Origin of the sequence: Spirosoma lacussanchae, assembly GCF_005870035.1 — a bacterium.
Classification (GTDB): domain Bacteria; phylum Bacteroidota; class Bacteroidia; order Cytophagales; family Spirosomataceae; genus Spirosoma; species Spirosoma lacussanchae.
In genome coordinates this window covers 574,608-632,278 of sequence record NZ_SWJG01000003.1, presented here as the reverse complement: position 1 = coordinate 632,278, position 57,671 = coordinate 574,608, and the positions used below count along the sequence as shown (strand labels likewise).

Here is a 57,671-nt window from a genome sequence, read left to right as displayed (position 1 = left end):
TAGTGGGCGATGCGTTCAAAGCCAAGCGGAACAACGTCCGGCTCCGGATGACTACCGACCTCCTGGACCGGTTTCAGCTCGACGCCAACGTGGGGTACGTAGACCGGCTGGTGGCCGAACCCGCCAGCGGTATCAGCGAAGCCGGTGGCCTGATCTACAGCGCCCACCAGATCTCACCGCTGGTGCCGGAGCGGTTTACGTCCGGCACCTGGGGCTACGGGGGCGGCTCTACCAACCCGGTGGCAGTTGCCTACGACGGCGGTACCAACACCTTCAGCTCGCAGGAGCTTACTACCAACGTCAGCGGCACGCTGACCCTGACCAAAGGCTTCCGGCTGCGCGGCCAGTACGGTATGGTGATGGCCAACTCCCGGCGCAACATCTACACCGGCAAGATCAGCTATTTCTACCCCGAAACAGGCAACTACTGGTACGCTTCGAGTCAGTACAACAGCCTCGACAACCGCGACTATACCAACCGCTACCAGAGCGTTATTGCCCAGATGGATTACGAGAAGCAGATCGGCAAACACGATATTCATCTGCTGCTGGGATACTCGCAGGAGTGGAACCGCGCTGATTATTTTCAGGCGTCGAGGCAGGCCCTGACCTCGGATGACCTGGAAGTGCTCAACAACGGTACCCTTAACCAGCTCAACAGTGGCGACGCGTCGCACTGGGCACTGCGGTCCGGCTTCGGGCGGCTCAACTACGTGCTGGCGGGCAAGTATCTGCTCGAAGCCAACGTCCGGTATGACGGCTCATCGCGCTTTGCCAAAGCCAACCGGTTCGGTATGTTCCCGTCGGTATCGGCGGGCTGGCGCATCGGCGACGAAGCTTTCCTGCAGGCACTCAAACCCGTTTTGTCCGACGCTAAAATCCGGGTCTCGTGGGGGATGCTGGGCAACCAGTATAACAGCCTCGGCGGCAACATCCAGTATTATCCGTATCTGTCGCCCATCCAGAGCGTTGGCACCATGCCCATCGGGAACATGCTGACCCCGGCCTTCGCGCAAACCGTACTATCGAACCGCGATCTGCGCTGGGAAACGATCACCATGAGCAACCTGGGCCTTGATCTGCAGTTCTGGCAGGGCAAACTTGGCGTCACGGCCGATGTATTTGTGAAGCAGACCGACAATATCCTGGTTCGGGTACCGCTACCCGACGTGCTGGGCTTCGACGAGCCACTGCAAAACGGGGGTAAAGTCGAGAACCGGGGCTGGGAGACCAGTCTGAACTGGCGCGACCAGCTGGGCGGTTTCCGCTATGGGCTGTCGGCCAACCTGTCGAACGTTCGTAACCGGGTGGTGAGCCTGGGTAACGTGCCCCCTACCTACGGCGACCAGATCCGGCAGGTGGGCTATCCCATCGATGCATTCTACGGCCTGGTAGCAGACGGCATCGCCCAAACCCCCGACTTCACCTACGATGAAACCCGGAAGGTATACACGCCAACCTTCCCCATCTTCGCCGAAGATGCCGGAAGAGTAGCCCCCGGCGATGTAAAGTACCGCGACCTGAACAACGACGGCAAGATTACCCTCGACGGCGACCGGCAGGTGATCGGCAATCCTTTTCCGCGCTATACCTACTCGTTGCGGTCTGACCTGGGCTGGAAAGGCTTCGACTTTTCATTTTTCTTCCAGGGCGTTGGGCAAGCCGACGGCTACATCAAAGGGTCGGCTCGTCACGCCTTTATCACCGAATCGGCCAAACCTCAGGCTGTTCACCTCGACCGCTGGACACCCGACAACACCGACGCCACCTACCCCCGCCTGACGTATCAGCAAGCCCACAATCAGCGGTTATCCTCCTTCTGGCTCGAAAAAGGAGCGTACCTGCGGCTGAAAAACATTCAGCTGGGCTATACCGTACCCCGATCGCTGGTAGGCAAAGCCCGCATCGACCGGCTGCGCGTCTATGTCTCGGCCGATAACCTCTTCACCGCTACCAATTACTTCTACGGCTACGACCCCGAAACGCCAGTCAGCAGCGGAGGCTATTACCCACAGGTGAAAACCATTGTGGCCGGTCTGAACATCAACCTCAAATAAAGCACAGCTCCTGTCTTTAACCAGCGAAACACAATGAAACCAATGCATACCTCCGTTCTTACCTGCATGGCCGTTCTGGCGCTTGGACTCGGTGCCTGCAACGATGAATTTCTCGAACGTGAGCCACTCGATACCGTCACCGACGTCAGCTTCTGGCAAAACGAAGAACACGTCCGGCTGGCCGCCAACGCTACTTACGCGTACCTGAAAGGGAAAAATACCGTCGACATGGAAAACATGGGCGACAATACCGTCTGGCCAACAGTAACTGAATACCAGCGCATCAGCACCGGCAACTACGGCGCCGATGTGGGTGCGCTCAACACCGAATGGAACGATGACTATGCCGGCATTCAGCGCTGCAACCAGTTTCTGGAAAACTACCAGAAAGCCGACATGAGCGCCGACCTGAAAGAGCGGTACGCGGCAGAAGTACGGTTCATGCGGGTATACCTTTACAGCTACCTGACGGCCCTGTTCGGCGACGTACAGTTTATCACCAAAACTATTCCGGTGTCGGACCCGGCCGTTTACGGTACCCGCGAGAAAAAAGCGGTGGTTGTCGACTGGATGATGAAGGAACTGGACGAACTGGCGCCCAAGCTGCCGCTCACCTACCCGCCCACCGACTACGGCCGCATCACCCGCGGGGCTGCCCTGGCCCTGAAATCGCGCATTGCCCTATTTGAAGGCCGGTTCGACCTGGCCGAGCAGGCGGCCAAAGCGGTTATGGATCTAAACACCTACCAGCTCTACAGCAACGGCGATCCGAAAACCAGCTATCGCGAACTGTTCACCTACAAAGGACAGGCCGCCGAAAACAGTGCCAACAGGGAAACCATTCTGGCGCGGGTGTACGTCAAAGATGTCAGTATGCATAACATGAGCCGCGAGGTGCAGGTGCCCGACCAGGCCGTTCGCTGGAATCCGACCAAATCGCTGGTCGATGCGTACCTCTGCAGCGACGGCCTCCCGATCGATAAGTCGCCCCTGTACACCGAAAACGCCTATACCGACTACTTCAAAAACCGCGACCCGCGCATGGTTCAGACCATTCTGTCGCCGGGATCAGCCTGGGGCGGACTCGACGATGGCGATGCCGACAACAACCCCAACGCGGTGTATAACTTGCCCAAATTCAAAGCTGACAAGAAAGGCGCCGTAACCGTAACGGGTTTTTACTTCACGAAATATGTTGAAGTACCGGCCGTTGGTCTGGTCAGCCGCGACGAGAATGACTTTCACCTGATCCGCTACGCCGAAGTGTTGCTCAACTACGCCGAGGCCCGGCTGGAACAGGGCAAACTAACCCAGGCCGATGTAGACGCAACGATCAATAAACTGCGGAGCCGCGTGGGTATGGTGCCCATGAAACTCGACCAGCTCAGTACCCAGGGTCTGACCCCGCGAACCGAACTCCGCCGGGAACGCCGGGTCGAGCTGGCGCTGGAAGGGCAACGGTATTTCGATATCCTGCGCTGGAAACAGGGCGATGTGCTGACCCAGGATGTGAAAGGGATCAAACGGGCGTTTGCGCCGAACCAGAGCGACGTGAGCATTTTACCGGTCGATGCGGAGGGGTACATCCTGTTTCTGACGGGCAAGACCTTTACCGCGCCCAAAAACTACTTGTGGCCCATTCCGTTCGTACAGCGGGAACGGAACCCGAACCTTGGCCAGAACCCGGGCTGGTAACGTACCTTATCAATCAGACGTCTGGCTGGTTCGTCAGGGCCGGTCAGACGCATTCATTTTCTTTCCTTTATGCGATACCTGCTTCATTCCGTAGCGCTCGTTCTGCTCATCACCGGGGCCTGCGCCCGAAAACAAACCACCAGCTCGACCCGGACAACCGACTCCAGTACACTTCGGGTGTTGTCTTATAACGTTCACCACGCCAACCCGCCCGCCCGACCGGGGGTTATCGACCTCGACGCAATTGCGGCCGTCATTCAGCGCGAACAGCCCGACGTGGTGATGCTTCAGGAAATCGATGTCCATACCGGCCGCTCGGGCAAAACCGTTGACGAAGCCGCCGAACTGGGGCGAAAAACAGGCCTCCACGCGTACTTCATCAAAGGCATCGACTACGACGGGGGCGAATATGGAGTGGCCCTGCTCTCCAGGCTCGAGATGACCAACCGCCGGCGCATCCCACTTCCTACCGACTCTACGACCAAAGGAGAACGGCGGGTGCTGGGGCTCGCCACCATACAGTTACCCAACAAACGAGCGGTTACGCTGGCCTGTACGCACCTCGACGCCCAGAAAGCGCCGGTCAACCGTCATTTACAGGCCGCCGAAATTGCCCGTATCCTGAAACAGGAAAGCCAACCGGTTATCCTGGCGGGCGACTTCAACGACTACCCCGACAGCGAAACCCTCCGGATACTCCGCACCGTCGTCGAACCCAGTTGTCAGGCCTGCCCGCCCACGATTCCGGTCGAGAATCCAAAGCGCACAATCGACTTTGTCATGTTTGCTCCCAAAACCGCCTTCCGGGTGGTCGAGCACCGCGTCATACCCGAACGACTGGCTTCGGATCATTTGCCGGTACTGGCTGTACTGGCTTATTGACCCGCCCCCGCTACGCCTGCAGAAAGGAGCCACACGGCTCCTTTTTTGCGTATGTTTGGGATTACTCTACTGCCCCTATGAAACTCGTCTCCCTGCTACTGCTGTTCGTACCGTTTTCCCTGACGGCCCAGACCACCTATCTTCTCCGCCCCGACCGCGTTTTCGACGGCGAAACCGTTCATGAAGGCTGGGTCGTTCGCGTAAAAGGGTCCCGGATCGATGCCGTTGGCCCCGCTGCCAGCGTCTCTGCCGAGGGCGCCAGCCTGGTTGATCTCAAAGGACAGACACTCCTGCCCGGCCTGATTGAAGGGCATTCGCATCTGCTGCTGCACCCTTACAACGAAACCACCTGGGATGATCAGGTGCTGAAAGAAGCCCGGTCACTACGGGTGGCCCGCGCAACGGTTCACGCCCAAAAAACCCTGCTGGCCGGCTTTACCACCGTTCGGGACCTCGGCACCGAAGGCGCTGACTACGACGATGTGGGCCTGAAGCAGGCCATCGATCAGGGCATCATTCCGGGGCCACGCATGATGGTCGTGACGCGGGCGCTCATTGCCAGTGGCAGCTACGGACCCAAAGGATTCAGCCCCGACATCAGCGTGCCACAGGGGGCCGAAGAGGCCGACGGCCACGATGCACTGATCCGGGCCGTTCGGACGCAGATCGGTAAAGGAGCCGACGCCATCAAGATTTACGCCGATTACCGCTGGGGACTCATGGCCGAAGCTCGCCCTACCTTTACGATTGAGGAGCTGAAGCTGATCGTCGAAACGGCCCGCAGCAGCGGTCGGAGCGTTGTAGCCCACGCCAGCACCGCCGAAGGCATGCGCCGGGCTATTCTGGCCGGCTGCGAAACCGTAGAACACGGCGACGCCGGCACTCCCGAGATCTTCGCCCTGATGAAAAAGAACGGCACGGCGCTCTGCCCTACGCTGGCCGCGGGCGATGCCGTCAGCCAGTACCGAGGCTGGAAAAAAGGCCAGGAGCCCGAGCCCGCCCGCATCCGAGAAAAACGCAATACCTTCAAACAGGCCCTCGACGCGGGCGTAACCATTTGTGCCGGGGGCGATGTCGGTGTTTTCAGTCATGGCGACAACGCCCGCGAGCTGGAGATGATGGTCGACTACGGCATGAAACCGCTGGACGTACTTCGCTCCGCTACCGCCGTCAATGCCGACGTTTTTCACCTGACCGACCGGGGGCGCATCCGGACGGGCCTGCTGGCCGACCTCATCGCGGTAGAAGGCGACCCCACGCGCGCCGTACTGGCACTCAGGCAGGTACGAGCCATCATGAAAGGTGGCCAATGGTATCGCCAATAAACCAAAACTTATTGGGTAATTGGCGGGTTACTCAACCAGAACCGGCGGTTACCGGCTTTTTTAAGCCCCTTTCTCCCGTCATTTGGGTTTTTGGCCTAACTTCGCCGGTCAATGCCAATTGGGATTTATAATCCTTTCTATTTGAGTACACTACCCTAAAACTTTATATGGCGAACTCTGCTGAACTAACCGTCGATGGCAAATCGTTCTCGTTCCCGACTCTGGAAGGGAGCGAACACGAAAAAGCCTTCGATATCTCGTCCCTCCGTGATCAAACCGGCTACGTTACGTTAGACCGGGGTTATAAAAACACTGGTGCTACCCAAAGCGGCATTACGTTTCTCGACGGCGAAGAAGGCATTCTGCGTTACCGGGGTTATTCCATTGAAGACCTGGCGTCGAAAGCAACGTTCCTGGAAGTATCGTACCTGCTGATCTACGGCGAGCTGCCTACTGCCGAGCAGTACGAAACGTTCGTCAACTCGATTCGCCGACATACGCTCGTCAACGAAGACATGCGCAAAATCTTCGACGGCTTCCCGGTCAATGCCCACCCTATGTGCGTGCTGGCATCGCTGGTGAGTGCCATGAGCGCATTCTATCCCGACTCGCACGAAGGCAATGGCAATACTGATCAGCACATTATCCGGCTGCTGGCCAAACTGCCCACCATTGCCACCTGGTCGTACAAACGGTCGCTGGGCCATCCGACCAACTACCCGAAAAACAACCTCGACTACATTCCGAACTTCCTGAATATGATGTTCGCCCTGCCAGTCGAAGAGTATAAGGTCGATCCGGTAGTTGCTGAAGCGCTGAACGTGCTGCTGATCCTGCACGCCGATCACGAGCAAAACTGCTCGACCAGCACCGTACGGCTCGTAGGCTCGTCGCAGGCCAATATTTATTCGTCTATTTCGGCCGGTATTCAGGCGCTCTGGGGACCGCTCCACGGCGGTGCCAACCAGGAGGTGATCGAGATGCTCGAAGACATCAAAGCCGACGGGGGCGATGTAGGCAAGTACATCGACATGGCTAAGAACGCTAAAACGACTGGCTTCCGGCTGTTTGGCTTCGGCCACCGGGTTTACAAAAACTTCGATCCCCGCGCTAAAATCATTAAGAAAGCGGCCGACGATGTACTGAACAAACTGGGCGTTAACGATCCGGTGCTTGAGATTGCCAAAGGTCTTGAAGAAGCAGCCCTGAACGATCCGTATTTCGTACAGCGGAAACTGTATCCGAACGTTGATTTCTACTCGGGTATCATCTACCGCGCACTGGGTATCCCAACCAATATGTTCACGGTGATGTTTGCGATTGGCCGTCTGCCGGGCTGGATTGCCCAATGGAAAGAAATGCGTGAGCAGAAAGAGCCGATCGGCCGACCACGCCAGATCTACACCGGCGCTACCCTCCGCGAATTCGTGCCGCTGGAAAACCGCTAACACGGGTATACACGCTTACAACGACAGAAGCCCCGACTACCAGTAGTCGGGGCTTCTGTCGTTGTAAGCGTGGTTTGTTTACATAGTCACGCTCATATCGGCGTTCTTCTCAAAGTAGTTCGAGTCACGTTTGGCATCGTCAACGCTTTTTACGACCAGTTTAGGCCGGGCTCCAAACAGGCCAAAGCGCGTTTTGTACTGCACAACATACGTCTGACCGTCTTTCACGTCCAGCTGTACCATGCGTTTCGAGCCCTCTCTGGCCGAAATGGTGTGCATGCCGGGTGCCAGGCTCGTCGTATAGATCGATTTGTTTTTCAGCCGGGTTAGCTCCTGGCCGTCGGCAATTACTTTGTATTTGGCCATGGAGCCATACAGGCACCCATCCCGGAAGATAATAACCTTGGCCGCCTGGGGGGCACCGGCGGGGCGGGGTATTTCGGCAGTAGCCATAAGAGCAGCCATCGACAGGCTGAGTGCAATCACGATCGTTTTCATAACGTTTGGTAGTTAATGGCTCACCCGACTGCCGGATAAGCTGATTTAACCTACGACTGCCGGATATACTTAGATTGCGGGGGCATAAAAAAACGGCTGGATTGCGTCCAGCCGTCATACAGTTCAGGTCAGTGCCTGTGTGCGTTCCTTGCGCTTAATCATCGATTTCGCCTTCGTCGTCCCCTTCGGTAGCGGCCAGAACAGGATCGGTCAGCGCGTCATCGTCTTCGGCGATCTTAGCCCGGATCTTGCCTTCGAGTTCAGCCATCAGTTCCGGATTATCGAGCAGCAATTCTTTTACGGCATCGCGGCCCTGTGCCAGACGGCTGGTACCATACGAGAACCACGAACCCGACTTCTTGACGATCTCCATTTCGACAGCCAGGTCAAGAACTTCGCCGACTTTCGAGATACCCTGTCCGTACATGATGTCAAACTCAACCACTTTGAACGGAGCGGCCAGTTTGTTTTTCACGACTTTCACCTTAGTCCGGTTACCCACCACATTGTCGGTCCCTTCTTTGATCTGACCAATACGGCGGATATCGATCCGAACCGATGCGTAGAACTTGAGGGCGTTACCACCGGTGGTGGTTTCGGGGTTACCGAACATCACACCAATTTTCTCGCGCAGCTGGTTGATGAATATGCAGCAGCAGCCGGTTTTGTTGATCGTACCCGTCAGTTTCCGCAGCGCCTGGCTCATCAGACGAGCCTGCAGACCCATTTTACTTTCGCCCATTTCGCCTTCGATCTCGGCTTTTGGCACGAGGGCGGCTACGGAGTCGATAACGATGATATCGATAGCGCCGGAGCTGATCAGGTGCTCGGCAATTTCGAGCGCCTGTTCGCCATTATCGGGCTGCGAGATCAGCAGGTTTTTGGTGTCGATACCGAGTTTCTCGGCGTATACGCGGTCAAAAGCGTGTTCGGCGTCGATGAAGGCCGCCAGACCGCCCGCTTTCTGCGCTTCGGCGATGCAGTGCATCGTGAGCGTGGTTTTACCCGACGATTCAGGGCCGTAGATTTCAACGACGCGACCGCGCGGCATACCGCCAATACCCAACGCCAGATCCAGTCCCAGCGAGCCCGTCGAGATCACCGGAACGTCAACGACTTTGCTTTCGCTCAGCCGCATTACGGTGCCTTTACCGAACGCTTTGTCTAGCTTTTCAATGGTGGTCTGAAGCGCTTTTAGTTTACTGTCATTAGCAGATGCTGTGGCTTGCGCCGTATCTGATTTTGCCATGTTGGATGGTTGTTTAAACAGATAAAATTACCCAAAAACGCGCAGATTTCCAAGGTCTGTTTCGGAAATAATTAGGGCTTCTGACCGAACGGAAATGCACTTCCGGAACCCCTAAACCGGAGCACGCGAAGGCTGTTTTTCAGACGGGTCTGTGTCAGCCACATAGCCCTTCAAAACGCCCCAAACACCTGGTCTCTTACCGGATCAGGCGTTTGGGTTTGCTTACAGCGTTGAATCGGCCGGTACGGCTTGCTGATCAGGGGCCGCTGGCTGCTGGGTTTGCGGTTGCGGGTACCCCTGGGGCTGACCACCCGGGTAGTTCGGATTGGTACCGTACGGCTGCTGCGGTGGCCCAATGATTTCCACATTCGTGATGTAGTACTTGGTGTCGCCGTTCCAGGGCAGTTTCAGGATTTTTTCTTCATAATGCAGCGTAACGCGCTGTCCGGTTTTTACCGCCTGCGTAATCTGGGCGGCAACGGCTTCGTCTTTGACCGAAAAATCAAAATACTGAGGTGTCAGCGAGCCGGTTTCGCCCGAGAAGCCGCCCACGTTCAGCACGCCTTCGTAGGTTTTAAAGACAAAGCCACGGCGACTGAATTTAGAAACCGTTCCGGCCCGTTCGCCGTCGCTGTAACTCCAGCCGGTAAGTACGTACAGGATGCCAAAAACGACTAATAGAAACACTAGGAAGTACAGAATGCCTCGCATCGACTTGTTGGTTTAGTAGCAATGTATGACCGCACAAATAGACAAAATTTTCCGGTAACTTTCAGTCCGTCCTGATCGTGAGCGCCAATAATTCGCTGGCGTTCCAAACCGGAGCCTGTCTTTTACGGGCCTGCCGCCTGAAGTTTTGCGCCACTTTGCGTTACTTTGCGCCCGGTATACCTACCAACCTAATGGCTTGGTAATCATACCTGAAAAAATAGACTTTTTCGTTGTTAACCCTTTTTTCTTACACAATGAGTACCATCCAAAGCATTCATGCCCGGCAAATACTGGATTCGCGCGGCAATCCGACTGTAGAAGTTGACGTCCGCACCGAAAATGGCTACCTGGGTCGGGCGGCCGTACCATCGGGCGCGTCTACAGGCACCCACGAAGCTGTTGAACTGCGCGATGACGATGCGAAAGTGTACGTTGGCAAAGGCGTGCTGAAAGCGGTATCGAACGTTAACGAACTGATCTTCCCGGAACTGGTTGGCATTTCGGTATACGAACAAAGCATGATCGACAAAATCATGCTCGAGCTCGATGGCACGACCAACAAAGGCCGCCTGGGCGCCAATGCTATTCTGGGGGTATCGCTGGCCGTGGCTAAAGCCGCTGCGCAGGAAGCAAGTCTGCCGCTGTACCGGTACATTGGGGGCGTCAATGCCAACACCCTGCCGGTGCCAATGATGAACATCCTCAACGGCGGTTCGCATGCCGACAATTCAATCGACTTCCAGGAGTTCATGGTTATGCCGGCCAACGCGCCCAGCTTCTCGGAAGCGCTGCGCATGGGTACCGAAATTTTCCATACGCTCAAGAAAGTACTGAAGAGCCAGGGCCTGGCAACCAACGTTGGTGACGAAGGCGGTTTTGCGCCCAACATCAAATCGAACGAAGAGGCTATCCAGACCATTCTGCAGGCCATCGAAAAAGCAGGCTACCGCCCGGGCGAAGACGTCTGGATCGCGATGGATGCCGCTTCGTCGGAGTTCTACGATGCCGATGCCAAACAGTATTACTTCAAGAAATCGACCGGCGACAAACTGACGTCGTCCGAGATGGCCGGCTACTGGAAAGAGTGGGTGAGCAAATACCCCATCCTGAGCATCGAAGACGGTATGGCCGAAGACGATTGGGACGGCTGGAAACAGCATACCGACCTGCTGAAAGGCACCAAAACCCAGCTCGTGGGCGACGACCTGTTCGTGACCAACGTAACGCGGCTCCAGCAGGGTATCGACGGCGGCATTGCCAACGCCATTCTGGTCAAAGTGAACCAGATCGGCTCGCTCACCGAGACCATCGACGCCGTAAACCTGGCTCACCGCAACTCGTACAAGAGTGTGATGTCGCACCGGTCGGGCGAAACCGAAGATGCGACCATTGCCGACCTGGCCGTAGCACTCAACACGGGCCAGATCAAAACCGGCTCGGCTTCGCGCTCAGACCGTATGGCTAAGTACAATCAGCTTCTCCGTATCGAGGAAGAACTGGGCGAAACCGCCTACTTCCCCGGCCTGAAGTTTTAATAACGGTAGTCAGGTCATTGTGCACGGACCACGATGTGCATAATGGCCTGACTACCGAATTCTTATACGTTTTTTCGTCATGCAAACCCTCCTTCGTCGTCTCCGCAATTTTTACGTCGCTACGGCGCTGGTGCTGCTGACCTGGATGACGTTTTTCGACGCCAACGATCTGCCGTCGCAAATACGGAACTGGTGGAAGCTTCGCGAACTGGAGGGCGACGCTGCGTTTTACGAAGGGCGCATCAAAGACATTCGTCGGGAACGGCGCGAGGTACTGGGTAACGACCGGCTTCGGGAAAAGTATGCCCGCGAGAAGTACCTGATGAAAAAGCCCACCGAAGACATCTTCGTTATCGTAGACGAAAATAATGAACCGCTTGAAAAATAGGTATGAGCAAGAAATTGTGAGCGATACCAGCCCTCATAACTTCTTGCTCATAACTCATCGATCCTACTTATGATTGCTGTTCTCTTCGTCTGTTATGGCAACATCTGCCGGTCGCCGGTAGCAGAGGGAGTATTTCAGGAACTGGTATCCTCGGCCGGCCTGAGCAAACAAATCCGCTGCGATTCGGCCGGTACCTCGTCGTATCACCTCGGGCAGTTGCCCGACCGCCGAACCCGCGAGAATGCCCTCGAACACGGCCTGACGCTCACCCACCGCGCCCGGCGCCTGACGGGCGAAGACCTGGCCCAGTTCGATTACTTCGTGGCCATGGATGAGCAGAACCTCGAAGCCATCGAGAAACTGAATTACCGCGCCACCGGGCTCTACACGCAGGATACCATTTTTCTGCTACGCGAATTTGACCCTGAGGTCAGCGACCAGCCCAACGTACCCGACCCGTATTACGAAGGCCCCGATGTGTTTGAAGAGGTCTATCAGATAACCCTCCGCTGCTGTCGGCAATTACTAACCTATCTGGTTAATGAGCGAATGAGTGAATTACAGGCTGGTCCGCCCGAACGGAACAAATAAAAGCCCATTTAGACACTCAGTCACTCATGCCTAAAATCACTCATTAAACCTGTCATGAACAAGAAAGTCATTCTCATCATTCTCGACGGCTGGGGTATTCCACTCAAACCGGAGGTGTCAGCTATTGAAGCAGCTAGCGTTCCGTTTGTGCGGTCGCTTTACCCCCGATACCCGAACAGCACACTTGAGGCATCGGGGCTGGCCGTTGGTCTGCCAGCCGGCCAGATGGGCAACTCGGAGGTAGGGCATATGAACCTCGGCGCCGGTCGGGTCGTTTATCAGGACCTGGTGAAAATCAACAAAGCGGTCGACGAACATACCCTCGACACCGAACCGGTGCTGGTCGACGCGCTGGCCTATGCCAAACGTACCGGCAAAAAAGTACACTTCATCGGGCTGGTGTCTGACGGGGGCGTTCATGCTCATATCGACCATCTGAAAGGTTTGCTGTCTATCGCCCACGCGCACGCCCTGACCGATGTATTCGTCCATGCGTTCACCGACGGTCGCGACACCGACCCCAAAAGTGGCATTGGCTTCCTGACCGACCTGCAGCAGCACATGGCCGCTACCACCGGTCAGATCGCCAGCGTAACCGGCCGGTACTATGCCATGGACCGCGATAACCGCTGGGAACGCGTTCGGGTAGCTTACGATGCTATGGTACATGGACTAGGTGCCGTCACCTGCGCGCCTGAAGCCGTGACCACTGTGCTGCAGCATTCATACGATGCCGACGTAACCGATGAATTCGTGAAGCCGATCATTGTTACGAAAGCCGACGGGTCGCCAGCGGCCGTCATTGAGGAAGGAGATGTGGTGCTGTGTTTCAACTTTCGCACCGATCGGGGCCGCGAAATCACCCAGGCGCTGACGCAGAAAGACTACCCTGAGCAGGGCATGACCAAACTGGCGCTCAACTACATCACCCTGACCAAATACGACGATGATTTCACCGGTGTGAAGATCATCTTCGAGAAAGACAACCTGCAGAACACGTTGGGCGAAGTCATCGCCGGCGCGGGGCGGAAGCAGATCCGGATTGCCGAAACCGAAAAGTACCCGCACGTCACGTTCTTCTTCTCGGGCGGCCGCGAAGAGCCGTTTGCCGGCGAGAAGCGCATTCTCTGCCCTTCGCCCAAAGAAATGGTCGTTTACGATGCGCAGGGCGTGGCTACCACCATTCCGGTCAAGACCTACGATCAGAAGCCCGAAATGGCGGCCTACGACATCCGCGACGCTATTATTCCAGAGTTACAGAACGAAGAAACGGATTTCATCTGTCTCAATTTCGCCAATACCGATATGGTAGGTCATACGGGCGTGTTCGAAGCTGTTAAGAAAGCAGCCGAAACCGCCGATACCTGTACCAAAGCGGTAGTAGAAGCTGCTCTGGAGCATGGCTATACGGCTATCATCATTGCCGACCACGGTAACGCCGAGTACATGGTCAATGACGACGGGTCGCCCAACACAGCCCACACGACCAACCTCGTACCCTGTATCCTGGTCGACAGAGATTACCATCCAACGCTGAACAGCGGCAAACTGGCCGACATTGCGCCAACCATTCTGCACCTGATGGGCATTCAGCAACCCCGCGAAATGACCGGCGTCAGTCTGATTGGGGAATAGTCATGGCAGCGCGAGATCTATTTCACGATTCAGTCATTGCTGCTCTTCAGAAAGACGGATGGACCATAACCCATGATCCGTTATACATCGATTATGATTCACATGGCCTGTATGTGGATATTGGAGCAACTCGCGACACAATCGGCGCCATCAGGGGTCAAGATTTAATTGCTGTTGAAGTAAAGAGCTTTGCGGGACGTTCAGCAGTTGCCGACGCTCAAAAAGCAATTGGGCAATATGATATGTACGAATCGGTACTGGCTGACATAGAGCCGGAACGGGTTATTTATTTAGCCGTTCCTTCGACAGCGTATCAGGACTTTTTTACAAAGCGGCTAGGTCAACGACTTATTGAACATCGTAAATTGCGTTTAATAATTTATGACGAGTTCAAGGCTGACATTGTAATATGGATAAATTGGCACGGTATCGGCAAATAATTCAGGATGCCCTTCAGTGGTATATACAGGGAAAACCGCTCGTTAGTACAATAGACCGTTTTCTCATCCTCGATAAAGAACAGGATCATTACCAACTCATGCGTACTGGTTGGCGGGGAAGCGAACGAATCTACGGCCCAACAATCCACGTCGACATCATCAATGATAAAATATGGATTCAGTACGATGGAACAGATCGCCCAATTGCCGATGCATTACTGGAAGCCGGTGTCCCTAAAGAAGACATCGTACTCGCTTTTCATCCAGAAAATCTGCGTCAATATACTGGCTTCGCAATTTCCTGATTATAAAAGACGCTCCTAAAACAAACAAGTCCCGCCAGCAATCTGGCGGGACTTGTTTGTTTTAGGAGCCGAAGGGCTTACATATCCAGCAGAAGCCGGGAGGGGTCTTCCAGAATCTGTTTCACACGAACCAGGAAGCTTACCGACTCTTTGCCGTCAATGATACGGTGGTCGTAGCTCAGGGCTACGTACATGATCGGACGAACCACAATCTCACCATTCACCACGACCGCACGCTCTACAATGTTGTGCATACCCAGGATAGCCGACTGCGGAGCGTTGATGATGGGCGTCGAGAGCATCGACCCAAACGTACCGCCGTTGGTGATCGTGAAGGTACCCCCTGTCATCTGCTCGATGGTCAGCTTGTTATCGCGGGCCAGACCAGCCAGTCGGCCAATCTCTTTCTCGATCTGGGCAAAGCTCAGCTGCTCAGCGTTCCGGATAACCGGCACGACCAGCCCCCGATCGGTCGATACCGCAATCGATACATCGCAGAAGTCGTTGTAAACAATCTGGTCGCCATCGATCTGGGCGTTTACGGCCGGGAAATCTTTCAGCGCTGCACAAACCGCTTTCGTGAAGAACGACATGAAGCCGAGGCCCACGCCATGTTTCTCCTTGAATTTATCTTTGTACTTGTTCCGAAGGTCCATAATCGGCTTCATGTCTACCTCGTTGAAGGTAGTCAGCATGGCCGTTTCGTTCTTGACGGCCACTAACCGACGCGCAATGGTCCGGCGCAGCGAGGTCATTTTTTCGCGACGCTGGTTGCGGCTACCGGGGGCGGCTGCGGGTTGCGGGCTGGGCGCGGGTGCCTTGGCGGCTGGTGCAGGGGTCGACGGAGCCGGTTGAGCAGCTGGCTGCGCCGGGCTGGGCGCAGCTTTCATAGCATCTTCTTTGGTGATGCGGCCCTCTACGCCGGTGCCAGCTACCTGTTTGGCATCGATTCCTTTTTCGGCCAGAATTTTAGCCGCTGCGGGCGATGGGTGGTTAGCCGCGTAGCTTTCCTGTCCGTTACTGCCATTGGCCGACGCAGCCGCCGGTGCGGGCGCCGACGGAGCGGGGCTTGGTGCGGCCTGACCAGCTGCTGAGCTCGTTTCGATTTTGGCAATCAGCCCCCCAATGGGCAGGGTCTCGCCGGCCTGGGCAACGATGCGCAGGATACCAGCCGCTTCGGCGGGTAGTTCGAAGGTGGCCTTGTCTGACTCCAGTTCGCAGAGAACCTCGTCCAGCGCTACCTGATCGCCGTCTTTCTTACTCCAGGAAGCAATGGTAACTTCCGTAACCGACTCCCCAACGGCCGGCACTTTCATGTCAATGACGTTACCTCCCGTTGCAGGAGCCGCGGCTGGCGCGTCGGCCTTAGGGGCTTCGCTGGCCGGAGCGGGCTGCGGATCGGCTTTGGGCGCTTCGGCCGGAGCGGGTTCGGCCGCCGGAGCCGGAGTAGCACTACCGGTTGAGCCCGATCCGTCGGTGTCGATCGAGCAGATGCTGGCGCCAATGGGCAGTACATCGCCTTCCTGAGCCAGGATGTGCAGTACGCCATCGGCTTCGGCCGTCAGTTCAAACGTCGCTTTATCGGAGTCGAGTCCACACAGGACATCGTCCATCTTTACGTGGTCACCTTCTTTTTTGTACCAGGTGCCCACGGTCACTTCGGTGATGCTTTCTCCCACAGCGGGGATCTTCATGTCAACGGCCATAATTATCGGTTTTCGGTTTTCAGGCTTCGCGTATGTAGCTATCTGGTAAAGAAACTACCCGAACCTACATACCGTATACCCTATTCCTATTTAGTCAAACGCTCTACGAACGATGTCAGCTTGTTCCTGGGTATGTACTTTGGCATAGCCGGTAGCGGGCGAAGCTGCGGCATGGCGCGAAATAATGGGCAGGGTCAGCCCGATACGAAGCAGGTAGGTCCAGTAGCCCATGTTTTCGGGTTCTTCCTGTACCCAGAATTTCTCGGCTTTTCCATACTGCGCCAGCACGGCATCCAGCTGCGCTTTGGGCAGCGGAGCCAGCTGCTCGAGCCGGATGATAGCCACATCGTCGCGCTGGTCGGCCTGCTGTTTGTCGAGCAGGTCATAATAAATTTTACCCGTGCAGAGCAGTACCCGTTTCACCTTTTTCGGCTTGGCGTAGGTATCGCCCAGCACCTCCTGGAACGACCCTTTGGTGAGGTCTTCGAGGGGCGAGATGCACTTGGGATGCCGCAGCAGCGACTTGGGCGACATAACGACCAGCGGTTTCCGGAACGGCCACGCCAGCTGACGACGCAGCAGGTGGAAGAAGTTAGCCGGCGACGATACGTTGGCCACAATCATGTTGTGCTCCGCGTACAGCTGCAGATACCGCTCGGGCCGGGCGTTCGAGTGCTCTGGGCCCTGGCCTTCGTAGCCGTGCGGCAGAAGCAGCGTCACACCGTTCTGGATACCCCATTTCGATTCGGCAGCCGCGATAAACTGATCGATGATCAGCTGGGCGCCGTTCGAGAAATCACCGAACTGGGCTTCCCAGATCACGAGCGCGTGGGGGTTGGCCATGGCGTAGCCATACTCAAAACCAAGAACGCCGTACTCCGACAATAGTGAGTTGTAAGCCTGAAACTTCGGCTGACCTTCTTTGATGAAGTCGAGCGATGAGTAGGTTGCATTAGTCTCTACGTCGTGCAGGACGGCATGGCGGTGCGAGAACGTGCCCCGCTGTACGTCCTGACCGCTCAGCCGAACGGGGCGACCGTCCAGCAGCAGCGACCCGTAGGCCAGCAGCTCGGCCGTGCCCCAGTTCACCGTTTTGGTTTCGGTGAGCATGGTCTGCCGATCTTTCAGCAGCTTTTCGATCTGCTTCAGTGGCTTGAAGCCCTCAGGTAGTTTTACCAGCGCCTGACCGATCTGATCGAGCGTTTCGGCGGGCACCCCCGTCTCGGGCGACGTCTCGAAATCCTGCGGTTCGGCAAAGCGGAGCTCAGCCCAGTCGAGGTCAAGGCGGAGGGGTTTGTAGGGAATCTCGGCTTTCTGCTTCACCCGATCGAGCCGATCCTGCAGCTGTTTCTTGAACTCGGTATCCATCCGCTGAGCCAGCTCCGCGTCTACATCGCCCCGCTCGATGAGCAGGTTCTTGTATAGCTCGCGCAGGTTGGCCCGCTTGTCGATGATGCTATACATGGTCGGCTGGGTGAACTTCGGCTCATCCGACTCGTTGTGTCCGTAGCGCCGGTAACATACCATGTCGATAAACACGTCGCGGTTGAATTTCTCGCGGAATTCAACGGCCAGCTTGGCGCAGAAAGTTACCGCTTCCGGATCGTCGCCGTTGACGTGAAAAATCGGCGCATCGATGATCTTGGCAATATCCGAACAGTAGATCGACGAGCGCGCATCGTCAAAATCGGTGGTAAAACCGACCTGGTTGTTGATCACGAAATGTACCGTACCGCCGGTCTGATAGCCGGCCAGCTTGGCCATCTGGGTTACTTCATATACGATACCCTGCCCTGCCACGGCCGCATCGCCATGAATCAGGATCGGCATGATCTTGGTAAAATCGCCGTTGTATTCTTCATCGGCCTGCGCCCGCACGAAGCCTTCCACGACCGGATTAACGGCTTCGAGGTGTGAGGGGTTAGGAGCCAGCTTCACGCTGATCTGTTTGCCGTTGGGCGTTTCGGTCAGGCTCGAGTAGCCGAGGTGGTATTTTACGTCGCCGTCGCCATGTACCTGCTGAGGCACGTTGCCTTCGAAACCGTCGAAGATCGATTCGTACGATTTACCCAGGATGTTGGCCAGCACGTTGAGACGCCCCCGGTGGGCCATCCCGATCATCACCTCTTCTACGCCCATATCGGCGGCCGTGCTGATGATGGTGTCGAGGGCAGGAATGGTGGCTTCACCGCCTTCGAGCGAAAAGCGCTTCTGACCGAGGTATTTGGTAGCCAGAAAGTTTTCGAATACCGACGCTTCGTTCAGCTTTTCGAGAATACGCTTCTTTTCCGATACCGAAGGGCTAAAGACCAGCGCTTCTTTCTCGATTTTATTGCGGAGCCAGTTTTTAACGTCCAGCTCCCGGATGTACATATACTCAAAGCCGATGTTACCCGCGTAGATCTTCTGGAGCGACTCCATAATCTTGCGCAGGGTAGCCGGCCCGATGCCCAGCAGCTTACCCGATTCGAAGGTCGTATCGAGATCGGCGTCAGACAGGGCGTAGTCGGGCAGGTCAACGCGGGGCTGACGATCTTTCCGGGCTTTGAGCGGGTTAGTTTTAGCCAGCAGGTGCCCCCGCGAGCGGTAGGCTTTGATCAGGCTGGCTACTGATACTTCTTTTTCGCGGTCCGACGGGTCGGCATGGCTGGCATCTACGGGTTTCGTAGCAGCCGCCTGGCCGTTGGTGGCAGCGCCGTTGGTTTTGGCCGCGCCGTTGGTTGTCGATCCGGCGGTTTCGCCGTAGGTTAAGGAGAACTCAAATCCTTTAAAAAATTGCTGCCAGCTTTGGTCAACTGATTGAGGGTCTTGCTTATAAGACTGGTACAGTTGATCTACGTAAGCCGCGTCAGAGTTGGCAATGTATGAATACTGGTCCATGACGAAGGCGCGTCGTTGTTTTGACCCGCAAAGGTAGCGTATCAGTCAGACAGTTGACCGCAAAAATTATCGTTTTTATTGATTCCGTTCAGGTAACGACGCCCGTACCAGTACAACAGTATTTATGCCCGTTTGGTTGGCATCCCCGCTTCTGCCCTGCGTTCTCCCGGCCTGCTTCGGCTGCAGAACCCTCCTGAGTACACGCTGCACCGATCGGGCAGGTGATTCGGCGACCTTTTCTTGTTGCTATCGCCCGGCCGCAGCAGCCGTATCAGCTGGTGTACTCTGTACGTGTGTATAGGCCTCCGGCCGATAGGCGCAAACCAGGCATCAGATCGAACCGATGGCGGGCGTGCAGAGCCGCCTAAACTAAACCTGCGCCCGAAAAGCGGTTTAGACGGTGAGTGCTTATCTTTGAGGGTAAATCGCGTTTCCATTTCACCATGAACGTCGGAACCGACACCTCTTCTGCATCACCATCACCATTGGCTCAACGCTGGCAACGGGCAGTGGGTATTCGACCCGACGAAGCCCGTACGGTTGGGCTTTTTTTTGTCCATAACTTTCTGCTGGGCATCGGCACCATCCTGATCTACGTAGCCGCCAATGCCATACTGCTCGAGAACCATCCGGAAACCAGCCTGCCTTTTGCGTACGTAGCGTCTGCGCTGGGTATGATCCTGGTGGGGCGACTCTATGCGTATTACGAACATCATCTCTTGTTGAGTACCCTGGCCATGCGGGTGCTGCTCTCGGTCGTTGTGATGACGGTAGTAGTGGGCGTTCTGGTTGAGGTAGGTCATTCGGTGGCGGCTGCGGTAGCCATCATGGTTGGGTACCGGATTATTTATCTGCTGACCAATCTGGAGTTCTGGGGGGTTTCGGCGGTGGTGTTCGATACCCGTCAGAGCAAGCGGCTGTTCAGCGTCATCAGCTCGGGCGACATGCCAGCCAAAGCCATCGGTGCTATTCTGGCTGCCCTGGTTCATGCCCACGAAGAAGTACTTCGGCTGCTGGTCGTCGCGCTGGCCGCGTTTGTCGCATCGCTCTACATTCTGCGGCTTACGGTCCGGTCGCATGAGGTTCATGCACCCCACCGCTCCAGTCGGGCCACCCGCCGGGAAGAGTCGCAGCTGATCGAGAAACGATTCGGGGGCAGTAAGCTGATCTTCTTCATGTGTCTGAGTCTGGCTACGCTGGCGGCTGTGGCTACCCAGGTCGAGTACAGCTTCTTTATTAATGTAAAGCACCGTTTTCATGACCAGACCGATGTAATCTACTACGTTAGTCTGGTGCTGGCGCTTACCTACGGGGTAGCGATGATCGTTAAGCTTCTGCTGTCGCGGCAGGCCCTCGACCGGTTTGGGGTACAGCGTTCGCTGCTCGTTCTGCCCTGGGTAGCGCTGGCCGGGCTGGGCGGACTGGTCGTTCTGAACATGATCACGACCGACGAAACAACCCGGCTGGTGTACTTCTGCGGCCTCTACCTGCTCTTCGAAGTAGTACGCCGATCGCTGTTCGACCCCGTTTTTCTGGTTTTGTTCCAGCCCCTGTCAGCTCCGCAGCGGCTCAAGGGCCATACGGTAGCCAAAGGGTTTTACGAGCCAATCGGTCTGGGGGTGGCGGGCTTCCTGATTTTTGCGCTCCACGCCCGCCCCGCCATCGAAGCGCTGATGCCCCTGGTCTGGATCGTGCTACTGGGCGTACTGGTATGGCTGCTCGACCAGACCTACAATCATTACCTGCACGAACTCAACGACGCCATTGGCCGACGGTTTCTCGAACGAGATCAGCTAGCCATGCCGGCTACGGCGTCGTCGGCGGTAACGGCCCGGCTACGCAGCAACAACCCCGACGATGTAACGGCGGCTATCGGCTGGCTCGATCAGCACAACCCCGACGAGCTGAGCCGACAGTTACCGACCTTGCTAACCCACCCCAGCCCATCGGTGCGGCAACGTACCCTGACAGTAGCCGCCCGCACCAACCAGCCCCTGCCGGTTGCGCCCGTTCGCCACATTGCCCTGACCGATTCCGACCCTGCTCTGCGCGAACAGGCCGCTTACCTGCTGGGCAGACGCATCAGTGCCGATCCGTCTGAGCTGGCCCCGCTCCTGAACCATACCGACATCACCATTCGGCAGGGCGCCATCCGGGGGGTACTGGAGCTGAACCCGCGCGATCCGGTGGGCGTCCGTAGCCTGACCGAGCTAACCAACGCGTCGGACCCGGGTCGGCAGCGAATGGCACTGGGCCTGATTGGCCGACTGCGCCTGACCGACTTCGCTCCTACCGTAACCCGCTACCTGACCCAGAGCCAGAACGGGCTGCTGAACGACGCCATGCTGGCCGCAGGTCAACTCACCGACCCGGACCTGGCTCGGCATCTGGTAGACCGGCTAACCAGTAAAACGGCCGGACGTGTTGCGGCCAACGCCCTGAAAGGCAGCCAGGCGGATGTGCTGCCGCTTTTGCAGGAAGCCTGGCGGAGCACGACCGACCCTGTACTGATTCAGCGTATAGCCATTATCTGCGGTACTATCCGCACCCCCCGGAGCCGTCAGTTTCTGAACGAGCTGGCCCGGCAGTCCGATCTGCGGGTGCGGGGGGCTGCGCTGCGGGCCCTCCGCCGTTTTCCCAACGAACCCGCCGACGATCAGGTCTTCCGGTCCCTGCTCCACGACGAACTGGCGCTGGCCCACCGAATCCTGCATGGCACCCTTACCGAAACGGACGACAGCCTGGTTCAGTCGCTGGACTATGAGCTGACCGTACTGCGGCAACGCCTGTTCGACGTGCTGACTCAGCTTTACGACTCCGAGACCATTGCCGGTGCCCGACTGGGGGTAGGCCACCCCGCCCGCGAACGCCGGGCCAACGCCCTCGAACTCCTCGACAACCTGATTCCGCGCAACGTTTACCAGACCCTGCAGGTACTGGTCGATGACCTGCAACGGGCCGAAAAGGTGCGTATTCTCGATGCTGAACTCGGCCCGTTCAAGGATGCTGAATCCATCCGTTCGTATATACTCCGAACCGGCGAAACTGTATTTTCGGCCTGGACGGTTGGGCTCGTGTTGCGCGCCATACCCGCCAGCCAGGCCGACGAAGCTCGTCAGCTGCTGAGCCGTACGTCTGTTCTGTCGCCTTTACTTATGAATCACTCGTCTACTTCTACCAGCCAGATTCCCGACTATGACCGGGTACTACTGCTGGCCAACACTAGCCTGTTTGCCCAAACGCCCGAAAACGTACTGGCCAGCATTACCCCGATCATGAAGGAAGAATCGTACCAGCCTGGCGATGTCATCTTCCAGAAAGGCGACCTCGGCACGGCTCTGTACGTCATCGACACGGGTGAGGTAAGCATTCTGGATGGCAACACCGAGCTGGCTCGTTTTGGCCGGGGCGATTTTTTCGGAGAGCTGGCGCTGCTCGATACCGAATCCCGATCAGCTACCGCCGAAGCGGTAGAAGAAGTCCGGCTGCTGCGGCTCGACCAGGACGATTTCTTTGACCTGATGGAAGAGCGGGGCGAGGTGCTGCGTAGCATCGTCAGGAGTTTGTCGGGACGAATTCGGCGGCAGAATGAGCTTCTGGCGGGTCGGCCCACGTCGGTATCTACCTAATCAACCGACTAACATATGTAAGCTCCGCTGGCCTATATCAGCCGTTGTACGGTTGGCGTTTGGTATCTATCTTGCCCACACTAAACCACCCACACGCCAAACCCTACCTGACCATGGATGAGGATGAAATCTCGTCGTCACTCCTTACGCTGCTGATTATCTGGCAGACAAGGCGATTTCTTGACACCAAAAATCGGCTTCCTCAATGGGACTGGTGGCTCAAGAATTACTGGTTTATCAACGTTGCCCTGATCGGTCTCAGCACCGTTACCGACGAGGACTTTCCGCTCCGCCTGATCTGGCTGATTGCCCTGGGCATGGTCGGCTACACGGTCCACCTGCTTAGCCCCAACCAGGCCGCCCGTACGGCCTTCCTGGCGGTGGCGCCGTTTATGTTCCTGATGTCCGTTTTCAAAGTCATCGAGGACTTGTTTCCGAAGTTTGCCAAAACGTACAGCAACTTCACCGACTCAACGGTCGGCTTTTCCCTGGTCTGGCTCGTTGCTTTCCTGATTGTGGCCAGTCGCCAGAAAAAGGCGCTGATCAAGCTGGAACAGGAACGCGAGATCGAAGCCGCCGAACGACGAAAAATTGAGGCCCGCAAGCAGGAACTCGAATACCTGGTGGCCCAGCGCACGGCCGAAATCACCAGCCAGAAAGAAGAGCTGGAACAGGCGCTGACCGAGCTGAAAGCGACCCAGAACCAGCTTATTCACAGCGAGAAAATGGCATCGCTGGGTGAGCTGACGGCCGGCATCGCACACGAGATCCAGAACCCCCTCAACTTCGTCAACAACTTCGCCGAGGTCTCCGTCGAGCTCATCGACGAGATCGCCGACGAACACCACAAACCAAACCCCGACCCCCAGCTCACCGACGAGCTGCTGACCGACCTGCGCCAGAACCTCCAGAAGATCAGCCAGCACGGCAGCCGGGCCTCCAGCATTGTCCGGGGTATGCTCCAGCACAGCCGGGCCTCCAGCGGCCAGCGCGAGCCAACCGATCTGAACGCGCTCTGCGAGGAGTACCTGCGGCTGGCCTACCACGGCCTGCGGGCCAAAGACAAAACATTCAACGCCAGTTTCAGCACTGAACTGGACGCCAGTCTCGGCCTCGTGACGGTTGTTCCCCAGGATCTGGGCCGGGTGCTGCTCAACCTCTACACCAACGCCTTCTACGCCGTTCAGAGCCGGCAGAAAACCGCCCAGGAGCAGGCTAGTTCGTACCAGCCTACCGTAACGGTTACGACCGAATGCATTGGTAACGAAGTGCGGATTCGGGTTCGGGACAACGGCGTTGGTATGCCGGAGTCGATTCTGTCCAAGATTTTCCAGCCGTTTTTTACCACCAAACCCACCGGCGAAGGAACCGGGCTGGGCCTGTCTCTCTCTTACGACATCATTACCAAGGGACACGGTGGTACCATAGAAGCCAGGAGCCGCGAAGGCGAAGGCACCGAGTTTATTATTGAACTACCCGCCTAGCTATATGCTCCTATGAGAAGACAATGGCTACTTGGTGTTACCTGCTTTCTGCTCCTGACCCTGGGCTATCGGGTGCGGGCGCAGGACTCGCTGATCAGGGTGCTCACCCGGCAGCTGGCGATTACCAAAACCGACACCGGTCGGGTTAACCGGCTGATCGATCTGGCCAATGCCTCAACCGACATCAATCGAGTGTCGGCCCTTCAATATAGCAACGAAGCTCTGGCGCTTGCGCGCGCTATCCGCTACAAGCCAGGCATCGCCATGGCGCAGTTTACGCTGGGTCGCGCCTATAGTAATCTCAATAACTACGACAGGGCGATGCAGTATCTGAACGCAGCCGGCGATGGTTTCAGCCAGTTGCAGGATAGTCTGGGCGTGGCCCGGGTCCAGAGCCGACTCGCCTGGGTAAGCATTCAGCGGGGCGACTATGCCACCGCCTTTGAGCTGGGCCAGCAGAGTCTGCACGTTGCCGAACAACGGAACGACCTGTTGCTGATCCGGCAGACGCATTCTCACCTGGGTTCCCTCCATATTCTGCTTGGCGATTACACCCTGGCCCTCGAGTTCCTGACAGCCGCCATGGATGAGCACGAGCGGGCTAACGACCTCGGAAGCGTATGCCGAACTCTGAACGCACTTGGCGAACTGTACCGGCTGAAGGGCGATCCGGAGAAAGCGCAGAACTATTACGACAAATCGATCAGGCTGGCCGAATCGCTCCAGAATCCACTACTGCGGGCGCAGGCCGAAAGTAATCTGGCGGCCGTAGAAACCGAGCAGGGGCAGCCCCTTCAGGCTATCCGAACCGCCCACCGGTCGCTTCGGGTGTTGCTGGCCGAAGGCGCCTACGAGGTGATTGCCTGGGCGCAAACGGTGATGGCCCGGGCGCAGCTGGACGCCAACCGGGCCGACAGTGCCGTGTATTACGGGCAGAAGAGCTGGAATCTCAGCCGGCAAATTGGTCATAAAGAAGTTATTCGGGATGCCAGCCAGGTACTGGCCCAATCGTACGCCCGACAAAATGACTACCGGCACGCTTACCAGTATCAGCAGACCTTCATTGCCTACAACGACACCCTGCTGGGCGCCCAGACCCGGCAGCAGCTAACCATTCTTCAGCAGAACGCCAAGGCAGCCGAACAGCAGGCCGCGGCCATTTTGCAGGCCGAAGAAGACCAACGGCAACAGCAACGGCTGATCGGGGCACTGATCGGGCTGGGACTACTGGGCGTTGTTGCCCTGGTTTTATGGCGTAGCAACCGCCAGCAGACCCGCACCAATGCCCAGCTCCGGCAGCAGCAGGCCGAACTGAAGGCCGCCCAGAACCAGCTCATCCAGCAGGAAAAGCTGGCGTCGCTGGGTGAGCTGACGGCCGGCATCGCCCACGAGATCCAGAACCCCCTCAACTTCGTCAACAACTTCGCCGAGGTCTCCGTCGAGCTCATCGACGAGATCGCCGACGAACACCACAAACCAAACCCCGACCCCCAGCTCACCGACGAGCTGCTGACCGACCTGCGCCAGAACCTCCAGAAGATCAGCCAGCACGGCAGCCGGGCCTCCAGCATTGTCCGGGGTATGCTCCAGCACAGCCGGGCCTCCAGCGGCCAGCGCGAGCCAACCGATCTGAACGCGCTCTGCGAGGAGTACCTGCGGCTGGCCTACCACGGCCTGCGGGCCAAAGACAAAACATTCAACGCCAGTTTTCAGGTTGATCCAGACCCAGCGCTGGGTCCGGTACAGGTGATGCCTCAGGATCTGGGCCGGGTGCTGCTCAACCTCTACACCAACGCCTTCTACGCCGTTCAGAGTCGGCAGAAAACCACGCCGACGGCTGGCTACCAACCCGAGGTGACGGCTCAGGTTCGACTGGAAAACGACCAGGCAGTTATCCGTATCCGCGACAACGGTACCGGAATTCCAGCTGCGCTGCTGTCCAAGATTTTCCAGCCGTTCTTTACCACCAAACCCACCGGCGAAGGAACCGGGCTGGGCCTGTCTCTGGCCTACGATATCATTACCAAAGGGCACGGCGGTACCCTGGACGTTGACAGCAAGGAAGGCCAGGGAACAACATTTACCCTTAAACTACCAGTCTGAAGGCACCACGCTGCCCACAAACCGCTTATCTTTGACTAACTCGATCTGCCATGAAAATATTAGTTGTTGACGACGAACCAGACGTAAAAGATTTGTTTGAGCAGCGGTTTCGACGCGAAGTTCGGAATGGTGAGTTTGAACTGGCCTTTGCCAACTCGGGCGAAGAAGCCATAACCTATTTATCGAGTAGACCTTCAGAAGTAGTACTGATTCTGTCGGACATCAACATGCCCGGCATGAGCGGTTTCGAGCTGTTACGGCATATCCGGACCGACTTCAACGCCCCGCCCCCGCCCGTTGTGATGATGATTACAGCCTATGGCGATCCCGAATCGCAGCAGCAGGCGGCTAAACTCGGGGCCAACGATTTCCTGACCAAGCCGCTCGACTTCACTGTACTTAAAGAAAAACTTCGCACCATTGCATGAAAGCGAAAATATTGGTGGTTGACGACGAGACCGATCTTGAACTTCTCATCAAACAGAAGTTTCGGCGTCAGATTCGTGAAAAACAGTACGAGTTTGTATTTGCCCACGATGGTAACGAAGCGCTGACGCTGATCGACCAGCAGCCCGATATCGATATGGTACTGACCGATATCAACATGCCCGGTATGGATGGGCTGACGCTACTGATCCGGCTCCACGAGACAAATCCAATGCTCAAAGCCGTTATCGTGTCGGCCTATGGCGACATGGATAACATTCGTACCGCCATGAACCGGGGGGCTTTTGATTTCGTAACCAAGCCGGTCAACTTCGAAGACCTCGAGGTAACGATGGAGAAAACCATGGCGTACATTGGTCAGCTCCGCCAGACCTTGCAGGCGATTAAAGAAAACAATATTCTGCGGATGTACGTCGACGAGTCGGTGCTGACGTTCATGAGCCGCGCCGAGTTCGAGACCTCGCTCTCGGCCAGCGAAACCGTAACGGCAACCGTCATGTTCATCGACATCTGCGGCTTTACGGCCATTGCCGAGCGCGAAACGGCCGATACCGTTGTCAAGCTGGTGAATCGGTATTTCGACGTGATGGTCAAGGAAATTATTGCGCAGGGCGGCCACGTCGACAAGTTCATGGGCGATGCCGTGATGGCCGTATTCCGGGGCGACTACCACCTCGACCGGGCCATCGAAGCCGCGTTGGGTGTCCGCGCGCAGATCGCTTCGCTGGAAGACAATCTGCCTCATCATACCAGCTACCACCCGCAGGTCGCTATCGGCATCAACACCGGCGAAATGGTTTCGGGGAATATCGGTTCAACGGCGCTCCGACGGCTCGACTACACCGTTATCGGCGATACCGTCAATACGGCCCAGCGTCTGCAGTCGGTGGCTCGGGCGGGGCAGATCGTCATCACCGAAGCCGCTCAGCAACAGGTAGCCGAGTCGTTCACCTGCGAGCCTCTCGGCGAAGCCACCCTCAAGAATAAAGCAGCCCCGGTTATGATTTACAATGTAATGGGCTAGACCGAGCCCGGCCAGGAGCGGGAAGAAGCGGGAACAAGCCAGCCTCTTCCCGCTTTTGTTTACTCTTCAGCCAGCGTGCGGGAGATGTTCATGCGGTAAACGCCCAGGGCGGGCAGAGCCGCAGCCAGCAGGCCGATCAGCAAGGCGACGCCCAGCAGGGTCCACTCTTCGGGCAGGATACCAAAAGCCGCCAGGTTGTAATGATATTCGGAGGATACACTGGTCGAGAAAAGCCATAAGCCAACCCGGCTCAGCAGTATACCCAGCCCAAAGCCAATCAGCGCCAGCACCAGCCCCTCGAGCAGGAGCATCATAAACAGTTGAACGCGGGTTGCGCCCATCGACAACATCAGCGCCATTTCGTATCGACGTTCTTTCAGCGAATTGTACAGCGATACGAACACGCTGATACCAGAAATCAGCATGATGACAATGGCCAGGCCCCGCAGCGTTTCGACGCCTACGCCGAGCAGGGAAAACAGCCGGTTCACCTCAATATTGGGCAGGGCCGCCTGGAGCTTAGAGTTCTGGTTGATACCCCGCGCCAGCATCATACCCAGCGGGTTCCGAAACTTGATAAGCATGCTCGTAATCTCGCGCGGCTCCTCGTCGTGCGCTTCGCCATCTTCGTGGACTTCGCCTTCGTGATGGTCCTCGTCATGGTGCTCCTCACCGGCTTCGTGGTGTTCATGGATAGCCCAGACGCTCGAAACGGGAGTCAGGATGAGCTGGTCCGTAACGGTATTGGTCCCGTTCAGGATGCCCACTACCTTATACTTCGAGTCGGCATGTTCTTCGCCCTCATCGTCCAGCCCATGCGAGCTGGCAAACGTATCGCCGAGTTTCAGCCCGGCCACTTCGGCCACCCTCGGCCCGATTACCACCTCCAGATCCTGTTTAAACAGTTGCCCCTGCGCCACGGTAGCACCAAAATGATCGAGGTATTTTTTGTTGGTACCCACAATCCGGAACGAGCGGTAATTATCGCCCATGGCCAGCGGAATAGCCGTCTTGATCATCGGGTTACGCGTCAGCCGTTCGGCCTCCGCGAGCGGAATGTTTCCCACCGGCGCATCGACCTGGTAAATGCTCGACAGGATCAGTTGCAACGGACTGCCCTTGGCGCCAATCACCATATCGATGCCGCGTATATTCCGCCGGAACTGATCGTCGAGCTGTTTATTCAGCAACAACAACAGCGAAATAATCGTGATCCCGAAGGTCATCAGCAGACCACTCAGAAAGCTGCTCAGGGGTTTGTCGGTAAGGTTACTCCAGCTGATTCGGAAAAGGTTCATGATTCGTCTGGTCAGGTTGTAGCGCTGGCTATGTATGGGCCCGCCAACCGGCTGGCCCGGCTTTTATTCACTCAGTTGATGCCGGATTGCCTGTAAAATAACGTCACCCCCCTGGGCCAGAATGTGCTCGGCCAGAGCATGTCCGAGCCGTTCGGCGTCGTGGGCCGGGCCGCTGTACGTTTCGCGCAGCATGTCCTCCCCGTCGAGGCTGATTAGTCCACCTGTGAGGCTCAGCGTCTCATCCGTGTAGGTAGCCAGGGCAAATACCGGAATGCTGCACCCGCCTTCGAGTCGGCGCAGGTAAGCCCGCTCTGCTTTCAGGGCAGCCTCGGTTGGTTCATGGTTAGTCAGTCGGCGGATGGCTTCCTGTTTCTCGATAGCCAGTGTGCTGGCCGCTTCGATGGCTACGCTTCCCTGACCAACGGCGGGCGTAAACTCAGCAACCGGCAGCTGTTCGGCAATCAGATCGTCGTACTGCATCCGGTGTACGCCCGCATAGGCCAGCAGCAGCGCGTCGCACTGACCTTCGTCGAGTTTACGCAGCCGGGTCTGGAGGTTACCCCGCATGTCGACCACCCGGATGTGCGGACAAAAATGGCGCAGCATTGCCACCCGCCGGGTCGACGAGGTACCGATCACAAACGGCTGTCCGCTGGTCAGCGACAGGGATGGATCACGGCTTACGAGGACATCGTTCACCTGTTCACGCTCCGTAAAAGCGATAATGCCCAGGTCAGCCGGCAGCGACGATTGCAGGTCTTTGGCGCTGTGTACGGCAATGTCGATCGTACCGGCCCGGAGCTGATCTTCTAGCTCCTGCGTAAAAACGCCTTTGCTGCCGATTTTAGCCAGCGACCGATCCAGTATCTGATCTCCTTTTGTCTCGATCAGGACCAGCTCGGACGTAAGTCCACCGGCCTGCAGTAAGGTCTGTATATAGTCCGCTTGCCACACGGCCAGGCGGCTGCTGCGGGTTCCAATTCGGATATGCATAATGCCGACAAAGATACGTCATTACAAGCCGAAAAACAGGCTTACTCCTGCGGCTTCCGTGCTGACGCTGTGTGGAATGTGAACCACAAAATCCCCACAAACCGCGACAATCCTTATACACCATTCGTTCACAATCCGTAACTGCCTTATTTGGCAAAACACGTGTTGATCGCGTCAAAAAGGCATATAATGGGCCAAAACGTGGCCAAATCCCTGACAGCCTGTCGGCTTTGGCGGGCTCAAACCGCTTAGGCACGGGGTTTGTTTATCAGATAGTATCTGAACAGTAAACAGCAACACCTATGAAAGCGATAGAAAATGTGTTTCAGGGTACGGGCGGACAGATTGATTTGCTTAATACCTTATATGGCGGTTCGAGTCAGACAACGATGCAGGTTGAGCGCGAAGACGAACGGCTGGTGATTACGTTATCAGCTCCCGGTGTGCGCGCCAATGCGTTCAACGTGCTGGTCGAAGGCAGTAAACTCGTGCTGTATACCCTGCTGGTCAATACCTCGGTTACGCAGGATGAAGAAGGCGGCTCGCAGCGGCTGGCAGTACCCATGTTTCTGCGGGTGCTGGACATCCCGTCTTTCGTTGACGCCGACCAGATCGAAGCCATTCACGAACATGGTCAGGTACTGATTATGCTGCCCTTCAAAGACGAAGAGCACCTCCATAGCCGGATCGACATCAAAGATCTTTTCTAGTGAATCAATCCATCCGGGACCTGTTTGCGTCCTGTAGCCTATAGATGCGTACCCTGGTCGCTTTTACGAAAGCGACCTTTTTTTATGCTCTTGTTTTCAGTATCGCCCCCTAAGGTAGTCGAGTCGGCCTGCCTGTTCGCCTGGCCCAGATGCTATTCCAAAGAGAAAGCCTGGCAGGTATCAGGGCACTGGCAGGTGTCAGGGCATGGGTTTAAGCCCTTCCCACTTCACTGTCCAGCGGCCGTTTTTGGGAAATCCCGGTGCAGGGATGGTGTTGCCATCGTAGCCAGCACACATCAGCGCTACGGCCGCCAGCAAACCACCGTTGCCGGGCAGATAGAGCGTAAGTCGTTTGTCCTGATAGTTATGGCCGTTGACCAGATATGTGTTTTTCGTTACGTCTTTAAACAGGGCGTCCAGTGAGCGGTCGGGCTGCCCCAGCCGGGTAGCTGTCATGGCCACCATCGGAAAATCCCAGCCCCAGGTATGATCCCAGTGCCAGACCCGCTCAACGGTATCGTAGGTACGCTGCATCACTGCCCGGTCGACCAGGCCGTTGGCGGGCAGGGTACTCAGCGCAGCCAGCACAGCCGGATGGTCGATGGTATAGCGGCTGTCGGGCGAGTAAGAATCCGCCACGTTCTCGGCAGCCTGGTATACGCCGTCCTGCTGTGTTAAGGGAGCCAGCCCGTCAATGACCCGCTGCCAGTCCGAATTGGGCAGCAGGTTGAGCCGGGTACGCCAGCGCTGGGCTGCCTGCAGGCCCCATCTCCAGTAGGCCAGTTCGTAGGGCGAGTTAACCGTTTGGGCCGGGTCGAAACATTCCTGCGCCGGAATAATACCCTTCCCAAGATCATAACGACCCGTTTTAGGGTTCAGGCTCGCGAACGAAGCCATGAAGTCGGCGGTTGCAAAAATCACGGCCCGGTATTTCTCCAGAACGGCTTTTGATGGCTGGTTTCGGTAAATCAGTTCGGCCAGGTAGATCGGATGTGGCTGTTGCCAGATCAGGAAAGACCCTACCGATGACGCCGTTTCGCCCCCGTCCGGGTCAGTCATCTTTTGCCAGCGAACGCCCCGGTACCCCTGCCGACGAGCTATCTCCCGGGCCCCAGCCAGCGCCCGCTTGTACCAGCCCATACTTTGGGCAAGCAGATCGGTGCGGCCCCACAGGGCGAAATGGGCCGAATGCCACCAGTACATTTCCATGTGGGGCCTACCGTACCAGCTGTTATAGGTCAGACCCGTTTCCTGCGGGGGCGAGTCGCCGGCGCATTGTACGCGGGTCAGGTACTGCGACAGCACAACGCGCCGTTCGAGTTCGGCAGCTCGCGGGTCGGTGCTGCCCGCCAGATCAATGGCACCACCCGACCGCCAGAACCGCTCCCAGCCCAGTCGGCTGCTGGCTTGTACATCGGCAAACGTGGGTAATCGACCAGGTGACGACTGCGCCGAAAACTGCACCACGGCTTCAAAAGCCGACGCTCCTGAAAGCTCTATCCTGAAATCATGGTCAGCAGCCGCCCGCACTGGCGCAGGCTGGCTCAACCGGGCCGTCACAAAATAACTATCCTGATCAAGCTGACGATGAAACCGTACCGACGCAGGCCCCAGGCGCTCCAGCCGGGTCTGATGCGCCGATGCGCTGGCGTAGTGAGTCCCTACGTCAGTGAATGCATTGGTCGGGTACGGAAACCGAAGCCGGAGCGAGATCCGTCGCTGCCGAAGCAGGTCCGATACAACCCGCACGGCTACGATATCCTGCCCGGCATGGGCGCAAGTGGTCACGCTGACGGGAGTGTCTTCAATGGTAAACGTACTGTTGATGGTACCTGTCCACAGATCTAGTTGTTGCCGAACATCTTTCAGGTCAGTCAGTTGAACCACTTGTCCGTCTTTTTTCAGAATAACGAAGCCCAGATTACCCAACTGAAGCCGGTGCGGATTCTGCCGGAAGTAGTCGGCGGCCTGCTGATGGCGCCCCGCCTGCCGCCACTGCACAGCATATGGACGTGGCGTGCCGTTGACATCGACCGATTGCAGCGTCTCGGCAAACTGATATCTGGCGGGGTTAGGAAAGCGGTGCCACCCCCATTCGGACTGAGTGCCCAGCGGAATACCACGGGCATACTGCTCGGGAAACGATTGCAGGCCAGTAGCATCTACCGTAAATCCGAACCGACCGTTGCCCACCGTTAGCGACCCGAGGGTGTCGGGTTGGGTGATTGTCACCCGATGCCGATCGACCACTGCCCGCCGGTCTATCGGCTGAGCCTCGCCCTTACCGATGTTTAGTAGCACGAGCAGCACCCCTGATCCGAGCAAAGCCCGCCCGTATGGTTTTGATATCAATAGCATGCGATCCGTGGCGCATCCCGTTTTCCGAATCTTCTAACAGAGATCGATCTATCTGCCGATTGGGGGATAGCCATAGATAAAGTAGGGTTCCGGCGCATCTACTTGCGTCCCGGCAAGGCCGGGCTATATAAACACAAAAGCCGCTGACATCAGCGGCTCTGTTTATTTCTTACCCTTTCGGGAGGTACGGGGGCTGGGTCCAGAACACCCCCATATCGTATTGACAATCAACTATCTATACAAAATAAAGGTTTCGTGAATTTAACTTCCCTACATTATTGTCTGAGTGTAGTTCCTGAAAAGTTTCGCGCCTTCATTTTGCATCTTTATTTCACCGTAACCCTGCTTACTGCCAAAGCGGTTCATTCTCCCAACCAGATTCAAAACCCATTGCATTTTTATCCACCTCTGGGTAGTTGTGAAATAGAGCAGCCAGTTTCTGCAAAAAACGATGATTGGGATTAACCGTTGACAACAAGAAAAGAATCATAGATAAGGCAAAATACGTCCGATTATTAATGACCAACTTGTTAGCTAGCCAAGGCTTACGTGGGCTTTTCGGAATACGGGGCTGGATACTCATTACCCGATTCCACAGCCTACCATGATGGGCACATACGTTCCGTAAATAAACTATACAATGAAGCCAAGACCCAAACGTACCATCGTCAAGCCCAAAATAGCTTGCGATTTGTCTCTTCTCTATAGTTGTGTTCAAATTCTTGTATAACATAGATAGCGAACCGAATGAAGCAACTTCCAACATCATCCAGCTTGGCGGTAACGGATCATTATATTTTTGCCGGAACGCTTTTATAAATTGTTCATCGCTACGACTATATTCGGCTCTCAGACTACTAATGGTTTTTGTGTGGCTGGCCGCATCTGTAAACAAAGTTGTATCTGTAAACCAAAATGGACCAAAACGATGCGAAAGCACATAGATCATGTGTGCTCGTATAGCCACTTCTATTTTTTCCAACTCGGCCAGCATTAGTTTTCGTAGCTCCCGGTCAAAGCAATACAACCGAAAACCTGTTTCAACAGTAGACCCCGGCTTGAATTGGTGTATTTGCTTATCACCCAAAAGAGGATACCAATAGCCGCTCAGTCGGTAATAGCTAACCTGAGCTAACAAATGAAGGGCTCTAACGTCGTCCTGAACGATTAAACCTCTTGCCTTAAGTTGATTAAGTTGATCCTGATAAGTGAGAGCAGACTTGCGATAAGGGACTTTACTCATGCCCTAAAAATAGAAAGCTCACCCTAAGCGCGCTGTTCTAACGGGAAGCGGGGTGAGCATGTTGGTACAAACTTAACAAATATATCACCATTGGCGAAAGACTATATCTGTTTTATTCAATGGCCTCAATGGATAGTACTACAGAGCCCCAAACGAAATATCATTAGCCTCAAACTTCAGTTGGGCGTTGGCGAAGCTGACACAGTCTTCGCCAATTCATTTAAATCGGTGTTTTTCTCTAAGAAAGCTGAAGGCTTTTTTGCCCAACTCCTGACCTTCATATAATGCGTGTATATAGTGAGTCGCGACAGCTCAAAATAAAGCAAGGTACAAAAGTAAGCGACCCTGTGTCGGTACACCTATATAAACACAAAAGCCGCTGATGTCGGCGGCTTTTGTGTTTCTTACCCTTTCGGGAGGTACCAGGAGCGGGAGTCGAACCCGCACGGGCTTGTGGCCCACAGGATTTTCGTACCAGCTACAGCTTTCGCTGCTCGTTGCCATTTGCAACGATTTGTGGTCTGGACTTTCTCTTCACCCTATCTTGCCAGAAGCAAAACGTAGGTGCCGCCTATTAAGTCTCTACACCTTCCTCACCAGCTTTCGCGGGCGGGCTTGGCTCGGGATTGCCAATCAATTACCTGATAAGGTTTCCCCGAATTTAAGCGGTTCTACATCGGTCGTTTCCAACCGCGCACTCAACTTTTTGATGTTCTTCGCTCGATAATTGTCGGTGAGAGCATGGCAATTAGGACACAACAACTCGATATTATTCAGCGAGTTATCTGTTTTTACTCCATTTCTATGATGTAATTCCAAAGGAATAGGAGCTGCCTTCCATTCTGATAAACCACATGATTCACAACGATGCTTCTTATACCCCTCTCTTAAAAGTCTCTTTTTTATTTTATGAGACTGGTAGGTTAAGTGAGACCCACTAAAAATAGCACTCATTGGAATTGAATCCTTTGGTGGCTTTTTCGCAAACCTATTCCTGACTGGTTAGCCTTAAAACAATTAAGACGCTTTGCATGAAAACAAAGTGTTTTGTAATTCATACCAAGCGCTATGGCTGCTTTAGCCATACTTCCAGATTCAGAGCAAACATCGATTATCCTCTTCTCGAAAGAAGAATCAAAGACATAACGAGCCATGCGATTAAGAGTATTTCACTCTTAATTACGACAATAAAACGAAAAATATCAAAGAACTAAGTCCGGCGTGTCTACCAATTCCACCATCCCGGCATTTACGAAAAAAAGCACCGTTGGTCGGTGCCTTTTTCGTGGAGCGAAAGACGGGGTTCGAACCCGCGACCTCGACCTTGGCAAGGTCGCGCTCTACCAGCTGAGCTACTTTCGCGTATTATAATTTTGCAACCCCCAGTATGTCGGCGAATTGTGGATGCAAAATTAGCGCTATTTCGACGCTTGTCAAGCCTTAGACCCAAAAAAATTTACATTTACTTCACGTCGATCGGGACGAAAAACTGATTACGAATGGGTTAGGGCGATCAGAAGAATAAAAAAACTGTTCAGACACACGCCCGATGTCCACATCATACGCATCGTGTGGCGGTAATCGGCTAGGCCGGGGTTATGCCACACCCGCCAGAACCAGCGCAGGAAGTACAGTACGGCGGGCAACAGAAACACCAGGTAGAGCCAAAAGTAGTAGCTACCCTGAAAATAGACATAAAAGGCTAGTAACGACAGACCATACATCACCACGGCGCAGATAAAGGTGCCCCGAACGCCGAGCAGCAGGCTGAGCGTCCGGTCGCCCCGACGAGCGTCTTCGCTATGCTGGTAGACCTGCGTAACTGGATACAGCGCCATCAGATTCAAAACGCCCAGCAATCCGCCCAGCAACAGTCGGGGTTCCAGTACCGCCGACAGCGGCAGGTTATTGATCGACACATAGGTCATGACATAGGTAATCCCGCCCTGCAACCCGCTGATGAGTAACCAGCTAAAGATCGGGTACTTTTTGAGCCGGATGCGGTCGTGGCTATATGCTTTGGTGATAAAGCCGTAGACAAGCAGGTAGACGACAAAGGCCCAGTTGACAAAAGCACCCAGAATCAACGCAACGATGTCGAGCACCCATGAGAGCCAGTACAGGCTGCTGGTAACGGGCGGGGGCGATTCAAGTCCGCCAATGGGCCCTTCATCTTTATCGAAATAGCTGTTATAAGCGTTGCTGGCCGGGTACAGCAGCAGATGAATGACCAGGCCTACGGCAACGATACGACCCAGGTGGAGGGTGGGCGACTGACTGACGGCGAACCAGAAGATGGGCAGCAGAAAAAACGAGAAAGGTACCCGCAGGTGCAGCCATAGGGTTCGGGCGTTCATGGTGTTTTGGTTAAAGTGCGCTCAATTTAAAGAACTTTCAGCTCAACGCGCAGTTATACGAGAACCCAGTTTTGTTCATACGTTTAGTCTCCGTGCTGGCGGAGCACCCACTCTATGAGACAGCATCGCAGCGGCTATATCAATAGCATCGGCACCGCCGTACCCGCCTATTCATCGACCCAACAGAAAGCGGCTGAGTTTATGGCCGATGTGCTGCAACTCGACGAGCGCGACAGCCGACGCCTTATGGCGCTTTATCGCCATACGCGTATCGACCAGCGCCATACCGTACTGGCCGATTACGTTCGGCCCAAAGACGAGTTTACCTTTTATGCCAACACGCCCGGTATGGAACCGTTTCCGACGGTAAGCCAGCGGATGGGCGTATATCGGCAGGAGGCTGTTCCCCTGGCTCTGAAAGCCATTCGGGACTGCTTCGCCAACTATGCCGACTTCGATCCGCAGACCATTACGCACCTGATCACGGTCAGCTGTACGGGGCTATACGCACCGGGACCCGATATCGAGATCATCGAAGCGCTGGGCCTGCCGAATACCACCCAGCGGCTCGCCATCAATTTCATGGGCTGTTACGGGGCCTTTAACGGCTTGAAAGCAGCCGATGCCATTGTCCGATCCGATGCCGACGCGCGGGTGCTGGTGGTGTGTGTAGAGCTGTGTACCATTCACTTCCAGAAAAAAACAGAAACCGACCATCTGCTTTCTAACGCGCTCTTTGCCGACGGGTCGGCGGCTGTGCTGGTTGAGAGCCGGCCCCGGCCCGAGCAGTCGTTCCGGCTGCGGTCGTTCTACTGCGACCTGCTCCCCGAAGGGAAACACGCAATGGCCTGGCATGTGAGCGACTTCGGCTTTGAGATGACGCTCACCGCCGAAGTACCGACGTTTATACAGCAGGGGATTGGTCAGCTGATGGAGCGCCTGCTCGACCAGTGTGGCCTTACCCTCGATGACATTGGGCATTACGCGCTCCATCCCGGCGGCCGGCGGATTCTGGAAGTTATCGAAGGTCAACTCGGCATAACCCCTTTCGACAACCGCCACGCCTACGAGGTGCTGCGTCAGAACGGGAATATGTCGTCGGCTACGGTTCTATTTGTGCTGAAAGAGGTATGGAACAAGTTGCAGCGCCGGCAGCTGACCGAACCGACATCGGCCGAGGAGACGGAACCTACGCTATCTCAGCCCGATAATATACTGAGTTGTGCGTTTGGCCCTGGTCTAACCCTCGAAGCGATGGTGCTGGAAGTGGTTATGGACGCACCGGTCTACGCTACGACAGCACCTTCCAGCGCATCAGCCCGAGTTTTGTGAGCATATAGAAGAGCGAGGTGCGCAGTACTCCCAAGCCATAGATCGATGAGCGCCGGAAATTGATGGACGATGCTTCTTCGAAATATTTGGTGGGGCATGTCACCTCACCAATATCGAAGCCTTTGTAGAAAATCTGCGCAATCATCTCATTGTCGAAGATGAAGTCGTCGGAGTTATGGGTGAAGTCGAGGCTGCGCAATACCTCACCCGAAAACGCCCGGTAGCCGGTGTGATACTCCGACAGTTTCTGATTCATGAGCAGGTTCTGCGTAAACGTCAGAAAGCGATTGGCAATGTATTTATACATGGGCATTCCGCCCTTGAGAGCCCCTTTACCCAAAATTCGGGAGCCAAACACAACCGGGTAAAGCCCATTGCCAATGATGGTGATCATAGCGGGCAGCAAGAGGGGCGTATACTGGTAATCAGGGTGCAGCATAATAACGATGTCGGCTCCCAGTTCAAGTGCCTGCGCATAACAGGTTTTCTGGTTACCACCATAGCCTTTGTTCCGATCATGTCGGATAACATGCCGGATTCCCAACTGGCGGGCAACCTCAACGGTATTATCCGGACTGGCGTCATCAACCAGAATGACGTCATCAACCAGATCGAATGGAATTTCACGGTAGGTACGCTCCAGCGTGAGGGCAGCCCGGTAGGCGGGCATCACTACAACGACTTTTTTACTATTAAACATGGGTCAAAACTAAGGCCTAAGACTCACTAAGCCAATATTATGCCGAACCAAGCGAAACCATTCGGCGTATTGATTATAGTTTTACCGAATTAAACTAACTTTTCCGGCAGGACAGGGTTAGACTCATGTTCTTGCCGATATGCTATGCTAACCAGCGAAACTACGTTCTTTCTGGCTTTTGCCGCTTTTGTGCTGATCGTAATGGCACTCGACCTCGGGGTGTTCTCCCGGCAAAAAAGCCACGTTGTCCATTTTAAAGAAGCCGCCACCTGGAGTGCCATCTGGGTAGCCTTGTCGGTCGGGTTTTATTTTCTGCTCAAAAATTATGGGTATCTCGTTCACGGCATCACCGATATGGCACGATTGCAGGAAGTACAGAACCTGTACGCCGACCACGTTGATCTGGTCCCCGGCGATTTTGCGGCCAGCCTGACCCGGTTTCAGAATAACATGGCCCTCGAATACATAACGGGCTACCTGGTCGAATACTCGCTCTCGGCCGACAACATCTTTGTCTTCATTCTGATATTCAGCTCATTCGGCGTTCGGGAGCGGTACTACAAGAAGATTCTGGTATGGGGTATTCTGGGCGCGATTGTCCTGCGCTTCGTCTTCATCTTCGTGGGGGCGGCTCTGTTGCAGCGTTTCGACTGGATTATCTACATTTTCGGCGCGTTCCTGGTTTATACCGGGCTTCAGCTTTTCTTCCAGAAAGACGAAGACGAAAAAATCGAGCCTAGTAAACACCCGGTTGTTCGGTTTGCGAGTAAGTACCTCAACGTGTACAAGCGTAACGTAACCGATAATTTCTTTGTGCGCCGGAAGTCGGATCGGAAGCTGTTCGTTACGCCCCTGTTCATTATTGTCATTGTGGTGGCGTTTACCGATCTGATCTTCGCCGTCGACTCGATCCCAGCTATTTTCTCGATCACTAAAGACCCATACATCGTCTTCTTCTCGAACGTGTTTGCGATTATGGGGCTTCGGTCCATGTTCTTCTTCCTATCAAGTATTATGAGTCAGTTCCGCTTTCTGAAAGTCGGCCTGGCAGTGCTGCTGACGTTCATCGGCCTGAAAATGTTGACCGAACACTGGCTCGAAGAGCTCGGTTTTCAGCCTGTTTATTCGCTTTACATTATCATTGCCATCCTGAGCATCAGCGTGCTGGCCTCCTGGCTCATTCCAGAGAAGAAAGAAGAGGTTGAACGCGTAAAAGAAGATGCCTGACCAGGCCGGTTTTCTAGTATAGCGTTCCTATACATCGCAGGACTTATCATAGCGCGCTATGGCAAGTCCTGCGATTGTGTTTAACCTTGTAAGGAATATGGTTCCGACCTTTCGTTCCGACATCCTGCGCGCCTACCGCCGACGCCTGGCTAACCTCAGCAGCCGTAATCGATCGATGCTGCTGACCGGTTTGCCAGCCGGTCAGTTCCTGGATCTGCACGAAGCCGACTTTGTGCTTAACAAGTCTTCGTTCACGATCGTGGCTGAGCTGATGGCCCGAAAAGCTGCGGTGCCGGTCTGCGACGTACTCGATGCCCGGCAGGAACGCAGCAACGAAGTAAGCCGGAAACTTCGGCGTATAGATCGCACGGCCCGGTTCATTGAGGAAGAACGTGGTACCGAAGACCTGTACGTAGGCTGGCCGTTTGTACAGGGCAAGTTTGGCGATGGCACGGTCGTTCATGGCCCCCTCCTCTTCTTCCCCGTGCGGATCGAACAGCGGGGCAAGGTCTGGACGCTCGTTCGCCGGGGCGACGAAGTAGCTTTTCTGAATCCGACCTTCGCCCTGGCCTATGGCCAGTTTAACCAGATTCGGCTACCCGATGAGGTCATTGAGAAAACAGCCGACGATTTCGACCGCGACCCGCTGGTGTTTCGTACGCAGCTGTACGAATGGCTTAAGGAGAGCCCGTTCGACATTCATTTCAACCAGGACTTGTTCACCGATCAACTCCGGTTTTTCAACAAACAAACTGCCAAAACGCTCGACCAGCTCGAACGCACGGGCGAGTTGAAGTTATACCCCGAAGCCGTACTGGGCATTTTTCCGCAGGCCGGGTCGTATCTCGTTCCCGATTATGACCAACTGATTCTGGAACAGAACAACGGGCCACGGGATGCGGGCATACCCATACCGTCGGCTTCTTCGCTGCTTCCCGAAAAACAGATACATACCCCATTGCCACTCGATGCGTCGCAGGAAGCGGCCCTGCGGGCGGTGAAAGCCGGGCAATCGCTGGTGGTGCAGGGGCCGCCAGGTACAGGAAAGTCGCAGCTGATCGCGAATCTGATGGCCGATGCGGCCGCGGGCGGCAAACGCGTACTGCTGGTTTGTCAGAAACGAGCCGCGCTCGATGTGGTTCAGGCGCGGTTACAGGACGTCGGCATTGGTACCTTCCTGGCCCTGATCCATGATTTTCAGGACGACCGCCGAGCCCTTTACGCTCAGATAGCCGGGCAAATCGAGCAACTAGATACGTATCGACAGCAGAATAACAGCCTGAATGCCGTGTTGCTGGAGCGTGATTTTGAGGTGGAGAGCCGCCGAATTGACGAAGCCGTTGCTGAACTCAGCGCGTTCAAGGAAGCCCTGTTCGATACGAGCCTGTTCGGTCTGTCGGCCAAAGAATTGTACCTGATCAGCGATACGTCGGGTCCAACCATTCAGGTCGACGATGTTTATCAACAATTCCACAAAACCAATGTGGATAACTTTGTCGAGCGACTACATGACTTTTCCGCTTATCAGCAACGGCTGCGCACTGATCACCCCTGGGCCGATCGCCAGTCAATGGCAGACTATACCACCGCCGACCAGCCCCGAATCGATCAGACGATTAGCCGCTGGGTACAAACCCGGACTAACGCCTACAAACTGACCACCGCCCAGCTGGGCAAACCGCTGACGCTGGCCGAACTCGCCGACTGGCACGCGCTCGACTGGTCGCTTACGGCGCTGCTGGCACTACTCGATACGCCCGACGCTGACAGCCAGTGGCGCCTGCTGCAGGTCCTGCGGGCGAACCCAGCCCATCCGGCCCTGGCAGTACCCGAAACGCGACTCACCGACCTCGCCGACACCTGGGCCGACACCGACAATCCCGAAACCTCCCTGCCCGTCGCCGAACTACGGCCCTTTCGGGCCATACTTACTGATGCGCTGGCCGCCCGCCCCTCCTGGATCCGGTGGAACTGGTGGCAGCTAACCCATCCCGGCAATCGCCAGCTCATGGCTGTTGCTGCTGCCAATCGGCTAACCCTAACCGAAGGCGATCTGACGAAGCTGGCCGCCCAGGTCGATACCCGCATCAGGCTGGAAGCCGTTCGATACGAAGCCGGGCCTCTATTGGCGGGTTTGCCGCTGTCTGATAAGCCCGACAGTCTGCGGCTCCTGCGCCGGGTTCGACCTATACTCGACCGGCTGGCCGACTTGCCGGTTTTGCGTTTGCTCTCCGAAGTTCATTGGCAAACCCATACGCAGTTCATCGACAGTGTTACGCGTTTGCTGACCCTGGCCCGGCAGGTCGACGCCGAGCAGATCAGCAGCCAGTCGTACCTGACCAGTACCCAGCTCGACCGCATCTGGTCCGATCCGGCTCAGGCCGACAGGCTGCGTCAGTCGCTCCGGCGCGACTTCGACTACCTGGTAGAAGCCGACCGAATACAGGCCAATTTTTCGGAAGCCGAGCGAATCCTGGTCGACCGCCTGACGCATACGGAACCGACCACCTGGACCGCTACTGTTCAGAACGCGCTTTATCTGGCCTGGATCGATGACCTTGAGCAGCAGTATCCCGTTTTGCGCATGGTTTCTTCGCTGCGGATGACCCAGCTCGAGCAGGCTCTGCAGACGAGTATCCATCGCAAACAGGCACTCAGCCAGGATACCCTGTTGGTCAAGCTTCGCGAACAGACGTACAAAAACCTGACTTTCAACCGGCTCAACAACGTAGTCACCTACCGCGACCTGCTGCATCAAACCACCAAGAAACGGAACATATGGCCCGTCCGTAAACTGATAGAACGCTTCGCCGACGAAGTATTCAGACTCGTTCCGTGCTGGCTGGCCTCCCCCGAAACGGTATCGGCCGTGTTTCCACTACGGGCAGACCTGTTCGATCTGGTGATCTTCGACGAAGCCTCGCAGTGCTTTGCCGAACAGGGTATTCCGGCCATGGCTCGAGGCAAACAGATCGTCGTAACCGGCGACAACCAGCAGCTACGCCCCAGCGACCTCTACCGGACTCGCCTGACCGACGAAGTCGACGAAGAAACTCCGGCCGAACTGGAGGTTGAATCCCTGCTTGAGCTGGCCTCACAACAGCTGCCGCAGCTATCGCTGACCGAACACTACCGGAGTCGTTCGCTCGATCTGATCACGTTCTCGAACACGCATTTCTACCAGGACAAACTTCAGCTTCTGCCTCACTTTGCCGACGTTAACCACCACACACCTGCCATACAATATCTGAACGTAGCGGGGGTATGGCAGCAAAATACCAATCTGGCCGAAGCCGAAGCGGTTCTGCAACTCCTCAATCAAATTGCGGCCGAACTGCCAGGCCGGTCGGTCGGCATTGTAACGTTCAACTACCAGCAACAGCAGTTGATTCAGGATCGACTTGACGAACGTACCACGGAGCAACCAGTCGGCCTGTTCGTTAAAAACATCGAAAACGTGCAGGGCGATGAACGCGATATTATTATTTTCTCAGTAGGATACGCCCCTGATGAACGCGGTCGTCTGACTATGCAGTTCGGAAGTCTCAACGCACGCGGGGGCGAAAACCGGCTCAACGTGGCCGTAACGCGGGCACGGGAGCGGGTCTATGTGGTAACGAGTCTGTGGCCGGATCAGCTCGCGGTCGAGAACGTCACCAACGAAGGCCCCCGGCTGCTGAAATCGTACCTACACTACGCACTTTCTGTCTCCCAGGGTCATTTCAAACCAAAGCCGTATCCTCGAACGGCTTCGCCAATAGGGGCGTTGCTTAACGATAAGCTGGCGGCCCAACGCCCCGACTGGCAACCCGAATTACCGTTTGCCGACTTAACGGTTAAAGTAGGCCAGATCTATCAATCACTTGTACTAACCGACGATAATGCCTATTACCAGCAGTCGCCCAAGCAGGCCCACGCCTATTTACCGGTTGCTTTGCAAAGCCGACAATGGCCGTTCAAACGAATCTGGAGCCGGGAGTTCTGGCGCGGCTTTGTCGATCCCATCTCTGGTCCTGATAATCGACAACCGGCCGATCCGCCCGGCTGATTTTTCCGAAGCCTGACCAGATCATCTCACTCATCCATAAACAAACGCCACCAGACCTGCTGCCTACAGCCATGAATTACACGACATATACCGCCGAAGACTTCCTGCTCGACGACCGGTTCCGGGCCTACTGCCAGCAACGAGATTCTGAGGCCGTTTTATTCTGGAAACGATGGCAACAGTCGAACCCACCGAATCTGGCGGCTTTTCGCGAGGCTGAGCGTTTGTATAGCCAGCCGCAACCCTCAACTAGTCATCAGCGGGCTTCCGCTCAGCCGCACCAGACGCCGTCTGGCCCGGTGTCTCGACGCTGGCTCGTGGTAGCGGCATTGGCGGCAGTCCTGGTATTGCTGGGCCTAGGGTACTGGTTCTGGCAACAGCAGTACGTGACCGAGGCAACGGCCTTTAATGAACGGCGAACCGTAACCTTACCCGACGGCTCAACAGTGGCGCTCAACAGCCACTCGACACTCCGATACCAGCGTAGCAACTTTACCGAGTTGACCCGCGCCGTAGAGCTGACAGGCGAAGGCTATTTTGATATTAAAACCGCCCGAAATGGAGCACCGTTTACCGTACGGACCGATGGCTCGTTTGATGTGCAGGCGCTGGGCACCACGTTTTCGGTACAAAACCGTCCGCATCAGCAGCGGGTAGTTCTGAATTCGGGACAAATACAGGTCAGCTTTCACGACGCGCGGCCTGCCGTGACACTGCAGCCTGGTCAGCTCCTGGAAACCAGTGTAGCAGATCCTCAGCCCCGTCAGCGAACAGTACGGCCAACCCTCTATAACGCCTGGACCCGCGATCAGCTGGTTTTCGAGAATGCCAGCCTGATCGAAGTCATATGGACGCTGGAAGAGCAGTTTGGCATTCCAGTACGGCTCGAAAATACCGTGCCTGGCAACCAAACGCTAACGGGTATTCTGCCCATCAGTGATCCGGAAACGGTTCTTCGATCTGTAGCCGAGCTCAGCCGGCTAAATATCCGGCAAACCGAGCATGGCTTCGTACTTCATCCGTAGCCACGATTCAGCCGCAGGACCATGAAAAAAGCCCGGAGTTGACGCTCCGGGCTTTCGTTTATTCATTCATCATCTGCACAAACTGATCAAACAGGTAACGCGAATCGTGCGGTCCAGGTGACGATTCGGGGTGGTACTGCACCGAGAAGGCGGGCTTATCCTTACGCCGGATTCCTTCAATGGTGTTGTCGTTCAGGTTGACGTGCGTCAGTTCAACGTTACTATGATCCAGCACTTCTTCGGCCCGAACCGCAAAACCGTGGTTCTGCGACGTTACTTCGCAACGGCCCGTGATCAGGTTTTTGACCGGGTGGTTGAGGCCCCGGTGGCCGTTGTGCATTTTATAGGTCGAGATACCGCTGGCCAGCGACAGGATCTGATGCCCCAGGCAAATACCGAATACGGGTTTCTCTTCATCCAGCACCTGCTTCACCGTTTCGACGGCATATGGCATAGCTGCCGGATCACCCGGACCGTTTGCGATGAAATAGCCATTGGGTCTCCAGGCCGCCAGTTCAGCGTATGGCGTCCGGGCAGGGAATACTTTCGTGAACACACCCCGCTCGTTGAAGTTGCTCAGGATGCTCCGTTTTACGCCCAGGTCAAGCACGGCCACCCGCAGCCGGGATTCCGGATCGCCCTGTTCGTACGACTCTCGTGTACTGACTTCCGACGATAATTCAAGTCCCTCCATATCGGGTACTTTGTGCAGTTCAGCCAATAGGGCCACCGGGTCCAGGATCTCCGACGAAATAATGCAGTTCATTACCCCTTTGGAGCGGATGTAGCGTACCAGCTGCCTCGTATCAACCCCGTGAATACCTACGATATTGGCCCGCTCGAAATAATCCTGCAACGATCCATCGGCGGTGTAGCGTGAGTGGATGTTTGAGAAGAAGTTGCAGACCATACCCCGGATCTTCACGCTACCCGACTCCTGTTCTGCATCGTGTAACACCCCGTAGTTACCAATATGCGACGTGGTATTGATAATCACTTGCCCATAATAGGAGGGGTCGGTGTAGATTTCCTGATAACCGGTCATGCCGGTGTTGAAGCAAATCTCGCCCCCGGCGGTTCCTTTCTTACCGAGTGCCAGGCCTCGATATACCGTGCCGTCCTGTAAAACCAGCAGGGCTTCGGGTTGCTGCGTATGTTTCATGAATGCGTTTTGGAATACAAAGGACTAAAAAAAAGGGTTAACCGATACCGGCTAACCCAATCTTATATTTCAGGCAGTGCGCCATCGGCTTTATTTCTTCTCGTCGTCGGTTGAAGCTTCAGGAGCAGCAGCGTCCGTTGCAGGCGTCTCATCAGCAGGTGCTTCTGTCGACGTTTCAGCTACGGGAGCGGCCTCAACTTCGGCAGCCGGAGCTGCTTCAGCGGTGGGTTGTTCCTCAACTACTTCGGCAGCAACGGGTGCGGCTTCGGCAGCGCCAGCAGCCTGGCGAGCTCCACCACCCCGACGGCTCCGACGCGTTTTGGTCGTAGCAGCCGCTTTCTCGGCAGCAGCAGCCAGCAGCGTTTCGTTGAAGTCGACGAGTTCAATCAGGCAGGTTTCAGCGTTGTCACCAGCCCGGTTGCCCAGCTTGATGATCCGTGTGTACCCACCCGGACGATCAGCGATCTTATCAGCTACCGTACCGAACAGTTCTTTAACCGTTTCTTTGTTCGTCAACGACTGAAACACCACCCGGCGGTTCTGGTTGTTGTCTTCTTTAGCCCGCGTCAGGATGGGCTCAACGAATTTGCGGAGTTCTTTTGCCTTGGCCAGCGTCGTTTCGATCCGCTTATGCAGGATCAGCGACGAAGCCATGTTCTGCAACATCGCTTCGCGGTGCGAGTGCGTCCGGCTGAGGTGATTATCTTTTTTACCGTGTCTCATTGTTATCTTGGCTTAGGGCTTGGGGCAAAGAGCATGGGGTAATTCGTCCCGATGTCCAAAGCCCTAGGCCCGAAATCTTAATCTTCGTCTAGTCTGTACTTAGCGACGTCCATACCGAACGTCAGGTTTTTCTCAGCAACCAGTTGCTCAAGCTCCGTCAATGATTTCTTACCGAAGTTGCGGAATTTCATCATATCTGAAATCTCAAGCCGAACCAGGTCACCCAACGTCCGAACGTCAGCTGACTTCAGGCAGTTGTAAGCCCGCACCGACAGGTCAAGATCAGCCAGCGAGGTCTTCAACAGCTTGCGCATGTGCAGTACTTCTTCGTCAACGACGTTTTCTTCTTCCGGCTTGGCCGTTTCGAAGGTCATCGTCTGATCCGAGAACAGCATAAAGTGCTGAATCAGGATGTAAGCAGCCCCTTTGAGTGCTTCTTCGGGGTGAATGGACCCATCGGTTTCGATGTCCAACAGTAGCCGCTCATAGTCGGTCTTTTGCTCAACCCGGGTGTTCTCAACGCTGTACTTTACATTCTTGATCGGTGTATAGATGGCATCGATCGGGATGTGACCAAACGGCAGTTCGTTGGCGCGTGGCTCATCGGCAGGAACGTAGCCCCGGCCTTTTTCAACGAAGATTTCCATCTCCAGATCCCGGGTATCATCGATATGGCAAATCTCCAGCTCGGGATTCAGCACTTCGAACGATGGCGAGAACTTCGATATATCACCAGCCTTCAGAACCGACTGCTTTTTGATATTAACCGTAATCTTGTTGTCGACCATGTCGTTGATCTTCTTGAAACGAACCATTTTCAGGTTCAGAATGATCTCCGTCACATCTTCAACGACGCCCTCAATGGACGAGAATTCGTGCAGCACACCGGGGAATTTTACGCTCGTAATAGCATACCCTTCCAGCGACGACAGCAGAATCCGCCGAAGCGCGTTACCGATTGTTACACCGTATCCTTTCTCAAGGGGTTTAAATTCAAATACCCCGTGAAAGTCGTCGGCTTTCTCCACGACGACTTTGTCGGGCATTTGGAACGCTAAAATGGACATACGTTTCGTATTGTTTACAGCAGTTCTCTGCCTTGGCGTGAAGACTCAAAAAGAGTTTTCAGTTTTTCGGTTGGATGGTTCCGGTCAAACGACCGCCTTTACGAGGTTCACAACCGAAAACTGCAAAACCGTAAACTATATATGAAGGCAGCAGAACCCCTTGGAGTTCTGCCAGCCCGATTACTTCGAATACAATTCGACGATGGCCTGCTCGTTGAAGTTCTCCGGAATCTGGTCGCGCTCAGGGTAGCTGATGAACTTACCCGTCATTTGCTGACCATCCCACTCTACCCAGTTGTACCGCTTGGTGTTGCGGGCCGACAGGCTCGAGGTAACGGCTTCCAGCGACTTCGATTTTTCCCGAACGCCGATCAGCTGACCTGGCTTGAGGGAATACGATGGGATATTGACTACTTCACCATCAACAATGATGTGCTTGTGCGACACCAGCTGACGAGCTGCCCGACGTGACGAAGCGATACCCATGCGGTAAACAGTGTTGTCGAGACGAGCTTCGCACAGTTTGAGCAGGTTTTCACCCGTAATGCCCTCCCGAACCTGAGCCCGGTGGAACAAGGCACGGAACTGGCGTTCCAGAATGCCATACGTGTATTTTACTTTTTGCTTTTCCAGCAACTGGAGTGCGTATTCAGACTGCTTCCGCTTACGACCCCGACCGTGCATCCCCGGTCCGTAATTCTTTTTCTGAAGCGCTTTGCTCGGTCCGAGAATCGGCTCACCGAACTTGCGCGAAACTTTGGCTTTTGGCCCTGTGTAACGTGCCATTCTTTAATGAATGAATAATTGTGAAACATTGGACAGACACAACCTAATGTCGCCTGCCCCTATTCATGTCATCCGCTATTATACGCGACGACGTTTTGGCGGCCGGCATCCATTGTGCGGCAGCGGGGTAATATCACGGATCGTAGTTACTTCGATACCCGAGTTCTGAATGGTACGGATAGCCGACTCACGGCCTGATCCCGGACCTTTCACGAATACTTCGGCTTTCCGCATACCCAGGTCGTGGGCAACGGCAGCACAGTTCTGAGCAGCCGTTTGGGCGGCATAGGGCGTGTTCTTCTTCGAACCACGGAATCCCATTTTACCAGCCGACGCCCAGGAAATAACCTGGCCGTTCATGTTAGTGATCGAAATAATAATGTTGTTGAACGTTGCCCGGATGTGTACCTGACCCACGGGTTCAACAATTACTACCCGCTTCTTCGCTTTGTCTTTGCGTTTTGCTTGAGCCATTGTTTTGAGGTAATCGTCAGTGTGTCACGGGATGTCATTACTTACCACCGGCTGATCAACAACCTAATGATGTCAAATGATCCAGCATGACCATGAGCGACCAGTTTATTACTTGGTTACTTTCTTCTTGTTAGCAACTGTCTTACGCTTGCCTTTGCGGGTACGCGAGTTATTCTTGGTGTGCTGACCCCGAACCGGCAGGCCCTTGCGGTGACGCAGACCCCGGTAGCAACCGATGTCCATCAGACGCTTGATGCTCAACTGAACTTCGGAGCGCAGTTGACCTTCAACTTTGTATTCGCTCGAGATGGCGTTACGCACTGCGCTCGCTTCATCGTCAGACCACTCACTGGCCTTCTTGTCGACACTGATACCAGCGTCGGTCAAGATCTTCTTCGCCCGACTACGACCAATGCCGTAGATATAAGTCAGCGCAATCTCACCGCGCTTCTTGTCCGGGATATCAACACCTGCAATACGTGCCATGCTTAGCCTTGTCTTTGTTTGTAACGGGGATTCTTTTTGTTGATCACGTACAGCTTGCCTTTCCGACGGATCACGATGCAGTCTTCACTGCGCTTCTTAATCGACGCTTTAACTTTCATGGTTTAAAAAGTTTTCGGTCTTTGGTTTCCGGTTTTCAAGACCTCGATTGGTAGCCAACCGAAACCTGTAAACCGAAAACTGTAAACTCATTTATACCGGTACACAATCCGCGCCTTACTCAAATCATAAGGCGACATTTCTAACTTTACGCGGTCTCCTGGCAAAATCTTGATGTAGTTCATCCGCATTTTGCCGGAGATGTGAGCGATTACCTCGTGCTTGTTGGCCAACTCGACCCGAAACATAGCATTTGATAATGCCTCCAAAATCACACCGTCCTGTTCTATAGAATTCTGCTTTGCCATGTCTGCTTTAAGCCGCTACTAAATCCTGTGTTTCAACCATCAGGCTCGTGTTGGCAGTGACGGCCTCGATGTACTCGAAGGTGGTCAAAATTTCAGCCTTCCCTTTCCGTACGGCAACCGTATGTTCAAAGTGGGCCGAAGGCTTCCGATCAATAGTCCGGATTGTCCAGCCATCTCTGTCCTGGGTGATGCCTTTCTTACCGAAGTTGATCATCGGTTCGATGGCCAGCACCATACCCTCACGTAGCCGTGGCCCTTGTCCGCGTTTACCGTAATTAGGAACCTCGGGGGCTTCGTGCAGATCCTGACCGACGCCGTGTCCTACCAACTCCCGAACAACAGAGTAGCCAAATTTCTCGGTATAGGTCTGAATCGCAAAACCGATATCCCCTACCCGATTACCTTCTACGGCTTTCTCAGCGCCAATGTATACCGACTCTTTGGTCCGGGCCAGTAGCCGACGTATCGCTGGGTTTACATCACCGACCGGGTAAGTATACGCACTATCGCTGTGGTAGCCGTTCAGCTTTACGCCACAATCGACCGAGATGATGTCGCCATCACGTAACTCATACCGACTAGGGAAACCGTGGACCACTACGTCGTTAACCGAAATGCAGAGGGAGGCCGGAAATTTATTGAATCCCAGAAAAGAAGGGATACCACCGTTGTCTCTAATAAACGTTTCAGCAACAACATCCAGTTCCTTTGTCGTGACCCCAGGCCGGATCAGCTTAGCCACTTCGGCATGCGCTTTTCCAAGTACCTGCGCGCTGATTTTGATGAGCGCGATTTCTTCATCGCTCCTCAGAAAAATCATCTTGTCTTTTTTATCAGAACCAGCCATTGTCTTTAGGCGATTGCTGCCGTCTCGCTTGTTGTCCGGCCCTGTACCCGACCCGACTTCATCAGGCCTTCGTACCGGCGCATTAACAGATAACTTTCCACTTGCTGCAGGGTATCCAGCACCACACCGACCATGATCAGCAACGACGTACCGCCGAAGAACTGAGCGAAGCCGCTTGTCATACCGAAGAGGTTAGCAATAGCGGGCAGAATAGCCACGATCGCCAGCATGATCCCCCCAGGCAGCGTGATCCGGTCCAGAACGGTTCCGATGTAGTCGGAGGTTTGGATACCAGGCTTAACGCCAGGGATAAACCCACCACTCCGCTTCATGTCATCTGCAATCTGGTTGGGATTAACTGAGATGGCCGTGTAGAAGAACGTGAAGACAATAATCAAAAGCGCAAAGAGTACATTGTACTGCCAGGATGTATAGCTAGCGAATGCATTCTGGACACTGGCAGCAAAATCGCTCTTATCTGCAAATAGCTGGGCAACGTATCCCGGAATGAACATCAGCGCCTGGGCAAAGATAATTGGCATAACACCGGCTGCGTTTAGCTTCAGAGGCAGATACTGCCGCTGACCACCCACAACTTTATTGCCGATAACCTGCTTGGCGTACTGAATCGGGATCCGCCGAACGGCCTGCGTCAATACAACAGCGCCCATGACAACGAAATACAGGGCAACCAGCTCAAGTACGAACAGAAGCACCCCTGATGATCCGCGCGACTGAGCTTCGCCGATGATAGCACCCGGAAGCCGCGACACGATACCAATCATGATAATCATAGATATACCATTACCGATACCCTTATCTGTGATCCGCTCACCGAGCCACATGCAGAAAATAGTACCTGAAGTCAGTATAAACAGCGACGAAATGGTAAACAGGCCCCGATCGATCAGAAGTGCTTCCTGCGGAATGGTTGTGTTTACATACGTAATCGCCTGAACCGCTGTTACACCGATGGTCAGTATGCGCGTGATTTGATTTAACCGTTTACGCCCCGACTCACCTTCCTTCTGCATCTTCTGGAAGTAAGGCAAAGCCAGCGTCAACAGCTGAATGGCGATCGATGCCGAAATGTACGGCATGATGCCCAATGCAAAAATCGACGCTTTACTGAACGCACCTCCTAAAAAGGTGTCTAACAAACCGAGCAGACCCTGGGGGTTCAGGTTCAGTTTGTTGGGGTCAACACCCGGCAACACAATAGCCGAACCAAGGCGAAACGCCGTGATGAAAAGCAATGTGTTGAGGATTCGACTCCGCAACTCGTCAATTGCAAAAATATTCTTAAACGTGGTGATGAGTCGGTTCATACAGGTACGGCGGCTGTTGCCGCGCTCACACGGTTAGTTCGCTGCTTCCTCTTTAGCTGGTTTTGTCGGCACAATGGCCTTGCCACCTGCTTTCTCAATGGCTTCTTTAGCGCTGGTAGAGAAGGCGTGCGCATGCACTTCAATGGCTGACGTAATTTCGCCCCGGCTCAGCACTTTGATCAGGTCTTTCTTGCTGACCAGACCGTGCGTTACCATGAAATCAAAATCAACGACCGTAACCTTAGTTTCGTCAACCAAAGCCTGGATCGAATCGAGATTGAGGGGTTTGTACTCAACGCGGTTGATGTTCTTGAAACCGAATTTCGGTACACGCCGTTGCAGCGGCATCTGACCACCTTCAAAGTGAATTTTACGGCTATAGCCCGAGCGCGACTGCGCTCCTTTGTGGCCACGGGTAGACGTACCGCCCATCCCCGAGCCTTGCCCGCGTCCGACTCGCTTGCGCTCTCTGACGGAACCTTTTGCCGGTCTAAGGTTGCTTAAGTTCATTGTGTTAGTAGTAAAAAGATGATTCTTTTGACCCTATGTCACAACGCAGACAGGAGTGTCGGCGCGGACAGAAAGCCAAAAGAATCGCAAAGATACTTAAATTTCTTCAACCCGCACTAAGTGTTGAACCTTGTTGATGGCTCCTTTCATTGCGTCGTTGAATTCAACTTCAACGCTACGGTTGATTTTGCCCAAGCCCAACGACTTGATGGCGTTTTTCTGCGTTTGCGGCCGCTTGATCGTGCTTCTGATCTGCGTGATGCGTACCCGTGCCATGTTGCTGTTGGTTAACCGTTAAATACTTTGGCTACGCTGATCTGGCGCTGGAACGCTACCTGGTGAGGCAGACGCATTTTCAGCAGTGCATCAAGCGTGGCTTTAACTACGTTGTGCGGGTTTGACGACCCCTTCGATTTTGCCAGGATGTCATGTACACCAGCTGACTCGAGAACGGCGCGCATAGCACCACCCGCGATCAGACCAGTACCAGGAGCGGCCGGTTTCAGGAGCACAAAGCCACCGCTGAACTTACCTTCCATTTCGTGAGGTACCGTACGCTTCAGGAGCGGCACTTGTACCAGGTTCTTCTTGGCGTCTTCTACACCTTTGGCAATGGCGTCCGTTACTTCATTGGCTTTGCCCAATCCGTAACCAACTACGCCGTTACCGTCGCCGACGACGACGATGGCCGAGAAACTAAACCGGCGACCACCTTTCACCACCTTCGCTACGCGGTTGATGGCCACCACCTTTTCTTTCAGGTCGGCTTCGTTAAATTTTGTCGGTCTTGCTGCGTTCGTGTTCATTGCTTCGCGCTATCGCTTAAAACTTGAGGCCACCCTCGCGGGCTGCATCGGCCAGTGCTTTTACTTTACCGTGGTACAGGTAGCCGTTACGGTCGAACACGACGGCGTCGATGTTCTTGGCAAGTGCTTTTTCGGCAAGCCGCTGTCCGACTTTTTTCGCCGTTTCGACAGTGTTACCTTCTGTCTCGCTTTTCAGTTCAACCGAGGAAGCGGAGGCCAGCGTGTTGCCGGCAACGTCATCGATCAGCTGAGCATAGATCGCTTTGTTCGAGCGAAACACTGACAAACGGGGGCGTTCTGCCGTACCCGACACCTTGGCCCGGATACCGAACTTAATCCGTTGTCTTCTTTCTTGTTTATTCGTTGCCATATTATTTGATTCCGACCAAATAGGCGATTTAAATTGTCATGTATGACCATTGGCAGCCGGTAATTGTCACGAACCGTAGTACTGTGTACCACAAGCCGGACAAGTAACGGCCAGCTAATGACTTATTTCTTAGACGAAGATTTACCAGCTTTCCGACGAACCTGCTCGCCAATGAAGCGGATACCTTTGCCTTTGTACGGTTCAACTTTACGCAGCGAGCGGATTTTGGCCGCTACATCGCCCAGAAGTTGTTTGTCCGATCCTTCCAGATATACTTTCGGGTTCTGACCTTTCTCCGTAACGGCTGTTACTTTCACCTCACTCGGCACGGCCACGTACACGTTGTGCGAGTAGCCCAGCTGCAGTTCGAGAATGTTATTGGCAACCGACGCTTTATAACCAACCCCGATCACCTCGAGATCCAGTTTAAAGCCTTCGCTTACGCCCGTAACCATGTTATTGACCAGCGAGCGGTACAGTCCGTGCAGCGCTTTGTGGCGCTTCTGCTCCGTAGGGCGTGACACCTGGATCTGACCATCTTCAACGGCTACCGAAATATCCGGGTCAATCGGTTGGGTCAGCGTTCCTTTAGGCCCTTTTACTGTTACGACGTTATCATCGTTCACAGTCAGCGTTACGTTGCTGGGCAGGGCAATGGGTTTCTTACCTATGCGTGACATCGTTCTATTTCGGATTAATACACGTAACACAATACTTCACCACCGACATTCAGCGTTTTGGCTTCTTTGTCGGTCATGAGCCCTTTTGAGGTCGACAGGATGGCAACACCCAGCCCGTTATAGATGCGCGGCAGATTGTCGGCACCCCGGTACTGACGCAGACCTGGACGGCTGATGCGCTGTAAATCAACGATCGCCGACTGTTTGGTCGTCGGGTTGTACTTCAGGGCGATTTTAATCGTTCCCTGCGGAGTGCTATCGTCGAACTTGTAGTTCTGGATATATCCTTTTTCGTACAGGATCTTCGTAATTTCTTTCTTTATGTTGGAAGCAGGGATTTCCACGACCCGGTGCTTCGCCCGGATAGCGTTTCTGACGCGAGTCAGATAATCTGCTATAGGATCTGTATTCATTCTTAGCGTTGCGTTACTTGCAAACCCCTGTTTCCGAAAGAGTTCGCAAAATTACGGAAACTGAATTACAAATGATAGTAGGGTCTGGAAACTACCAGCTTGCCTTGGTTACTCCCGGAATCTTGCCCGCCGATGCCATTTCCCGGAACGTTACCCGTGAAATACCAAATTTGCGCATATACCCCCGGGGCCGCCCCGTCAGTTTGCAGCGATTGTGCAACCGAACAGGTGATGCATTCTTGGGCAGTTTGTCTAAACCGATGTAATCGCCGGCGGCTTTCAGGGCTGCCCGCTTTGCAGCGTATTTGGCAACTAATGCCTCGCGTTTCCGCTCCCGTGCTTTTATTGATTCTTTTGCCATGTCGGTTGGTTATTATTTGCCACTCTTGGCGAACGGCATGCCCATTGCTTTCAACAGTTCGTAGCTCTCGTTATCCGTATTGGCAGTCGTCACGAAGGTGATGTCCATACCCGAAATCCGGGAAACCTTATCGATGCTGATCTCGGGGAAGATGATCTGCTCCTGCACGCCGAAGGTGTAGTTGCCACGACCGTCGAAGCCTTTGTCGCTGATGCCTTTGAAGTCACGAACGCGGGGCAACGAAACCGTTGTCAGGCGATCCAGGAATTCATACATCCGCTCGCCACGCAGGGTCACTTTCGCACCGATGGGCATTTTCTCCCGCAGTTTGAAGTTCGAGACGGCTTTCTTCGACAGGGTCGGGATAGCGCGCTGACCCGTGATCGTCGTCAGTTCGTCGACACCTACATCAACCAGCTTTTTGTCAGCGACGGCAGCTCCGATCCCTTTGTTGATGACAATTTTGCTCAGACGCGGTACTTGCATAACCGACTTATACTGAAACTTGTCTTTCAACTGAGGTACGACCTCGCTCAAATATTTTTCTTTCAGTCTTGGCGTTGCCATTTTCTTAGACCTTGCTTAGTGTTATTGCTTACGATACGAGTCCGGAATCAGGTTACCCGTCTTCTTCGAGTACCGCTGCAATTTGCCATTCTCGTTCAGTTTGCGGCCCGTGCGGGTCGGCTCGCCCGTAGCAGGATCAACCAGTTTCAGGTTACTGATGTGGATTGACCCTTCCGTTTTAACCAGGCTCCCCTGTGGGTTCGACGCAGTCGGCTTCATGTGTTTGGTGATCATGGCCACACCCTCAACCCGGGCGCGATCTTTCTCAACGATCACTTCTTTCACAACACCGCGCTGGCCCTTTGCGTTTCCACCGATAACCAGAACGGTATCGCCCGTCTGGATATGGAATTTATGTTTCGGCAGCGTTATTTTCTTTTCCATTGCTTAGATTACCTCCGGCGCTAACGATACAATCTTCATAAACTGTTTCTCGCGCAACTCACGGGCTACGGGTCCGAAGATACGGGTGCCGCGTGGCTCATCGTTGTTGTTGAGCAGTACGGCTGCGTTGTCTTCGAACCGGATGTACGATCCATCTTTCCGACGGATTTCTTTCTTGGTGCGAACTACAACGGCTTTCGAAACCGTACCCTTTTTCATATTGCTGGACGAGAGGGCCTGCTTCACCGTGACGACAATCTTGTCACCTACTGATGCATACCGTTTGCCCGTACCGCCCAGAACGCGGATAACCAGTACTTCTTTAGCACCTGAGTTATCGGCTACTCCTAATCTAGATTCTTGCTGTACCATGGCTTACTTCGCTTTTTCGATGATTTCGACTAAACGCCAACGTTTGTTTTTGCTCATCGGACGGGTTTCCATAACGCGGACGGTGTCGCCGATACCGCAGTCATTATTCTCGTCGTGAACCGTCAGTTTCTTTGTTTTTTTCTGAAACTTTCCGTACAGCGGGTGCTTTACTTTACGCTCGATCGCAACCGTGATCGTTTTCTGCATCTTGTTGCTCGTTACCCGCCCGATCCGCTCTTTACGAGCGTTCCGCTCTGTTGTCGACTCACCCGTTTTGGCGGGAGTAGCGACGGCCTGCGGCTGTTCTGTGGCTGCTACCACCGGGGCTTGTGCTTCCTCCTGTGGTGCTGGTGCTTGTTGCTCTTCCATCGTCGTGTCTTATTAGGCTTGCCGCGATTTAGCTGTCAGTTCGGTGTTCAGGCGAGCGATCCGCTTCCGGCTCTCGCGAATGCGCATGGGGTTCTCGATTGGAGACACGGCATGGGCAAACTTCAGTTTCAGCAAACGATTCTGTTCGGCACCGATCTCGGCACGAATTTCATCGACCGACAATCCTTTCAAATCTTCTTTTTTCATTTTGTTCGTCG

Annotated in this window: 54 protein-coding genes and 1 tRNA gene (1 of these 55 only partly in view); 21 read left to right on the top strand and 34 right to left on the bottom strand. The window is 54.9% G+C overall.

What is annotated here, in order from left to right; all coding sequences use genetic code 11:
• From FBR45_RS15845 to FBR45_RS15825, 5 genes are all read left to right on the top strand, one after another.
• Positions 1-2,057: the 3' portion of a SusC/RagA family TonB-linked outer membrane protein gene (locus tag FBR45_RS15845; protein WP_138503963.1), read on the top strand. It extends 997 nt beyond the left edge of the window; only the last 2,057 of its 3,054 coding nucleotides appear in the window; the start codon falls outside the window, past its left edge; the stop codon is at positions 2,055-2,057.
• A gap of 33 nt (positions 2,058-2,090) precedes the next feature.
• Complete coding sequence (locus FBR45_RS15840) at positions 2,091-3,752, top strand: RagB/SusD family nutrient uptake outer membrane protein (protein ID WP_212748632.1); 1,662 nt, start codon at positions 2,091-2,093, stop codon at positions 3,750-3,752.
• Between the two features lie 69 nt (positions 3,753-3,821).
• A complete protein-coding gene (locus FBR45_RS15835; RefSeq protein WP_138503961.1) occupies positions 3,822-4,634 on the top strand; it encodes an endonuclease/exonuclease/phosphatase family protein in 813 nt (270 codons plus the stop codon).
• 77 nt (positions 4,635-4,711) lie between these two features.
• Complete coding sequence (locus FBR45_RS15830; protein WP_138503959.1) at positions 4,712-5,959, top strand: metal-dependent hydrolase family protein; 1,248 nt, start codon at positions 4,712-4,714, stop codon at positions 5,957-5,959.
• A gap of 167 nt (positions 5,960-6,126) precedes the next feature.
• Positions 6,127-7,407 carry a citrate synthase gene (locus FBR45_RS15825; RefSeq protein WP_129602899.1) on the top strand — a complete coding sequence of 427 codons (1,281 nt, stop codon included), beginning with the start codon at positions 6,127-6,129 and terminating at the stop codon, positions 7,405-7,407.
• A 78-nt stretch (positions 7,408-7,485) separates the two neighbouring features.
• On the opposite strand, the gene FBR45_RS15820 is transcribed toward FBR45_RS15825, so the two are convergent.
• From FBR45_RS15820 to FBR45_RS15810, 3 genes are all read right to left on the bottom strand, one after another.
• Positions 7,486-7,905 carry a DUF2846 domain-containing protein gene (locus FBR45_RS15820; protein ID WP_138503957.1) on the bottom strand — a complete coding sequence of 140 codons (420 nt, stop codon included), beginning with the start codon at positions 7,903-7,905 and terminating at the stop codon, positions 7,486-7,488.
• Positions 7,906-8,059: 154 nt separating this feature from the next.
• Positions 8,060-9,154, bottom strand: a complete 1,095-nt coding sequence (gene recA, locus FBR45_RS15815; RefSeq protein ID WP_138503955.1) for a recombinase RecA — start codon at positions 9,152-9,154, stop codon at positions 8,060-8,062.
• Between the two features lie 222 nt (positions 9,155-9,376).
• Positions 9,377-9,865, bottom strand: a complete 489-nt coding sequence (locus FBR45_RS15810; RefSeq protein WP_138503953.1) for a hypothetical protein — start codon at positions 9,863-9,865, stop codon at positions 9,377-9,379.
• Between the two features lie 254 nt (positions 9,866-10,119).
• Here FBR45_RS15810 and eno point away from each other — a divergent pair, with 254 nt between their 5' ends.
• The 6 genes from eno (at position 10,120) to FBR45_RS15780 (ending at position 14,759) form a co-directional block, all read left to right on the top strand.
• Positions 10,120-11,400, top strand: a complete 1,281-nt coding sequence (gene eno / locus FBR45_RS15805) for a phosphopyruvate hydratase (protein ID WP_138503950.1) — start codon at positions 10,120-10,122, stop codon at positions 11,398-11,400.
• 79 nt (positions 11,401-11,479) lie between these two features.
• Positions 11,480-11,788, top strand: a complete 309-nt coding sequence (locus FBR45_RS15800) for an FtsB family cell division protein (protein ID WP_077924392.1) — start codon at positions 11,480-11,482, stop codon at positions 11,786-11,788.
• Between the two features lie 69 nt (positions 11,789-11,857).
• Positions 11,858-12,379, top strand: coding sequence for a low molecular weight protein-tyrosine-phosphatase (locus FBR45_RS15795; RefSeq protein ID WP_138503948.1), 522 nt, complete (start codon positions 11,858-11,860; stop codon positions 12,377-12,379).
• Between the two features lie 54 nt (positions 12,380-12,433).
• The gene (gpmI, locus tag FBR45_RS15790; RefSeq protein ID WP_138503946.1) at positions 12,434-14,014 is read left to right on the top strand and encodes a 2,3-bisphosphoglycerate-independent phosphoglycerate mutase; all 1,581 of its coding nucleotides are present in this window, start codon (positions 12,434-12,436) and stop codon (positions 14,012-14,014) included.
• A gap of 2 nt (positions 14,015-14,016) precedes the next feature.
• Positions 14,017-14,454: an element excision factor XisH family protein gene (locus FBR45_RS15785; protein ID WP_138503944.1), complete on the top strand. Its 438-nt coding sequence runs from the start codon at positions 14,017-14,019 to the stop codon at positions 14,452-14,454.
• On the top strand, positions 14,424-14,759 hold the full coding sequence (locus tag FBR45_RS15780) for a XisI protein (protein ID WP_138503942.1): 336 nt from the start codon (positions 14,424-14,426) through the stop codon (positions 14,757-14,759). The genes FBR45_RS15785 and FBR45_RS15780 overlap by 31 nt, the downstream gene beginning before the upstream one ends.
• A 77-nt stretch (positions 14,760-14,836) precedes the next feature.
• Here FBR45_RS15780 and odhB read toward each other — a convergent pair whose 3' ends face one another.
• Together odhB and FBR45_RS15770 are read right to left on the bottom strand one after the other, a co-directional pair.
• Complete coding sequence (gene odhB, locus FBR45_RS15775; protein ID WP_138503940.1) at positions 14,837-16,465, bottom strand: 2-oxoglutarate dehydrogenase complex dihydrolipoyllysine-residue succinyltransferase; 1,629 nt, start codon at positions 16,463-16,465, stop codon at positions 14,837-14,839.
• Between the two features lie 90 nt (positions 16,466-16,555).
• Positions 16,556-19,345, bottom strand: coding sequence for a 2-oxoglutarate dehydrogenase E1 component (locus tag FBR45_RS15770; protein ID WP_138503937.1), 2,790 nt, complete (start codon positions 19,343-19,345; stop codon positions 16,556-16,558).
• 443 nt (positions 19,346-19,788) lie between these two features.
• On the opposite strand from FBR45_RS15770, the gene FBR45_RS15765 reads away from it, so the two are divergent.
• The 5 genes from FBR45_RS15765 to FBR45_RS15745 all read left to right on the top strand — a co-directional run bounded on the left by FBR45_RS15765 (position 19,789) and on the right by FBR45_RS15745 (position 28,032).
• Entirely contained in the window at positions 19,789-22,974 is a 3,186-nt protein-coding gene (locus tag FBR45_RS15765; RefSeq protein WP_138503935.1) for a cyclic nucleotide-binding domain-containing protein, read from the top strand.
• Between the two features lie 113 nt (positions 22,975-23,087).
• The gene (locus FBR45_RS15760) at positions 23,088-24,458 is read left to right on the top strand and encodes an ATP-binding protein (RefSeq protein ID WP_138504054.1); all 1,371 of its coding nucleotides are present in this window, start codon (positions 23,088-23,090) and stop codon (positions 24,456-24,458) included.
• A gap of 12 nt (positions 24,459-24,470) precedes the next feature.
• The gene (locus FBR45_RS15755; RefSeq protein ID WP_138503933.1) at positions 24,471-26,561 is read left to right on the top strand and encodes a tetratricopeptide repeat-containing sensor histidine kinase; all 2,091 of its coding nucleotides are present in this window, start codon (positions 24,471-24,473) and stop codon (positions 26,559-26,561) included.
• 50 nt (positions 26,562-26,611) lie between these two features.
• Positions 26,612-26,989 carry a response regulator gene (locus FBR45_RS15750; protein WP_138503931.1) on the top strand — a complete coding sequence of 126 codons (378 nt, stop codon included), beginning with the start codon at positions 26,612-26,614 and terminating at the stop codon, positions 26,987-26,989.
• Positions 26,986-28,032 (top strand): adenylate/guanylate cyclase domain-containing protein, encoded by a 1,047-nt coding sequence (locus FBR45_RS15745; RefSeq protein ID WP_138503929.1) that lies wholly within the window; start codon positions 26,986-26,988, stop codon positions 28,030-28,032. The genes FBR45_RS15750 and FBR45_RS15745 overlap by 4 nt, the downstream gene beginning before the upstream one ends.
• Positions 28,033-28,091: 59 nt before the next feature.
• Here the strand turns inward: FBR45_RS15745 and FBR45_RS15740 are convergent, their stop codons facing one another.
• Entirely contained in the window at positions 28,092-29,330 is a 1,239-nt protein-coding gene (locus FBR45_RS15740) for an ABC transporter permease (protein WP_138503928.1), read from the bottom strand.
• Positions 29,331-29,393: 63 nt separating this feature from the next.
• Positions 29,394-30,323: a hydroxymethylbilane synthase gene (gene hemC, locus FBR45_RS15735; RefSeq protein ID WP_138503926.1), complete on the bottom strand. Its 930-nt coding sequence runs from the start codon at positions 30,321-30,323 to the stop codon at positions 29,394-29,396.
• A 302-nt stretch (positions 30,324-30,625) separates the two neighbouring features.
• Here hemC and FBR45_RS15730 point away from each other — a divergent pair, with 302 nt between their 5' ends.
• Positions 30,626-31,033, top strand: coding sequence for an Hsp20 family protein (locus FBR45_RS15730; RefSeq protein WP_138503924.1), 408 nt, complete (start codon positions 30,626-30,628; stop codon positions 31,031-31,033).
• Positions 31,034-31,231: 198 nt separating this feature from the next.
• Here the strand turns inward: FBR45_RS15730 and FBR45_RS15725 are convergent, their stop codons facing one another.
• The 4 genes from FBR45_RS15725 to FBR45_RS15710 form a co-directional block, all read right to left on the bottom strand.
• A complete protein-coding gene (locus tag FBR45_RS15725; RefSeq protein WP_138503923.1) occupies positions 31,232-33,391 on the bottom strand; it encodes a hypothetical protein in 2,160 nt (719 codons plus the stop codon).
• Between the two features lie 346 nt (positions 33,392-33,737).
• Positions 33,738-34,634 carry an Abi family protein gene (locus FBR45_RS15720; protein ID WP_138503920.1) on the bottom strand — a complete coding sequence of 299 codons (897 nt, stop codon included), beginning with the start codon at positions 34,632-34,634 and terminating at the stop codon, positions 33,738-33,740.
• Between the two features lie 1,286 nt (positions 34,635-35,920).
• A tRNA-Gly gene (locus tag FBR45_RS15715) sits at positions 35,921-35,996 on the bottom strand.
• 131 nt (positions 35,997-36,127) lie between these two features.
• A complete protein-coding gene (locus tag FBR45_RS15710; protein WP_138503918.1) occupies positions 36,128-36,991 on the bottom strand; it encodes a UbiA family prenyltransferase in 864 nt (287 codons plus the stop codon).
• A gap of 114 nt (positions 36,992-37,105) precedes the next feature.
• Here FBR45_RS15710 and FBR45_RS15705 point away from each other — a divergent pair, with 114 nt between their 5' ends.
• Positions 37,106-38,323, top strand: coding sequence for a type III polyketide synthase (locus FBR45_RS15705; protein ID WP_138503916.1), 1,218 nt, complete (start codon positions 37,106-37,108; stop codon positions 38,321-38,323).
• Here the strand turns inward: FBR45_RS15705 and FBR45_RS15700 are convergent.
• Positions 38,283-39,023, bottom strand: a complete 741-nt coding sequence (locus tag FBR45_RS15700; RefSeq protein WP_138503914.1) for a glycosyltransferase family 2 protein — start codon at positions 39,021-39,023, stop codon at positions 38,283-38,285. The genes FBR45_RS15705 and FBR45_RS15700 overlap by 41 nt on opposite strands.
• Before the next feature lie 144 nt (positions 39,024-39,167).
• Between FBR45_RS15700 and FBR45_RS15695 the strand changes: the two genes are divergently transcribed.
• From FBR45_RS15695 to FBR45_RS15685, 3 genes are all read left to right on the top strand, one after another.
• Positions 39,168-40,250 (top strand): TerC/Alx family metal homeostasis membrane protein, encoded by a 1,083-nt coding sequence (locus tag FBR45_RS15695; RefSeq protein ID WP_138503912.1) that lies wholly within the window; start codon positions 39,168-39,170, stop codon positions 40,248-40,250.
• A gap of 97 nt (positions 40,251-40,347) precedes the next feature.
• Positions 40,348-44,298, top strand: coding sequence for an AAA domain-containing protein (locus FBR45_RS15690; RefSeq protein ID WP_246082261.1), 3,951 nt, complete (start codon positions 40,348-40,350; stop codon positions 44,296-44,298).
• Positions 44,299-44,369: 71 nt separating this feature from the next.
• Positions 44,370-45,323 carry a FecR family protein gene (locus FBR45_RS15685; protein WP_138503910.1) on the top strand — a complete coding sequence of 318 codons (954 nt, stop codon included), beginning with the start codon at positions 44,370-44,372 and terminating at the stop codon, positions 45,321-45,323.
• A gap of 58 nt (positions 45,324-45,381) precedes the next feature.
• Here the strand turns inward: FBR45_RS15685 and carA are convergent, their stop codons facing one another.
• The 22 genes from carA to rpmC form a co-directional block, all read right to left on the bottom strand.
• Complete coding sequence (carA, locus tag FBR45_RS15680) at positions 45,382-46,485, bottom strand: glutamine-hydrolyzing carbamoyl-phosphate synthase small subunit (protein WP_138503908.1); 1,104 nt, start codon at positions 46,483-46,485, stop codon at positions 45,382-45,384.
• 90 nt (positions 46,486-46,575) lie between these two features.
• Positions 46,576-47,208, bottom strand: a complete 633-nt coding sequence (gene rplQ, locus FBR45_RS15675; RefSeq protein ID WP_138503906.1) for a 50S ribosomal protein L17 — start codon at positions 47,206-47,208, stop codon at positions 46,576-46,578.
• Positions 47,209-47,285: 77 nt separating this feature from the next.
• Positions 47,286-48,275, bottom strand: a complete 990-nt coding sequence (locus FBR45_RS15670; protein WP_046577854.1) for a DNA-directed RNA polymerase subunit alpha — start codon at positions 48,273-48,275, stop codon at positions 47,286-47,288.
• A 180-nt stretch (positions 48,276-48,455) separates the two neighbouring features.
• Positions 48,456-49,061, bottom strand: a complete 606-nt coding sequence (rpsD, locus tag FBR45_RS15665; protein ID WP_138503904.1) for a 30S ribosomal protein S4 — start codon at positions 49,059-49,061, stop codon at positions 48,456-48,458.
• Positions 49,062-49,139: 78 nt separating this feature from the next.
• A complete protein-coding gene (gene rpsK, locus FBR45_RS15660; RefSeq protein ID WP_077919278.1) occupies positions 49,140-49,535 on the bottom strand; it encodes a 30S ribosomal protein S11 in 396 nt (131 codons plus the stop codon).
• Between the two features lie 108 nt (positions 49,536-49,643).
• Positions 49,644-50,021: a 30S ribosomal protein S13 gene (rpsM, locus tag FBR45_RS15655; protein ID WP_077919279.1), complete on the bottom strand. Its 378-nt coding sequence runs from the start codon at positions 50,019-50,021 to the stop codon at positions 49,644-49,646.
• A 2-nt stretch (positions 50,022-50,023) separates the two neighbouring features.
• Complete coding sequence (gene ykgO, locus FBR45_RS15650; RefSeq protein WP_009284800.1) at positions 50,024-50,140, bottom strand: type B 50S ribosomal protein L36; 117 nt, start codon at positions 50,138-50,140, stop codon at positions 50,024-50,026.
• Positions 50,141-50,227: 87 nt separating this feature from the next.
• Entirely contained in the window at positions 50,228-50,446 is a 219-nt protein-coding gene (infA, locus tag FBR45_RS15645) for a translation initiation factor IF-1 (protein WP_009284801.1), read from the bottom strand.
• A 7-nt stretch (positions 50,447-50,453) separates the two neighbouring features.
• A complete protein-coding gene (map, locus tag FBR45_RS15640; protein WP_369822664.1) occupies positions 50,454-51,293 on the bottom strand; it encodes a type I methionyl aminopeptidase in 840 nt (279 codons plus the stop codon).
• Positions 51,294-51,298: 5 nt separating this feature from the next.
• A complete protein-coding gene (gene secY, locus FBR45_RS15635) occupies positions 51,299-52,621 on the bottom strand; it encodes a preprotein translocase subunit SecY (RefSeq protein ID WP_077919280.1) in 1,323 nt (440 codons plus the stop codon).
• Positions 52,622-52,654: 33 nt separating this feature from the next.
• Entirely contained in the window at positions 52,655-53,131 is a 477-nt protein-coding gene (rplO, locus tag FBR45_RS15630) for a 50S ribosomal protein L15 (protein WP_077919281.1), read from the bottom strand.
• Between the two features lie 96 nt (positions 53,132-53,227).
• A complete protein-coding gene (rpmD, locus tag FBR45_RS15625; protein WP_077919282.1) occupies positions 53,228-53,407 on the bottom strand; it encodes a 50S ribosomal protein L30 in 180 nt (59 codons plus the stop codon).
• 11 nt (positions 53,408-53,418) lie between these two features.
• Positions 53,419-53,937 (bottom strand): 30S ribosomal protein S5, encoded by a 519-nt coding sequence (rpsE, locus tag FBR45_RS15620; RefSeq protein ID WP_077919283.1) that lies wholly within the window; start codon positions 53,935-53,937, stop codon positions 53,419-53,421.
• Between the two features lie 16 nt (positions 53,938-53,953).
• Positions 53,954-54,307, bottom strand: coding sequence for a 50S ribosomal protein L18 (gene rplR / locus FBR45_RS15615; RefSeq protein WP_077919284.1), 354 nt, complete (start codon positions 54,305-54,307; stop codon positions 53,954-53,956).
• Positions 54,308-54,429: 122 nt separating this feature from the next.
• A complete protein-coding gene (gene rplF, locus FBR45_RS15610) occupies positions 54,430-54,987 on the bottom strand; it encodes a 50S ribosomal protein L6 (RefSeq protein ID WP_077919285.1) in 558 nt (185 codons plus the stop codon).
• A 14-nt stretch (positions 54,988-55,001) separates the two neighbouring features.
• Positions 55,002-55,400: a 30S ribosomal protein S8 gene (gene rpsH, locus FBR45_RS15605; protein WP_077919286.1), complete on the bottom strand. Its 399-nt coding sequence runs from the start codon at positions 55,398-55,400 to the stop codon at positions 55,002-55,004.
• 91 nt (positions 55,401-55,491) lie between these two features.
• Positions 55,492-55,761, bottom strand: a complete 270-nt coding sequence (gene rpsN / locus FBR45_RS15600) for a 30S ribosomal protein S14 (RefSeq protein WP_077919287.1) — start codon at positions 55,759-55,761, stop codon at positions 55,492-55,494.
• A gap of 12 nt (positions 55,762-55,773) precedes the next feature.
• Positions 55,774-56,328 (bottom strand): 50S ribosomal protein L5, encoded by a 555-nt coding sequence (gene rplE / locus FBR45_RS15595; protein ID WP_138503902.1) that lies wholly within the window; start codon positions 56,326-56,328, stop codon positions 55,774-55,776.
• Positions 56,329-56,349: 21 nt separating this feature from the next.
• On the bottom strand, positions 56,350-56,712 hold the full coding sequence (rplX, locus tag FBR45_RS15590; RefSeq protein ID WP_077919289.1) for a 50S ribosomal protein L24: 363 nt from the start codon (positions 56,710-56,712) through the stop codon (positions 56,350-56,352).
• A 3-nt stretch (positions 56,713-56,715) separates the two neighbouring features.
• A complete protein-coding gene (gene rplN, locus FBR45_RS15585) occupies positions 56,716-57,084 on the bottom strand; it encodes a 50S ribosomal protein L14 (protein WP_077919290.1) in 369 nt (122 codons plus the stop codon).
• Between the two features lie 3 nt (positions 57,085-57,087).
• Positions 57,088-57,453: a 30S ribosomal protein S17 gene (rpsQ, locus tag FBR45_RS26825; protein ID WP_077919291.1), complete on the bottom strand. Its 366-nt coding sequence runs from the start codon at positions 57,451-57,453 to the stop codon at positions 57,088-57,090.
• Between the two features lie 12 nt (positions 57,454-57,465).
• The gene (gene rpmC, locus FBR45_RS15575; RefSeq protein WP_129602927.1) at positions 57,466-57,660 is read right to left on the bottom strand and encodes a 50S ribosomal protein L29; all 195 of its coding nucleotides are present in this window, start codon (positions 57,658-57,660) and stop codon (positions 57,466-57,468) included.
• Positions 57,661-57,671: the final 11 nt, after the last annotated feature.

Excerpts from the sequence above, each read along its gene's own strand:
- rpsD (WP_138503904.1), bottom strand. The coding sequence starts at position 49,061 with ATGGCACGTTACACAGGGCCAAAAGCCAAAGTTTCGCGCAAGTTCGGT.
- FBR45_RS15730 (WP_138503924.1), top strand. The coding sequence starts at position 30,626 with ATGAAAGCGATAGAAAATGTGTTTCAGGGTACGGGCGGACAGATTGAT.
- secY (WP_077919280.1), bottom strand. The coding sequence starts at position 52,621 with ATGAACCGACTCATCACCACGTTTAAGAATATTTTTGCAATTGACGAG.
- rpmD (WP_077919282.1), bottom strand. The coding sequence starts at position 53,407 with ATGGCACGGGTACGCATCACGCAGATCAGAAGCACGATCAAGCGGCCG.
- rpsK (WP_077919278.1), bottom strand. The coding sequence starts at position 49,535 with ATGGCTCAAGCAAAACGCAAAGACAAAGCGAAGAAGCGGGTAGTAATT.
- FBR45_RS15840 (WP_212748632.1), top strand. The coding sequence starts at position 2,091 with ATGAAACCAATGCATACCTCCGTTCTTACCTGCATGGCCGTTCTGGCG.
- rpsH (WP_077919286.1), bottom strand. The coding sequence starts at position 55,400 with ATGAATACAGATCCTATAGCAGATTATCTGACTCGCGTCAGAAACGCT.
- map (WP_369822664.1), bottom strand. The coding sequence starts at position 51,293 with ATGGCTGGTTCTGATAAAAAAGACAAGATGATTTTTCTGAGGAGCGAT.
- FBR45_RS15835 (WP_138503961.1), top strand. The coding sequence starts at position 3,822 with ATGCGATACCTGCTTCATTCCGTAGCGCTCGTTCTGCTCATCACCGGG.
- FBR45_RS15820 (WP_138503957.1), bottom strand. The coding sequence starts at position 7,905 with ATGAAAACGATCGTGATTGCACTCAGCCTGTCGATGGCTGCTCTTATG.
- FBR45_RS15770 (WP_138503937.1), bottom strand. The coding sequence starts at position 19,345 with ATGGACCAGTATTCATACATTGCCAACTCTGACGCGGCTTACGTAGAT.
- FBR45_RS15705 (WP_138503916.1), top strand. The coding sequence starts at position 37,106 with ATGAGACAGCATCGCAGCGGCTATATCAATAGCATCGGCACCGCCGTA.
- FBR45_RS15795 (WP_138503948.1), top strand. The coding sequence starts at position 11,858 with ATGATTGCTGTTCTCTTCGTCTGTTATGGCAACATCTGCCGGTCGCCG.
- rplN (WP_077919290.1), bottom strand. The coding sequence starts at position 57,084 with ATGGTACAGCAAGAATCTAGATTAGGAGTAGCCGATAACTCAGGTGCT.
- FBR45_RS15700 (WP_138503914.1), bottom strand. The coding sequence starts at position 39,023 with ATGTTTAATAGTAAAAAAGTCGTTGTAGTGATGCCCGCCTACCGGGCT.
- FBR45_RS15740 (WP_138503928.1), bottom strand. The coding sequence starts at position 29,330 with ATGAACCTTTTCCGAATCAGCTGGAGTAACCTTACCGACAAACCCCTG.
- FBR45_RS15780 (WP_138503942.1), top strand. The coding sequence starts at position 14,424 with ATGGATAAATTGGCACGGTATCGGCAAATAATTCAGGATGCCCTTCAG.
- FBR45_RS15830 (WP_138503959.1), top strand. The coding sequence starts at position 4,712 with ATGAAACTCGTCTCCCTGCTACTGCTGTTCGTACCGTTTTCCCTGACG.
- FBR45_RS15685 (WP_138503910.1), top strand. The coding sequence starts at position 44,370 with ATGAATTACACGACATATACCGCCGAAGACTTCCTGCTCGACGACCGG.
- FBR45_RS15695 (WP_138503912.1), top strand. The coding sequence starts at position 39,168 with ATGCTAACCAGCGAAACTACGTTCTTTCTGGCTTTTGCCGCTTTTGTG.
- FBR45_RS15745 (WP_138503929.1), top strand. The coding sequence starts at position 26,986 with ATGAAAGCGAAAATATTGGTGGTTGACGACGAGACCGATCTTGAACTT.
- rpsM (WP_077919279.1), bottom strand. The coding sequence starts at position 50,021 with ATGGCACGTATTGCAGGTGTTGATATCCCGGACAAGAAGCGCGGTGAG.
- FBR45_RS15825 (WP_129602899.1), top strand. The coding sequence starts at position 6,127 with ATGGCGAACTCTGCTGAACTAACCGTCGATGGCAAATCGTTCTCGTTC.
- FBR45_RS15710 (WP_138503918.1), bottom strand. The coding sequence starts at position 36,991 with ATGAACGCCCGAACCCTATGGCTGCACCTGCGGGTACCTTTCTCGTTT.
- rplR (WP_077919284.1), bottom strand. The coding sequence starts at position 54,307 with ATGGCAACGAATAAACAAGAAAGAAGACAACGGATTAAGTTCGGTATC.
- recA (WP_138503955.1), bottom strand. The coding sequence starts at position 9,154 with ATGGCAAAATCAGATACGGCGCAAGCCACAGCATCTGCTAATGACAGT.
- rplO (WP_077919281.1), bottom strand. The coding sequence starts at position 53,131 with ATGAACTTAAGCAACCTTAGACCGGCAAAAGGTTCCGTCAGAGAGCGC.
- rplF (WP_077919285.1), bottom strand. The coding sequence starts at position 54,987 with ATGTCACGCATAGGTAAGAAACCCATTGCCCTGCCCAGCAACGTAACG.
- gpmI (WP_138503946.1), top strand. The coding sequence starts at position 12,434 with ATGAACAAGAAAGTCATTCTCATCATTCTCGACGGCTGGGGTATTCCA.
- carA (WP_138503908.1), bottom strand. The coding sequence starts at position 46,485 with ATGAAACATACGCAGCAACCCGAAGCCCTGCTGGTTTTACAGGACGGC.
- rplX (WP_077919289.1), bottom strand. The coding sequence starts at position 56,712 with ATGGAAAAGAAAATAACGCTGCCGAAACATAAATTCCATATCCAGACG.
- FBR45_RS15810 (WP_138503953.1), bottom strand. The coding sequence starts at position 9,865 with ATGCGAGGCATTCTGTACTTCCTAGTGTTTCTATTAGTCGTTTTTGGC.
- odhB (WP_138503940.1), bottom strand. The coding sequence starts at position 16,465 with ATGGCCGTTGACATGAAGATCCCCGCTGTGGGAGAAAGCATCACCGAA.
- rplE (WP_138503902.1), bottom strand. The coding sequence starts at position 56,328 with ATGGCAACGCCAAGACTGAAAGAAAAATATTTGAGCGAGGTCGTACCT.
- rpsN (WP_077919287.1), bottom strand. The coding sequence starts at position 55,761 with ATGGCAAAAGAATCAATAAAAGCACGGGAGCGGAAACGCGAGGCATTA.
- FBR45_RS15755 (WP_138503933.1), top strand. The coding sequence starts at position 24,471 with ATGAGAAGACAATGGCTACTTGGTGTTACCTGCTTTCTGCTCCTGACC.
- FBR45_RS15800 (WP_077924392.1), top strand. The coding sequence starts at position 11,480 with ATGCAAACCCTCCTTCGTCGTCTCCGCAATTTTTACGTCGCTACGGCG.
- FBR45_RS15690 (WP_246082261.1), top strand. The coding sequence starts at position 40,348 with ATGGTTCCGACCTTTCGTTCCGACATCCTGCGCGCCTACCGCCGACGC.
- FBR45_RS15670 (WP_046577854.1), bottom strand. The coding sequence starts at position 48,275 with ATGTCCATTTTAGCGTTCCAAATGCCCGACAAAGTCGTCGTGGAGAAA.
- eno (WP_138503950.1), top strand. The coding sequence starts at position 10,120 with ATGAGTACCATCCAAAGCATTCATGCCCGGCAAATACTGGATTCGCGC.
- FBR45_RS15725 (WP_138503923.1), bottom strand. The coding sequence starts at position 33,391 with ATGCTATTGATATCAAAACCATACGGGCGGGCTTTGCTCGGATCAGGG.
- ykgO (WP_009284800.1), bottom strand. The coding sequence starts at position 50,140 with ATGAAAGTTAAAGCGTCGATTAAGAAGCGCAGTGAAGACTGCATCGTG.
- rpmC (WP_129602927.1), bottom strand. The coding sequence starts at position 57,660 with ATGAAAAAAGAAGATTTGAAAGGATTGTCGGTCGATGAAATTCGTGCC.
- FBR45_RS15760 (WP_138504054.1), top strand. The coding sequence starts at position 23,088 with ATGGATGAGGATGAAATCTCGTCGTCACTCCTTACGCTGCTGATTATC.
- infA (WP_009284801.1), bottom strand. The coding sequence starts at position 50,446 with ATGGCAAAGCAGAATTCTATAGAACAGGACGGTGTGATTTTGGAGGCA.
- FBR45_RS15750 (WP_138503931.1), top strand. The coding sequence starts at position 26,612 with ATGAAAATATTAGTTGTTGACGACGAACCAGACGTAAAAGATTTGTTT.
- FBR45_RS15765 (WP_138503935.1), top strand. The coding sequence starts at position 19,789 with ATGAACGTCGGAACCGACACCTCTTCTGCATCACCATCACCATTGGCT.
- rplQ (WP_138503906.1), bottom strand. The coding sequence starts at position 47,208 with ATGAGACACGGTAAAAAAGATAATCACCTCAGCCGGACGCACTCGCAC.
- FBR45_RS15720 (WP_138503920.1), bottom strand. The coding sequence starts at position 34,634 with ATGAGTAAAGTCCCTTATCGCAAGTCTGCTCTCACTTATCAGGATCAA.
- FBR45_RS15785 (WP_138503944.1), top strand. The coding sequence starts at position 14,017 with ATGGCAGCGCGAGATCTATTTCACGATTCAGTCATTGCTGCTCTTCAG.
- hemC (WP_138503926.1), bottom strand. The coding sequence starts at position 30,323 with ATGCATATCCGAATTGGAACCCGCAGCAGCCGCCTGGCCGTGTGGCAA.
- rpsE (WP_077919283.1), bottom strand. The coding sequence starts at position 53,937 with ATGAACACGAACGCAGCAAGACCGACAAAATTTAACGAAGCCGACCTG.
- rpsQ (WP_077919291.1), bottom strand. The coding sequence starts at position 57,453 with ATGGAAGAGCAACAAGCACCAGCACCACAGGAGGAAGCACAAGCCCCG.